The 46,353-nt window shown below is 62.6% G+C and carries 40 protein-coding genes, 1 tRNA gene and 1 riboswitch (1 of these 42 only partly in view); of the genes, 22 read left to right on the forward strand and 19 right to left on the reverse strand.

Annotated features, from left to right (window positions below; all coding sequences use genetic code 11):
• A protein-coding gene (locus tag BQ8482_RS05465) for a ceramide glucosyltransferase (RefSeq protein ID WP_123147400.1) crosses the window boundary here: on the forward strand, window positions 1–990 show its 3' portion. 165 nt of this gene lie to the left of the window's left edge; the window shows 990 of its 1,155 coding nt (coding positions 166–1,155); the start codon falls outside the window, past its left edge; its stop codon occupies window positions 988–990.
• A gap of 46 nt (window positions 991–1,036) precedes the next feature.
• Here BQ8482_RS05465 and BQ8482_RS05470 read toward each other — a convergent pair whose 3' ends face one another.
• On the reverse strand, window positions 1,037–2,227 hold the full coding sequence (locus BQ8482_RS05470) for an O-succinylhomoserine sulfhydrylase (RefSeq protein WP_123146574.1): 1,191 nt from the start codon (window positions 2,225–2,227) through the stop codon (window positions 1,037–1,039).
• Between the two features lie 74 nt (window positions 2,228–2,301).
• A riboswitch (SAM riboswitch) is annotated at window positions 2,302–2,379 on the reverse strand.
• Window positions 2,380–2,503: 124 nt separating this feature from the next.
• On the opposite strand from BQ8482_RS05470, the gene BQ8482_RS05475 reads away from it, so the two are divergent.
• Window positions 2,504–3,598 (forward strand): 2'-deoxycytidine 5'-triphosphate deaminase, encoded by a 1,095-nt coding sequence (locus tag BQ8482_RS05475; RefSeq protein ID WP_123147401.1) that lies wholly within the window; start codon window positions 2,504–2,506, stop codon window positions 3,596–3,598.
• Window positions 3,599–3,691: 93 nt separating this feature from the next.
• Window positions 3,692–4,465: an ABC transporter substrate-binding protein gene (locus BQ8482_RS05480; RefSeq protein WP_123146575.1), complete on the forward strand. Its 774-nt coding sequence runs from the start codon at window positions 3,692–3,694 to the stop codon at window positions 4,463–4,465.
• 221 nt (window positions 4,466–4,686) lie between these two features.
• Here BQ8482_RS05480 and araD1 read toward each other — a convergent pair whose 3' ends face one another.
• The 4 genes from araD1 to chvE form a co-directional block, all read right to left on the reverse strand.
• Window positions 4,687–5,679, reverse strand: coding sequence for an AraD1 family protein (gene araD1, locus BQ8482_RS05485; protein WP_123146576.1), 993 nt, complete (start codon window positions 5,677–5,679; stop codon window positions 4,687–4,689).
• A 287-nt stretch (window positions 5,680–5,966) separates the two neighbouring features.
• Entirely contained in the window at window positions 5,967–7,259 is a 1,293-nt protein-coding gene (mmsB, locus tag BQ8482_RS05495) for a multiple monosaccharide ABC transporter permease (RefSeq protein ID WP_123146578.1), read from the reverse strand.
• The gene (gene mmsA / locus BQ8482_RS05500; protein WP_123146579.1) at window positions 7,256–8,788 is read right to left on the reverse strand and encodes a multiple monosaccharide ABC transporter ATP-binding protein; all 1,533 of its coding nucleotides are present in this window, start codon (window positions 8,786–8,788) and stop codon (window positions 7,256–7,258) included. The genes mmsB and mmsA overlap by 4 nt, the downstream gene beginning before the upstream one ends.
• Window positions 8,789–8,888: 100 nt before the next feature.
• Window positions 8,889–9,953, reverse strand: a complete 1,065-nt coding sequence (gene chvE / locus BQ8482_RS05505; protein WP_123146580.1) for a multiple monosaccharide ABC transporter substrate-binding protein — start codon at window positions 9,951–9,953, stop codon at window positions 8,889–8,891.
• A gap of 315 nt (window positions 9,954–10,268) precedes the next feature.
• Here chvE and BQ8482_RS05510 point away from each other — a divergent pair, with 315 nt between their 5' ends.
• From BQ8482_RS05510 to BQ8482_RS05520, 3 genes are all read left to right on the forward strand, one after another.
• A complete protein-coding gene (locus BQ8482_RS05510) occupies window positions 10,269–11,258 on the forward strand; it encodes a LysR family transcriptional regulator (RefSeq protein WP_095493531.1) in 990 nt (329 codons plus the stop codon).
• Window positions 11,259–11,425: 167 nt separating this feature from the next.
• Window positions 11,426–12,430 carry a L,D-transpeptidase family protein gene (locus BQ8482_RS05515; protein ID WP_123146581.1) on the forward strand — a complete coding sequence of 335 codons (1,005 nt, stop codon included), beginning with the start codon at window positions 11,426–11,428 and terminating at the stop codon, window positions 12,428–12,430.
• A gap of 217 nt (window positions 12,431–12,647) precedes the next feature.
• On the forward strand, window positions 12,648–13,094 hold the full coding sequence (locus BQ8482_RS05520) for a lipocalin-like domain-containing protein (RefSeq protein ID WP_133254697.1): 447 nt from the start codon (window positions 12,648–12,650) through the stop codon (window positions 13,092–13,094).
• Between the two features lie 242 nt (window positions 13,095–13,336).
• Here the strand turns inward: BQ8482_RS05520 and BQ8482_RS05525 are convergent.
• Window positions 13,337–13,410, reverse strand: a tRNA-Gly gene (locus tag BQ8482_RS05525).
• Between the two features lie 79 nt (window positions 13,411–13,489).
• On the reverse strand, window positions 13,490–15,361 hold the full coding sequence (locus BQ8482_RS05530) for an acyltransferase family protein (RefSeq protein WP_123146583.1): 1,872 nt from the start codon (window positions 15,359–15,361) through the stop codon (window positions 13,490–13,492).
• A gap of 260 nt (window positions 15,362–15,621) precedes the next feature.
• Here BQ8482_RS05530 and BQ8482_RS05535 point away from each other — a divergent pair, with 260 nt between their 5' ends.
• The 5 genes from BQ8482_RS05535 to BQ8482_RS05550 all read left to right on the forward strand — a co-directional run bounded on the left by BQ8482_RS05535 (window position 15,622) and on the right by BQ8482_RS05550 (window position 17,373).
• Window positions 15,622–15,885: a DUF6460 domain-containing protein gene (locus BQ8482_RS05535; RefSeq protein WP_123146584.1), complete on the forward strand. Its 264-nt coding sequence runs from the start codon at window positions 15,622–15,624 to the stop codon at window positions 15,883–15,885.
• 179 nt (window positions 15,886–16,064) lie between these two features.
• The gene (locus tag BQ8482_RS05540) at window positions 16,065–16,382 is read left to right on the forward strand and encodes an ArsR/SmtB family transcription factor (protein WP_123146585.1); all 318 of its coding nucleotides are present in this window, start codon (window positions 16,065–16,067) and stop codon (window positions 16,380–16,382) included.
• Window positions 16,379–16,591 carry an SRPBCC family protein gene (locus BQ8482_RS40265; protein ID WP_342210934.1) on the forward strand — a complete coding sequence of 71 codons (213 nt, stop codon included), beginning with the start codon at window positions 16,379–16,381 and terminating at the stop codon, window positions 16,589–16,591. Before BQ8482_RS05540 ends, BQ8482_RS40265 begins: the two co-directional genes overlap by 4 nt.
• A gap of 8 nt (window positions 16,592–16,599) precedes the next feature.
• Entirely contained in the window at window positions 16,600–16,863 is a 264-nt protein-coding gene (locus BQ8482_RS40270; protein ID WP_342210935.1) for an SRPBCC domain-containing protein, read from the forward strand.
• Between the two features lie 96 nt (window positions 16,864–16,959).
• On the forward strand, window positions 16,960–17,373 hold the full coding sequence (locus tag BQ8482_RS05550) for an MAPEG family protein (RefSeq protein ID WP_123146586.1): 414 nt from the start codon (window positions 16,960–16,962) through the stop codon (window positions 17,371–17,373).
• Between the two features lie 100 nt (window positions 17,374–17,473).
• Here the strand turns inward: BQ8482_RS05550 and BQ8482_RS05555 are convergent, their stop codons facing one another.
• Window positions 17,474–18,376, reverse strand: coding sequence for a histone deacetylase family protein (locus BQ8482_RS05555; protein WP_123146587.1), 903 nt, complete (start codon window positions 18,374–18,376; stop codon window positions 17,474–17,476).
• 128 nt (window positions 18,377–18,504) lie between these two features.
• Here BQ8482_RS05555 and BQ8482_RS05560 point away from each other — a divergent pair, with 128 nt between their 5' ends.
• Entirely contained in the window at window positions 18,505–19,833 is a 1,329-nt protein-coding gene (locus tag BQ8482_RS05560) for an MATE family efflux transporter (protein ID WP_425294072.1), read from the forward strand.
• A 12-nt stretch (window positions 19,834–19,845) separates the two neighbouring features.
• On the opposite strand, the gene BQ8482_RS05565 is transcribed toward BQ8482_RS05560, so the two are convergent.
• Together BQ8482_RS05565 and BQ8482_RS05570 are read right to left on the reverse strand one after the other, a co-directional pair.
• Window positions 19,846–20,922, reverse strand: coding sequence for a quinone-dependent dihydroorotate dehydrogenase (locus tag BQ8482_RS05565; RefSeq protein WP_123146588.1), 1,077 nt, complete (start codon window positions 20,920–20,922; stop codon window positions 19,846–19,848).
• A complete protein-coding gene (locus BQ8482_RS05570) occupies window positions 20,919–21,269 on the reverse strand; it encodes a DUF952 domain-containing protein (RefSeq protein WP_123147403.1) in 351 nt (116 codons plus the stop codon). The genes BQ8482_RS05565 and BQ8482_RS05570 overlap by 4 nt, the downstream gene beginning before the upstream one ends.
• Window positions 21,270–21,379: 110 nt before the next feature.
• Here BQ8482_RS05570 and BQ8482_RS05575 point away from each other — a divergent pair, with 110 nt between their 5' ends.
• Together BQ8482_RS05575 and BQ8482_RS05580 are read left to right on the forward strand one after the other, a co-directional pair.
• The gene (locus BQ8482_RS05575; RefSeq protein ID WP_123147404.1) at window positions 21,380–21,817 is read left to right on the forward strand and encodes a hypothetical protein; all 438 of its coding nucleotides are present in this window, start codon (window positions 21,380–21,382) and stop codon (window positions 21,815–21,817) included.
• Between the two features lie 126 nt (window positions 21,818–21,943).
• Window positions 21,944–22,603, forward strand: a complete 660-nt coding sequence (locus BQ8482_RS05580; protein WP_123146589.1) for a response regulator transcription factor — start codon at window positions 21,944–21,946, stop codon at window positions 22,601–22,603.
• Window positions 22,604–22,615: 12 nt separating this feature from the next.
• On the opposite strand, the gene BQ8482_RS05585 is transcribed toward BQ8482_RS05580, so the two are convergent.
• Complete coding sequence (locus BQ8482_RS05585; RefSeq protein ID WP_123146590.1) at window positions 22,616–26,104, reverse strand: PAS domain-containing hybrid sensor histidine kinase/response regulator; 3,489 nt, start codon at window positions 26,102–26,104, stop codon at window positions 22,616–22,618.
• Between the two features lie 233 nt (window positions 26,105–26,337).
• Here BQ8482_RS05585 and mscL point away from each other — a divergent pair, with 233 nt between their 5' ends.
• Together mscL and BQ8482_RS05595 are read left to right on the forward strand one after the other, a co-directional pair.
• Complete coding sequence (gene mscL, locus BQ8482_RS05590) at window positions 26,338–26,757, forward strand: large conductance mechanosensitive channel protein MscL (RefSeq protein WP_123146591.1); 420 nt, start codon at window positions 26,338–26,340, stop codon at window positions 26,755–26,757.
• Between the two features lie 110 nt (window positions 26,758–26,867).
• Window positions 26,868–28,034, forward strand: coding sequence for a pyridoxal phosphate-dependent aminotransferase (locus BQ8482_RS05595; RefSeq protein WP_123146592.1), 1,167 nt, complete (start codon window positions 26,868–26,870; stop codon window positions 28,032–28,034).
• 141 nt (window positions 28,035–28,175) lie between these two features.
• Here the strand turns inward: BQ8482_RS05595 and hemA are convergent, their stop codons facing one another.
• The gene (hemA, locus tag BQ8482_RS05600) at window positions 28,176–29,453 is read right to left on the reverse strand and encodes a 5-aminolevulinate synthase (RefSeq protein ID WP_123147405.1); all 1,278 of its coding nucleotides are present in this window, start codon (window positions 29,451–29,453) and stop codon (window positions 28,176–28,178) included.
• A 276-nt stretch (window positions 29,454–29,729) separates the two neighbouring features.
• On the opposite strand from hemA, the gene galE reads away from it, so the two are divergent.
• The 3 genes from galE to BQ8482_RS05615 all read left to right on the forward strand — a co-directional run bounded on the left by galE (window position 29,730) and on the right by BQ8482_RS05615 (window position 33,915).
• Window positions 29,730–30,725: a UDP-glucose 4-epimerase GalE gene (galE, locus tag BQ8482_RS05605; protein WP_123146593.1), complete on the forward strand. Its 996-nt coding sequence runs from the start codon at window positions 29,730–29,732 to the stop codon at window positions 30,723–30,725.
• Window positions 30,726–30,834: 109 nt separating this feature from the next.
• A complete protein-coding gene (locus tag BQ8482_RS05610) occupies window positions 30,835–32,085 on the forward strand; it encodes a D-amino acid dehydrogenase (protein ID WP_123146594.1) in 1,251 nt (416 codons plus the stop codon).
• 3 nt (window positions 32,086–32,088) lie between these two features.
• A complete protein-coding gene (locus BQ8482_RS05615) occupies window positions 32,089–33,915 on the forward strand; it encodes an alanine racemase (protein WP_123146595.1) in 1,827 nt (608 codons plus the stop codon).
• Here the strand turns inward: BQ8482_RS05615 and BQ8482_RS05620 are convergent, their stop codons facing one another.
• The 7 genes from BQ8482_RS05620 to BQ8482_RS05650 form a co-directional block, all read right to left on the reverse strand.
• The gene (locus BQ8482_RS05620; RefSeq protein WP_123146596.1) at window positions 33,916–35,286 is read right to left on the reverse strand and encodes an FGGY-family carbohydrate kinase; all 1,371 of its coding nucleotides are present in this window, start codon (window positions 35,284–35,286) and stop codon (window positions 33,916–33,918) included. It lies immediately after the preceding gene.
• Window positions 35,283–35,600, reverse strand: a complete 318-nt coding sequence (gene rhaM / locus BQ8482_RS05625; RefSeq protein ID WP_123146597.1) for an L-rhamnose mutarotase — start codon at window positions 35,598–35,600, stop codon at window positions 35,283–35,285. Before rhaM ends, BQ8482_RS05620 begins: the two co-directional genes overlap by 4 nt.
• Window positions 35,600–36,601 (reverse strand): ABC transporter permease, encoded by a 1,002-nt coding sequence (locus BQ8482_RS05630; RefSeq protein WP_123146598.1) that lies wholly within the window; start codon window positions 36,599–36,601, stop codon window positions 35,600–35,602. The genes rhaM and BQ8482_RS05630 overlap by 1 nt, the downstream gene beginning before the upstream one ends.
• Window positions 36,598–37,575, reverse strand: a complete 978-nt coding sequence (locus BQ8482_RS05635; protein ID WP_123146599.1) for an ABC transporter permease — start codon at window positions 37,573–37,575, stop codon at window positions 36,598–36,600. The genes BQ8482_RS05630 and BQ8482_RS05635 overlap by 4 nt, the downstream gene beginning before the upstream one ends.
• Entirely contained in the window at window positions 37,572–39,113 is a 1,542-nt protein-coding gene (locus BQ8482_RS05640) for a sugar ABC transporter ATP-binding protein (protein WP_123146600.1), read from the reverse strand. The genes BQ8482_RS05635 and BQ8482_RS05640 overlap by 4 nt, the downstream gene beginning before the upstream one ends.
• 83 nt (window positions 39,114–39,196) lie before the next feature.
• Entirely contained in the window at window positions 39,197–40,192 is a 996-nt protein-coding gene (gene rhaS, locus BQ8482_RS05645; RefSeq protein ID WP_029356748.1) for a rhamnose ABC transporter substrate-binding protein, read from the reverse strand.
• Between the two features lie 45 nt (window positions 40,193–40,237).
• Complete coding sequence (locus BQ8482_RS05650) at window positions 40,238–41,047, reverse strand: DeoR/GlpR family DNA-binding transcription regulator (protein WP_123146601.1); 810 nt, start codon at window positions 41,045–41,047, stop codon at window positions 40,238–40,240.
• Between the two features lie 192 nt (window positions 41,048–41,239).
• Here BQ8482_RS05650 and BQ8482_RS05655 point away from each other — a divergent pair, with 192 nt between their 5' ends.
• From BQ8482_RS05655 to ggt, 3 genes are all read left to right on the forward strand, one after another.
• Complete coding sequence (locus tag BQ8482_RS05655; RefSeq protein WP_123146602.1) at window positions 41,240–43,342, forward strand: bifunctional rhamnulose-1-phosphate aldolase/short-chain dehydrogenase; 2,103 nt, start codon at window positions 41,240–41,242, stop codon at window positions 43,340–43,342.
• 158 nt (window positions 43,343–43,500) lie between these two features.
• Complete coding sequence (gene rhaI, locus BQ8482_RS05660; RefSeq protein ID WP_123146603.1) at window positions 43,501–44,793, forward strand: L-rhamnose catabolism isomerase; 1,293 nt, start codon at window positions 43,501–43,503, stop codon at window positions 44,791–44,793.
• Window positions 44,794–45,198: 405 nt separating this feature from the next.
• Window positions 45,199–46,353: gamma-glutamyltransferase (gene ggt / locus BQ8482_RS05665; RefSeq protein ID WP_244602618.1), on the forward strand; the 1,155-nt coding region annotated here is incomplete at its 3' end.

Raw genomic sequence — 46,353 nt, forward strand, 5'->3', positions numbered from 1 at the left:
CCGTTTGCCGAGGAAACGCTCGAGCGCGCCTTCTCTCTCGACTGGCCGCGCTATGAGCTCATCTTCTGCGTCGCCCATGCCGATGACCCGGTGGTCGGGCCGATCACCGACGCGATCGCCCGCTTTCCAGCCGTGACGGCCCGGCTGCTCGTCGGCGACGACCGCATCAGCGGCAATCCGAAACTCAACAATTGCGTGAAGGGCTGGGAGGCAGCGCGCCACCGCTGGGTCATCCTTGCCGATTCCAACGTCCTGATGTCGAGGGACTATGTCCAGCATCTGATGGCGGCATGGCGGCCGGACACTGGCCTTGTCTGCTCGACGCCGATCGGCTCGCGGCCGGACGGGTTCTGGGCGGAGGTCGAATGCGCTTTCCTCAACACGCTGCAGGCGCGCTGGCAATATACCGGCGAGGCGCTCGGCCTCGGTTTCGCCCAGGGCAAGAGCATGTTGTGGAACAAGCCCATGCTCGACGCCAATGGCGGCATCCGTGCGCTTGCCGCCGAGATTGCCGAGGATGCCGCCGCGACCAAGCTGGTCAACGGGCTTGGACTGCGCGTCAATCTCGTCGCCTCGCCCTTCGAGCAGCCGCTCGGTTTGCGCACATTTGGCGAAATCTGGTCGCGTCAGGCCCGCTGGGCACGCCTGCGCCGCGTCACCTTCCCCCTGTTCTTCGCGCCCGAGATCCTGATCGGAGCGGCGCCGCCGCTGGTGCTTGCGCTGGTTGCTGCAGCAGGCGCCGGCTTCAGCCTGTCGGCAACCGCCGTTGCCGTGCTGGTAATCGCCTATCTCCCGGAATGCGCTCTCGCCTCGGCCAAGGGCTGGCACCTGTCGCTGCGCATGATCCCGGCGATGGTTGCGCGGGACGTGATGCTTCCCGCCATCTGGGTGCGCGGCTGGCTCAGCGGTGCCGTCGACTGGCGCGGCAACACGATGACCATCCACACCAGCGCCGGTGCGGAATTGGAAGAGACCCCGTCGGGCGCCTGACCGCGCTTGGCTTGACGATTCGAGCGAAGCTGTTCGGCGCGTATCCCTATCTGGCGGCTTTCAGTGCCTGCTCGATGTCTTCGAGCAGGTCGTCTGTGTCCTCCAGGCCGACGGACAGCCTGAGCGTCCCTGGCCCGATGCCGAGTTCGGCACGCGCCTCATCGCTCAGATTCTTGTGCGTCGTCGTCGCCGGATGGGTGATCAGGCTCTTGGCATCGCCGAGATTGTTAGAGATCAGCACGATATCGAGCGCGTTCTGGAAGGTGAAAGCCGCCTGTTTGCCGCCCTTGACGTCGAGGCAGATCAGCGTCGAGCCGCCCGACATCTGCTTCTTGACGACCGCCGCTTGCGGGTGATCGGCGCGGCCGGGATAGATGACGCGGGCGATCTCCGGCTGCTCGGCGAGGAAGTCCGCGATCCGGCCGGCACTTTCCGTCTGCTGGCGCACGCGCAGCGGCAGCGTTTCCAGGCCCTTCAGCAGCGTCCAGGCATTGAACGGCGACAGGCTGGGACCGGTGTGGCGGAAATAGTCGTGCAGGTTCTCGTCGATCCACTTCTTGTCCGACAGGATGACGCCGCCGAGACAGCGCCCCTGGCCGTCGATGTGCTTGGTCGCCGAATAGACGACGATATGGGCGCCGAGCTGCAACGGCTTCTGCTGTAAGGGCGTGGCAAAGACGTTGTCGACGATCAGCCGCGCTCCGATCGAATTGGCAAGTGAGGCGACGGCTGCGATGTCGACGACTTCCAGCGTCGGATTGGTCGGGCTTTCAAGGAAGAACAGCTTTGTGTTGGGCCTGACCGCCTTTTCCCAATTGGAGATTTCGGTGCCGTCGACCAGCGTCGCCTCGATGCCGTATTTCGGCGCCAGCGTTTCGACCACCCAGCGGCAGGAGCCGAACAGCGCGCGCGCCGCCACGATGTGGTCGCCGGCCTTGGCGCTGCACAGCAACGCCGCTGTGACCGCCGCCATGCCGGATGCGGTGGCGCGGGCATCTTCGGCACCTTCCAGCGCGCACATGCGCTTCTCGAACATGTCGACCGTCGGATTGGCATAGCGCGAATAGATGAAGCCCGGTTCCTCGCCCTTGAAGCGGGCTTCCGCCGCCTGCGCCGTGTCGTAGACATAGCCTTGCGTGAGATACATCGCCTCGGAGGTTTCGCCGAAGCCGGAACGCAGCGTTCCTGCATGCACGAGGGCGGTCTGAGGCTTCCAGTTGCGCTTGTTGCTCGTCATCACCTTGTTCCAAACACCAAAAATGGTCCAAACACAAAAAAACCGGCCGCGAAAGTCGCAACCGGTCCCTACGGCCTTTCGGCCCGACGGTCCTTTAGCGACTTGTTTAACGTGGCTGCAAGCCGACCGGCCAAATCACCACGGGATAATGACCCTTTAGACCTGCACCGCGCTTGCGTCAATTGCCGGCATGATTAAGAGGTTGTACCAGCAGGTTCCGTGGCAAGGACCTGCAACAAAACGAGACCTCGCCCGGCCTTCGAGCGGAGCCAGACTTTGCGGCAGACAGGCATTCTTCCCGATCAGGACATTTCCGCGCTGTTCCAGTCGGGCGCTCTGAAATCGCCGCGCGCGCTTGATGCCGACCAGGTCCAGCCGGCCAGCCTCGACCTCAGGCTTGGCGACAAGGCCTGGCGGGTGCGCGCCTCCTTCCTTCCCGGCCCCAACCACAGGGTTGCTGAAAAACTCGACCGTCTGAAGCTGCACGAAATCAATCTCGCTGATGGTGCGGTGCTGGAGACGGGCTGCGTCTATATCGTGCCGCTGCTCGAGAGCCTGGCGCTTCCGGCAAGCATTTCCGCCTCCGCCAACCCGAAGAGCTCGACCGGACGGCTCGACATCTTCACCCGCGTGATGACCGATCGTGGCCACGAGTTCGACAAGATCGCTGCCGGCTACAACGGCCCGCTCTATCTGGAAGTCAGCCCGCGCACCTTTCCGATCGTTGTCCGCGCCGGCTCGCGGCTGTCTCAGGTCAGGTTCCGCACCGGCAATGCGCTTTTGTCGGAAAGCGAGCTGCACGAATTGCACCGTGCCGAGACGCTCGTCGCCACCGAGCCGCCGAATATTTCCGGCGGCGGTATTGCGCTGTCGATCGACCTCGATGGCGACAAGGACGGGCTGGTCGGCTACCGCGGCAAGCACCACACCGGCCTGGTCGATGTCGACAAGCGCGCGGCACAGGATGTCGTCGATTTCTGGGATCCGCTCTACAAGAGCGGCGCCGGCGAACTGGTGCTCGATCCGGACGAATTTTATATCCTCGTCAGCCAGGAAGCGGTGCATGTGCCGCCGCTCTACGCCGCCGAGATGACGCCCTTCGATCCGCTGGTTGGCGAATTCCGTGTTCACTATGCCGGTTTCTTCGATCCGGGCTTCGGCCATTCGTCGGCCGGCGGCACCGGCAGCAGGGCGGTGCTCGAAGTGCGCAGCCACGAAGTGCCGTTCATCCTCGACCACGGCCAGATCGTCGGGCGGCTGGTCTACGAGCACATGCTGAAGCGGCCGCAGGCGCTCTACGGCACTGATCTCGGCTCGCACTACCAGGCACAGGGCCTGAAACTGTCCAAGCATTTCCGCGCCGCGCGCTGATCGCCGATCAAATCAGACTGTGCTTGCCTGACCTTGTGGGCCGTGCTTGGTTGTGCCCAGCCGTTAAGGTGGTTGGAACCAAGGGAACAAGAAATGCAGATTTCAAGATGGATCGCATCGACAGCAGCAGCTGCCATGCTGGTGGTGGCTGCCGGGTCCTTGTCGGCGCAAGCACAGGAAAAGTTGAAGATCGCCACCGAAGGCGCTTATCCGCCGTTCAACACCATCACCGCGGATGGCAAGCTCGTCGGCTTCGACATCGACATTGCCAATGCGCTTTGCGCTCAGATGAAGGTCGAATGCGAACTTGTCACGCAGGACTGGGACGGCATGATCCCAGCGCTCCAGGCCAGAAAATTCGACGCCATCATCGCGTCCATGAGCATCACCGAGGAGCGCAAGAAGCAGGTCTCCTTCACCAACAAATACTATACGACGCCGCTTTCGCTGGTGGCCCTGAAGGACAGCGATATTGCCTCGACCGAACCCGCAGCACTCGCCGGCAAGACAGTCGGCGCGCAGGCTTCGACCACCCAGGCCGACTATGCCCAGGATGTCTATAGCAAGGCAGGCGCCGAGGCGAAGCTTTACCCGACCCAGGAGGAGGCGGTCGCCGACCTGATGAACGGCCGTCTCGATGCCGTCCTTTCAGACAAATTCGTGCTGATGGACTGGATGAAGAAGTCGAGCGACGGCTGCTGCAAGATGGTCGGCGACGTCAAGGGCACCGAGACCGAAGCCGGTATCGCCGTGCGCAAGGAAGACAATGCGCTGCGCGAAAAGCTCAACGCCGCGATCGATGCAATCGTCGCAGACGGCACCTACAAGAAGATCCAGGCCAAATATTTCGATTTCGATATTTATTGAGGTCGGTATGCTTCGCGCGTCCTTCCCTTCTCCCCCTTGTGGGAGAAGGTGGATTGGCGCGCAGCGCCAAGACGGTTGAGGGGTGCTGGACGGAATGATGGGTTGGCGTTCCCTGGAACACCCCTCATCCGACCGAGCGGAGCCTGTCCTCGGGCTTGCCGGAGGCAAGACCCGTGGGCTCGGCCACCTTCTCCCACAAGGGGAGAAGGAGAGGTGCCACCTTACAGCGCCTTCACCGCCACCTTCACCGGCTGCTCGATTTCAAGCGGGTTGCGTAGCGGCAGGCCGAAATCCTTGGCCTCGATCTCGAACACGTCGCCGGCCTCGGTCCTGACGCCGTCGGCGAAGGACAGCGTTGCCGTGCCGAACATGTGCACATGCACGTCGCCCGGCTGGCGGAAGGCCGAATATTTGAAGTGGTGATGTTCGAGATTGGCGATGGTATGCGACATGTTCGCCTCGCCCGACAGGAATGGCTTTTCCCACAGCAGCTTGCCGTCGCGGACGATGCGCGAGGTACCCCTGACGTCGGACGGCAGTTCGCCGATCAGGATCTCCGGCCCGAACGAAGCGTTGCGCAGCTTGGAATGCGCGAGGAAAAGATAGTTCACGCGCTCGGTGACATGGTCGGAAAACTCGTTTGACAGCGTGAAGCCGACGCGGAAAGGGGCGCCGTCGTCGCCGATGACATAGATGCCGGCGACTTCCGGCTCCTCGCCGGCATCCTCGGCGAAGGCGGGCGACAGAAGTGCCGCACCGGGCGCCACCGCCATGGTGCCGTTGCCCTTGTAGAACCATTCCGGCTGCACGCCCGTCTGGCCCTTGGCCGGCTTGCCACCTTCCAGCCCCATGCGGAACATCTTCATGGAATCGGTGAGCTGCTCCTCGCCGTCGGTGCTGAGCTTCTTGTGCATGGAATCGCGGGTCGCGGCGGAGCCGAGATGTGTCAGCCCGGTGCCGGTGAGGTGGAGATGCGCCGGGTCGGGATGGTTGATTGGCGACAACAGCCGCCCCTTCTTGTAGGCGGCATCGAGGTCGACCGCTTCACCGAAGCCCTTGCGCTCGATGAGGGCGACAAGTCCGGTGCCTGTGCGCGCGGCCTCCATCGCCAGCGAATAGACGCTGCGGGCGCCGTTGATGATACGGGTCTTGCCGCCGTTGCGGGCAACGACGCGGATGGTCTCTGCGTCGTCGAGGATCTGGGAGATCAGCATGATGTACCCTCTCTCAATTGCCTTTGGCCTGGCTGCCGGGTTGGCAAACCTTGACCAGCGCGGCTCGGATAGTATCCGCGCCACTGGTGAACTGTTCGTCCGGATTGCGCTCGCGGGCCCGGTCCCTGAGGGACTTCTTTGCGCCGCCCGGCAGCGCCGCGATGTGACCCGTGCCTCCTAAACGCGCGCCGCGTTTGAAAGGCGGCCCGCTTTAATCCTTGTTTTTATGCATGTCGTTGTCCCAACACGCTGCACACGTTTGGCGACCTGCATGAGTTCCCTCGCCCTCAAGCCTTGTTCTTGTTGTAGACGTCGAAGACCACGGCGCCGAGCAGCACCAGGCCTTTGACCACCTGTTGCCAATCGACATTGACGCCCATGATCGACATGCCGTTGTTCATGACGCCCATGATGAAACCGCCGACCACCGCGCCAATAACCTGACCGACGCCGCCCATCGCCGAAGCGCCGCCGATGAACACGGCGGCGATGACGTCGAGCTCGCTGCCGAGGCCGGCCGCCGGCACCGCCTGGCCAAGGCGCGCCGCAATGATCAGCCCGCCGAGCGCCGAGAGCACGCCCATATTGATGAACACCATCAGGGTCAGCCGCTCGGTCTTGATACCCGATAGCTGCGCCGCCTTGGCATTGCCGCCCATTGCGTAGATACGGCGGCCGACCGTCATGCGTTTGGTGACGAAGACGAACAGCGCGATCAGCACGCCCATCACCACGAGAACGATTGGCAGACCTCTGTAGGTGGCGAATTGGTAGACCAGAAACAGCGCCAGAGCGCTGGTCACCAGGGTCTTGACGACGAACAGCGTGAAGGGTTCGGCTTGGTAGCCATGCCGCTCGCGGCTGCGCCGTGCCCTGAGTCCGAAATAGGCATAGGCGAGCACGGCAACGAGGCCGATCACGATCGTCGTCATGTGCAGCGTCAGCCCGCTGCCGACGATGGTCTTGCCGGCGGCGTTCACGACCGGCGGGATCAGCGTCAACGAGCCGATCACGTCCGGAATGAAGCCGGAACTGAGCGCCTTGAAGCCGGCTGGAAGCGGCCCCACGGAAGACCCGCCACCCAGCAGCGCCTGGCAGATGCCGCGAAAGATCAGCATCCCCGCCAGCGTGACGATGAAGCTCGGTATTCGGTGATAGGCGATCCAGTAGCCTTGTCCCGCGCCGATCGCGCCGCCGATGATCAGGCAGATGATCGACACCACCAGCGGATTGCTGAAAGGGCCGAGAGGCCAGATGACCATCATCATCGCCGCCAGCGCGCCGATGAAACCGGCGACGGACCCGACGCTGAGATCGATATGGCCGGAGACGATCACCAGCAGCATGCCCAGCGCCATCACGATGATGAAGCTGTTCTGCTGCACCAGGTTACTCAAGTTCACCGGCTTGAACAGCGTTCCGGACGTCGTGTACTGGAAGAATACCATGATGGCGATAAGCGCCAGGATCAGGCCGTATTCGCGCAGGTTGGTGACCAGCGCCGAGACGGCAACGCGCGGCCCCTGCTGCACATCTTCGGCGACGCCGCTTTTCGGGACGGGAGCGCTTTCGGTGCTCATGATGCTTTTCCTTCTCCGCGAACGATGGCGCGCATGATCTTTTCCTGGCTGGCATCGCTCGCCGCCATTTCGCCGACGATACGTCCTTCGTTCATGACATAGATGCGGTCGGTGATGCCGAGCAGTTCGGGCATCTCCGACGAGATGACGATGATCGCCTTACCCTCCGAGGCGAGACGCGCGATGATCGTGTAGATTTCATACTTGGCACCAACGTCGATGCCGCGCGTCGGCTCGTCGAGGATCAGCACCTCCGGATTGGCGAACAGCCACTTCGACAGCACCACCTTCTGTTGATTGCCGCCCGATAGATTGCCGGTCATCTGATAAACGCTGGACGAGCGGATGTTGGTTTTGGCCTTGTAGTCGTTGGCGACGGCGAGCTCGCGCATGTCGTCGATCACGCTATGGCGCGACACGCCGGGAAGATTGGCCAGCGTGATGTTGTGCTTGATGTGATCGATCAGGTTGAGACCGTAGGTCTTGCGGTCCTCGGTGACGTAAGCAATGCCGTGTTCCACTGCCTTGCTGACAGAGGAGACATCGATGGGCCTGCCCTTGAGCAGCACCTCGCCCGTGATGCGGCGGCCATAGGAGCTGCCGAACAGGCTCATCGCGAATTCGGTGCGTCCGGCGCCCATCAGCCCGGCGATACCCACCACCTCGCCCTTGCGGACGTCGATGTCGATGCCCTTGATCACTTGCCGCTCGGCATGGATCGGGTGATAGACCGACCAGTTCCTCACCTGGAGCACGATCTCACCGATCTCGGGCTCGCGCGACGGATAACGGTCGTCTAGCGAGCGGCCGACCATCGAGGTGATGATGCGGTCTTCCGAAATGTCTTTCTTAGGCAGCGTCTCGATGGTCCGCCCGTCGCGGATGATCGTGACCTTGTCGGCGACCCGGTTGATCTCGTTGAGCTTGTGCGAGATCAGGATCGAGGTGATGCCCTGCCGCTTGAATTCGAGCAGCAGGTCGAGCAGCGCCTGGCTGTCCTTTTCGGACAGGCTCGCCGTCGGTTCGTCGAGGATCAGCAGCTGCACTTCCTTGCTGAGCGCCTTGGCGATCTCGACCAACTGCTGCTTGCCGACACCGATATTGGTAATCAGCGTCTTGGGGTCTTCCTTAAGGCCCACCTTCTTGAGCAGAGCGCTGGTGCGCGTCTCGTTGGCGTTCCAGTCGATGACACCGTATCTGGCGTGCTCGTTGCCGAGAAAGATGTTTTCGGCGATCGACAGCATCGGAACCAGCGCGAGTTCCTGGTGGATGATGACGATGCCGCGGCGCTCGCTGTCGTGGATGCCCTTGAAATGGCACTCATCGCCGCGATAGATGATTTCGCCGTCATAAGTGCCGGATGGATACACGCCCGACAGCACCTTCATCAGCGTCGACTTGCCGGCGCCGTTCTCGCCGACAACGGCGTGGATCTCGCCTTCCTCGACGCTGAGGTTGACATTCGACAGCGCCTTGACGCCGGGAAACGTCTTGGTGATGTCACGCATCTCCAAAATCGTCGAGGCCATCAGGAATACCACTCCTCCGAGGTCCGCAAACAATACCGGTGTCGCTCGCTAACGAAAAGGGGTCCTGCGCTGCGCAGGACCCCGGTTTTTACAACTGCGGTTACTTCAGCTCTTCGGCCTTGATGTAGCCGGAATCGACCACCAGCGCCTGGTAGTTCGACTTGTCGACCTCATGCGGCGTCAGCAGGATCGAGGGGACGACCTTGACGTCGTTGTTGTAGGTCGTGGTGTCGAGGCCTTCCGGCTTGCCGCCCGAGAGCACCTTGTCGACGAGTTCGACCGTCGCCTTGGCGAGTTCGCGGGTGTCCTTGAACACCGTCGAGTACTGCTCGCCGGCGATGATCGCCTTGACCGAAGCGGTTTCGGCGTCCTGGCCGGTGACGATTGGCCAGGGCTGATCGGCCGTGCCGTAACCGACGGCGCGCAGCGAGGCGATGATACCGCGCGACAGACCGTCATACGGCGAGAGCACGCCATCGACGCGGCTGCCATCCGAGTAGTTGGCGGAGAGCAGATTGTCCATGCGGGCCTGGGCGGTCGCTGCCAGCCAGCGGAGCGTGCCGACCTTGTCCATGCCCATCTGGCCGGACTTCACCACGAGGGTCTTGTCGTCGATCAGCGGCTGCAGAACGGACATCGCGCCGTCGTAGAAGAAAAAGGCGTTGTTGTCGTCCGGCGAACCGCCGAACAACTCGATGTTGAATGGACCCTTGTTTTCGGGATAGCCGAGGCCCTTGAGCAGCGATTTCGCCTGGATGACGCCGACGCCGAAATTGTCGAACGTGGTGTAGTAGTCGACATTCGCGGTCTTCTTGATCAGCCGGTCATAGGCGACGACGACGACGCCGGCGTCAGCCGCCTTCTGCAGGGCGTCCGACATCGTGGTGCCGTCGATCGAGGCGATGATCAGTGCCTTCGGGCCTTTGGTGATTTCGTTTTCCAACTGGCTGAGCTGATTGGGGATATCGTCCTGCGCATATTGCAGGTCGACAGTGTAGCCCAGAGCCTCGAGCTGGGACTTGACGGCGTCGCCGTCGTTGATCCAGCGCTGCGAGGTCTTGGTCGGCATCAGCACGCCGATGAGGCCTTCGCCTGCCTGCGCCGGGACCGTCGTGGCCGCGATGCTAAGGGCCGCGACGGCGGCCAGTGTCTTGATGATCTTCACATTAACTCTCCCTGGTTGATGGACGCGCACCCTGGGTTTCGTGGGCCGCGCGATCGCGCAGGAGCGCCAAACGCGCCGCTGCCGTCATATCGATCTCCGGTATCCTCCCAATCGGCCCTGAGACTCCGGTTCCAGTCGATGCGATTTTTCTCGCTGGCGACGGTCAAGCCTCAGGACGCGCCAAGGGTGTGGCTCTTTGCCATAACTGTCAAATGCGATCTTTGGTGGTTGCTATACCCAAACTGATATACTGAAAGTGGACAAAAGATCTGGCCGGATTGCCGGCCGGCCACGAGTGAGGAGCAAACGGAGATCATGGCGGCGCTACGGGATCCTACTGGACTTTCAGATGGTTATGGCGAAAGTCCCGGCAGGAGTGAGACCCTGCTGCGCAGCGGCCTCAGTCTTCGCCACATGCGCATGATCGCAGCCCTCGATGACCATGGCCGGGTCAGCGCGGCAGCCCAGGTCATGAACATTTCCCAGCCCGCCGCCTCGCGCATGATCGCCGAGATGGAGGCGGTGCTCGATGTCAAGCTGTGCGAAAGGCTGCCGCGCGGCATCACGCTGACGCCCTATGGCAAGGCGTTGGCGAGGCGCGCGCGTTCGATCCTGCTCGAGATGCGTGAAGTCGACCGCGAGATATCGGAGCTCAAGGCGGGCAAGGGCGGCTCGGTGTTCCTGGGCGCGGTGACGGCCCCTGCGATCGAGCTCGCCGTGCCGGCGATCCGCGAAATCCGGCGCATCTATCCGCGTATCGAGATCACAATGCAGGTCGAGACCTCCAATGTGCTGGCGCGCGAGTTGATCGCCACACGTCACGATTTCATCATCGCGCGCATCCCCGACGACCTTAATCCACGGCTGTTCGAGGCCCGCGTTATCGGCGTCGAAAAAGCCTGCCTGATCGTGCGCCGCGGCCACCCGCTGGCTAAGGGCAAGGCGGTGCGGCTGGAGGAGACCGCCGCCTACGACTGGGTTTTCCAGTCGGGCGGCTCGCCGCTGCGCCAGGCGATGGAGAGCAATTTCCTGAACCGCAACATCGCGCTGCCGGACCGCATCCTCAACACCAGCTCGCTGCTCCTGACCCTGGTCATGGTCGCGCAGTCGGACGCCATCGCGCCGGTGTCGATCCAGGTGGCGAAATTCATCCAGAACCCCGAGGGGCTGGCCGGCGCCATCGACGTCGTCCAGACCGAGTTCGACATCGAGGTCAGGCCTTATAGCCTGATCACCGTAAAAAATCGCGCGCTGTCGCCGGCAGCCAAGATGCTGCACGACTTCATTTTGAGAGAGGTAGGCTGACGGCGTTAAATCAAGCAATCCATTGCCGATCCACTGCATAGCTATCGCAGCTGCACGGTCTTCGGTCATGTCGCTTCAATTCAGAATATCGCTCGAGCGAAGGAACCACACAGGGCCGTGCCGCGTCATAGAAGCGGGCTCCTGTTGCAGCCCCAGCGAGACCATCGATGATCAGGCTCCTCCTCGTTTTCGCCGCGATGCTTGCCCTGGCTTGCGGCGGAGCGCGGGCAGCCAAGCTGGACCTAACCACCGTCAATCAAGCCCAGTTCGCCGCCGGCGAACCGAAGGATGCCGATCCGACCGTGTTGAAGGCGCAGATTCTCTTGGATCGCGCCCGCTTCTCGCCGGGCCTGATCGACGGCCGGCTTTCAGAGAACTTCGCCAAGGCGATCGGCGCCTTTCAGGCGGCGAACGGACTCCATTCCGACGGCAAGCTCACTCGGGAGACCTGGGACAAGCTCATGGCAACTTCCACCGACCCGGTGCTGGTCACCTATGAGGTGACGCGCAAGGATGTGCGCGGACCCTTCACCAGGCGTATCCCGGCTCGCCTGGAGAGGATGGCCCGTCTGCGGCGGCTCGGCTATCGCACCGCGGCAGAGAAGCTGGCGGAGCGCTTCCATGTCAGCGAACAGTTGCTCAGGATGCTCAATCCGGGCATCGGCTTCAGGAAGCCCGGCACGACCCTGGTGGTGCCTGATATTGGCCGGGGCGATCCTCCCGCTGGCGTCGCCCGCATCGAGGTCGACAAGGGCGCTCGCTTGGTGCGCGTGCTCGACCATTCCGGCAAATGGCTCGCAGTCTACCCCGCCTCGATTGGGAGTGATGAAAACCCGGCGCCAAGCGGCATGGCGGAGGTCAAGCGCGTGGTGCACAACCCTACCTATCACTACGATCCGGACTTCGCTTTCAAGGGAGTCCGGACCAAGCGGCCCTTCACCATCGCTGCTGGGCCGAACAATCCCGTGGGATCGGTCTGGATCGATCTCTCCATCGAAAGCTACGGCATCCACGGTACCCCCGACCCGGGCAAGATCGGCACGACCTTCTCGCATGGCTGCATCCGACTGACCAATTGGGATGCCGAAGACCTCGGCTCTATCGTGCAGCCGGGCACGAAAGTCGAGTTCAAGAACGAGATCGCCCGCGCCGTCGACGAGCTTGCTCCGTAGCCAATGGATTGGCCACCCTCAAGATGCCAAGTCGAAGGAGTTCCAGATCCATTGAACATCGGCTTCGGGAAGAGAATTCGATCGAGGAAAGTCCGCGGTTGGTGGTTTGCAGTAGTCTGCCCTGCCATGTCGCCAATTGGATAAATCGAGTTCCACCGAGACTTTGGCAGGGTCAGGCTTCATGCTAATTTGATCCACCCTTCGTGGAGGTCAGTGCGTGTCGCAATTGGCAACTTTGCTGCTGGGATCGTGGAGGATGATTTCCTGGACTTATGAGGTCCTTGAATCCGGCGAAGTCAGAGACGCTTTGGGAAAGAATCCCAGAGGCGTTATCACCTATGCTGCGGATGGCCGAGTGATGGTCCTCGTGCTTAATGAAGATCGCATTACACCCAACGACCTTGTCCCTACTCCTGAAGAAAAGATCGAACTCTACGATTCGATGTTTGCCTATGCAGGGACATACACGGTCGAAGATGATCGAGTTATTCACCATATTGACATGAGCTGGAACGCGACGTGGGAGGGCACCCAGCAAGTTCGTTTCGTCGATACGGACAGTCGAATGCTGACTTACAAATCAGCCCCAGCGAAAAACCCCCTTGACGGTCGCGACTGCATTCACACCGTCAGGTTCGAGAAGATCGTTTCGCCTCATGACTAACGGTGCAACTCGCATAAGTCCGCCCGCGGGCGACGATAATGGCCCATCCGCATGACGACCGGAACGGTGAGCGGTCGTTTGGATCGTGTGCACCTGAAGGCGCGCAAGGGTGGACATGCGACCTCGCCGAAGCGCCGACGGCGATTCCAGGAACCGAAGCAAAACTAAAACCGTAAAACTGCCTGTAAAACTGGTGGGTTTCAGCTCTTGCTAAATCAGTCACAAACCTTTGCGGAACAAGCTGGAGCGGGTAGCGGGAATCGAACCCGCGCGTTCAGCTTGGGAAGCTGACAAGCTACCATTACATCATACCCGCGCAGCAGCCTCGTTACCACGCAAGCCGGCGTTCGGGCAATGGTTAAGCGTGCACTCGTGCCTTGCCGGCCGCCCGACTGTTACTCCGTCGTGGCAAGGGCATCGTCTGCGGCAAAGGCCGGCCAGTATTTCGAAATTGCCAGCGTGGCCCCGATTGAAGAGAAATGGCCATAGTCGAAATAAAGAAACTGGCCTGCGTCGGCGTAGGAGCAGCGTCCTGCACTACAGAGGAAATTCAGCGGATCGATAAAGGTGGCGCCTTTGGTAAATGAGCGCACACGGTTGTTGATGTCGGGATCCATGGCCATTGGCCAGGACGTATCATCGAGATTTTCGCGCTTTGCGAAGAACGCGATTTTCCGAACGTCGGTTATGAACTGTGGAGACTGGCCGATGACAAACACACGCACACCCAGGCCACGAAGCGTATCGATCGTTTGCTGGAGACCGTCGAAACTTCTGGCCTCGTAGTCGGTCCACCGACCGCTGAGTACAACCGTCTTGATGCCGGCGTCCTGGACGATCTTCAGGGCTTGCTGATTGAACCGGATGCAATCCGGGCGTGCATAGGAGAAGTAGGAGAGAATCGGTGGGCAGCCTGCGTAAGTGTATTCCACGATGTTGGCCTGTAGTTGATTTATGTTGGCGTCCAGGCCTGAAACATAGTGAGCGGCGAACGAGTCGCCCCACAACAAAACGGTTGTTGGGAAACCGCGAGTGCGCGTGCAATCCTCGATATTCCAGCTTTCGATCCGGCTGGAGCCCTCGTTGAAACAGGTGCCATTGCCCCAGTCCCCGACAGGAATCCGCTGTTGGGCATAGTCCGGAAACCTTTGCGGAAAGCCGTTGCCGAGCGCCCCGGCCGCCCCGCCAACGCAAAGAAGAGCGATTGCGCCCGCTGAAAAGGCGAAGATCGGCACCGGGGCGGTGAAGCTCCTTTTCTGCCGAAACGGCTGCTCGATGTACTTCCAGGAAAATGCAGCCAATGCGAAGCTTGCAACCGTCATCGCAACGGTCATCGACAGGTCGAGTTTTTGTAACGAAAGATAGTGCGCGAACGCATTGATCGGCCAGTGAACAAGATACAGCGAATAGGAGATGAGGCCTATCCAGACCAGCGGCCGAACTTCGAGTATGCGGCTGGCGATCGTCGAGGGGCTATTTTGGCCGACATAGATAAGGAGGGCCGTTCCGAGGCACGGATACAAAGCGTTGTAGCCCGGGAACGGGTCGCTCTCCGAGATCGCAAAGAACCCGATGGCGAGAAGGCCAAATCCGGCCAGCCCGACCAGTTCCATAAGGAACCGGTTGCTCAACGGCGGGGGCCGTTTCAGCATGAGCACCGCGCCCACCACGAGTTCCCAGACTCGTGTCGGCAGCAGGTAGAATCCCGCGTTTGGCGCCAGCCATGTCGCCATGACCGCCAGCACGAAGCTGCCGAGAATGATCGGCAGGAGTATCGTCAGCCAGCGCTTGGCAAAATAGCGATAGATCAGGAACATCAGGATTGGGGCAAAGATATAGTACTGCTCCTCGACCGAAAGCGACCAGGTGTGCAACAGCGGTCGGAGCTCGGCATCGATGGAGAAGTAATTTGACGTCTTCCAAAAATAGATGTTCGACCAGAAAGTCGAGGCCGCTATGACGCTGAGACTGAATTCGTGCAGATCTGACGGCAGAAGAATGAACAATGCCGCAATGCAGCTGAGAAGCGTGACAAAGATCAGAGCCGGCAGGATGCGCCGGGCACGGCGCCAATAGAAGCTGATGATCGAAAACTGGCCGCGTTCAAGGTCGTCCAGAAGGCTTCCGGTGATCAGGTAGCCGGATATGACGAAGAAGATATCGACGCCGGTAAAGCCGCCTGGAATTGCCGAGATTCCGAAATGGAAGAGTACAACCGGCAGGACCGCAACGGCCCGAAGACCATCGATATCGCGCCTGTACTTCATTCAAAAAGTCCTGTGTTCGCAGGTCACGGCGAGACGGCGCAGTCCGTCCATCACCGGGCGATACGAGTGGGTCTGGCAGATCGATATCAACGGGTCACCCTCTGTCGCCTAATTTTGCTGCACTGCAGCATCGGTGTCAAGACTGGCGAGCAGACAATCCGGCCAACCCGCCGTCCGGGGCAACTGGAGTTGGTGACCGCCTTGATGCCAGCGCGGCAAGTGCGTATTTCTGGACCTGTAACCGAATCTGGAGACACGCCTTGTCCGCACTAACGCGCTTTCTCGGCGATACGCCGCTCCGGGTGCTCCTGAAGCTGCTGGTGGTTTCGTTCCTCGTCGGCCTTGTCATGAACGCATTCGGCTGGTCGCCGATGGATGTGCTCTACGGCATCCGGAATTTCTTCGTCGATCTCTGGAATCTGGGCTTCCGTGCTATTGACCGTTTTCTCGGTTATATCCTGCTGGGCGCGGCGATCGTCATTCCGGTCTTCATCCTGCTCAGGATCGCCAACTATCGGAAATGAGCCGACAGCTAGCCTATAGCCTAGCATCCCAATATGAAGGATTCCCGTGCTTCGGACCGTGATGCAGCTTCATCAGGAAGGGTTCTGTTGCAGGAATGGCAGCACAGGGCCGGACTGACGATCCGCGCCGTTGATCAACGCTGTTTGACATAATCATCAGTTTGCACTAATCATAAGTCATGACTGTTGGTAGTGCCCAGTTTGCTGCGCTTGGCGACCCGACGCGCCGCGCGATCATCGAGCTGATCGCGGCACGCCCGCGTTCGGTGGCTGAAATCACGCGGGAGGTGACGGTCTCCCAATCGGCCGTCTCTCAGCATCTCAAGGTGTTGCGCGAATCGCGCCTGGTTCGGGCCGAGCCGAAGGGTGCCAGCAACGTCTACCACATCGATCCGGCTGGGCTTGGCCAGATGCGTGCCTGGCTCGACCGGTTCTGGAGCAAGACCCTGTCGGCCTACAAGGTGGCCGTCGAGCAACCGCCAGAGGAGTCACAATGAACACTCATGTACCAGTTACGTCCGTGAAACAGTCCATCGTGGTCGAGGCGCCGATCGAACGCGCATTCAAGGTTTTCACCGAAGAATTCGGCAGCTTCAAGCCGCCCGAGCACAACATGCTCGCCGTCCCGATAGCCGAGACTGTGTTCGAGCGTCGGGTCGGCGGCTACCTCTACGATCGTGGCACCGACGGCAGCGAGTGCCGCTGAGCACCCGGTTGGCCTATGAGCCGCCCAACCGGGTGCTGCTCAGCTGGGATATCAGCCCGCAATGGCAGATCGAGACCGATCCGGACAAGACCAGTGAATGGGAGGTGCGGTTCACCTCTGAGACGGCTGAGAGGACTCGCGTCGAGCTCGAGCATCGAAACCTGGAACGTCACGGCCAAGGCTGGGAAAGCGAGCGCCATGGTGTCGCCAGCGATCAGGGCTGGCCGCTGTACCTCAAGCGGTTCGCCGATCTGCTGGCCTGCAAGGCCTGACGGCGGAGCGTTGGGATGCCCTAAGACGGGGACATCTCACCCACCGGGATTGCCTCCGTCCCGTTCTCACTGTGATCCTAAGGAGCGGAGATCAGCATGGAAGCCTACACCCTCAGCTTCGTCGGGGTGCTCGCGCTCTGTCTTCTATCCATTCTTTTGGCGATCTATTCGGGATCGTCCAAAGGCCGTGCCGGAGCGCTCTCCGGTCCAGTGGTCCCGGCCGACGACGACAACCTGCTCTACCGCATCGACCGTGTGCACATGAACTCTGTGGAGGCGCTGGCACCTTTCGTTGTGCCGGCCGTGCTGGCGATGATGGTAGGTGTTGGGGCGACCACCCTGGCAGTGCTAGTGTGGGCCCACATCGTAATCCGGCTGATTCATTTTGTGGTCTATTTGCGCGGCGGCAACGCCGCCAAAGGTGGTAGCGTCAGAACCATTCTCTATGTCTCGGGGGCACTGGTCACCCTAGTTCTTGTTGTCGTGACCGGCTGGGCAGCCATCCACTGAGGCATCGACGTGGGCCTGGGCTGAGAAGACAAAGCGGAACTTCGCCTCCTTCGTCGCTCTCGCCGCAGGCTTTCATCTTGCTCAAATCCGTCCCCACGATCTAAGCGTAGTCCGAAGCCACTTCGAACAGGATGGCATGGCGCGCGGCGAGGGCCGCCACGTCAGTCGAATAGCCACCGCCGATAACGCCGCAGACCGGGATGCCGAGCGCGCGGAAATGACGGATCACAATGTCGTCGCGGGCACGCAGCCCCTCGTTCGACAGCGACAACCTGCCAAGCCGGTCCTCGGCATGAACGTCGACCCCTGCATTGTAGAAAACGATGTCCCAGCGCGCCCTGGCGGTGAGTTCCGGCAGGATGCCGACCAACCTTTCGAGATAGGCCGCATCGCCGCTGCGGTCGGGCAGGGCGATGTCGAGGTCGGAAGCGATCTTTCGTGTCGGATAGTTGCGGTCGCCATGCATGGAAAAGGTGAACACGCGCCGCTCGTCGCCGAGAATGTCCGCCGTGCCGTCGCCCTGATGCACGTCGAGATCGACGATCAGGATATTGCGGGCGGCAGCTTCGGCAAGCAGCACCAGTGAAGCCACCGCAACATCGTTGAAGGTGCAGAAGCCGGCGCCTTGCGCGCGCCGCGCATGATGGCTGCCGCCGGCGGTGTTGCAGGCGATGCCGTCCAGCAATGCCAGCCGCGCCGCCAGCACGGTGCCACCCGTTGCGAGCTGCGCCCTGAGCGAGACGCGCGGGCTCACCGGAAAGCCGATCTCGCGCTCGATTTTTTCAGGCACTTCGCAGGCCAGCACCTGGTCGACATAGCCGGTGTCATGGGCAAGCTTCAGCCATGATGCCGGCGCCGGTTCGGGCACGTTGAGCGCGGCGGGGCCGGTCAGTCCGCGCGCGCCCAAGGCTTCCATCAGCAGCTTGTATTTGCTCATCGGGAAGCGATGGTTGACGGCGAAGCCGGCGTCGTAGTCGGGATGATGAACGATCTGCAGGGGCATGAGCGGCAGGTGAGCCAGAGGCGGGTTTCGGTTGGCCGTAGTGGGATGAGTGGTTGCGCGGCGTCCGGAAATTGGGGCACATCGGCTGTTCGATCAAGCCGCAATGGGGAAGCGGGATCCTGGATCAGGTGTCAGCAACGGCCAACAGCCGGTCTTTCGTCGTCACCAATCGCTCGGTGCTCGCCATCGCGGTGCCGATGACGCTCGCCTATCTGACGACGCCGCTGCTCGGCATCGTCGACACTGCGGTGGTCGGGCAGTTGGGCGACGCTGCCCTTCTCGGCGGCCTGGCGGCTGGCGCCCTGGTCTTCGATGTCGTCTTCACCTCCTTCAATTTCCTGCGCTCCGGCACCACAGGCCTCGTCGCCCAGGCTGTCGGACGCGGCGACGAACTGGAGGAACAGGCGGTGTTCTGGCGTGCCGTGCTGATCGCGGTCGTCGCCGGCATCGTGCTTGCCGCGCTTGCGCCACTGGTCGCCATCGCCGGACAATGGTTCATGAGCGCCGAGCCGCGCGTCAGCGAAGCGATGGCCATCTACATCCGCATCAGGCTGCTTGCAGCACCGTTCTCGCTGATCAACTACGCCATCCTCGGCTATGTGCTGGGGCGTGGCGAGGGCGGGCTGGGACTGATGCTGCAATTGGTGCTGAACGGCATCAACATTGCGCTCTGCATCCTGCTGGGGCTGGAACTCGGCTGGGGCGTTGCCGGCGTCGCCTGGGCGACCGTCACCGGTGAATTCGTCGCCATGCTGCTTGGTCTGGCGATCATCGGCCGGCGTTTCTGGGCAGCGCCCCGGCTGCCGCGCCATCGCATCCTCGACCTGTCGGCATTCCTGCGCATGATGTCGCTCAACCGTGACATCATGATCCGGTCGTTCTCGCTGCTCGCCGCTTTCGCGCTGTTCACCCGCCAGGGCGCACAGTTCGGCACGGTGACGCTGGCCGCCAACGCCGTGCTGATGAACGTCTTCCTCATCGCCGGCTATTTCCTCGATGGTTTCGCCACGGCAGCCGAACAGCTCGCCGGGCGGGCCGTCGGTGCGCGTGCCGCCATGCAATTCCGGCAGGCGGTTCGGCTGACCCTGTTGTGGGGCTTCGGGCTGGCCGCCACGGCGACGCTTGTCCTTTTGCTGGGCGGAACTGATCTGGTCGCCCTGATCACGACGTCACAGGATGTTCGCGCCATTGCTGACATCTATCTGTCCTGGGCGGCGTTCACCGCGCTCAGCGGCGTGCTGGCGTTTCAGATGGATGGTGTCTTTATCGGCGCGACCTGGTCGCGCGACATGCGCAACATGATGCTTTTGTCGTTCCTTGTGTTCAGCGCGGCCTTGCTCATCCTGGCGCCGGCCTTCGGCAATCACGGCCTGTGGGCGGCGCTGCACGTCTTTCTGCTGGTGCGCGGCTTCAGCCTGCTTACCATTTTGCGTGTGCGGATGCGGACGGCGTTTTAGAGCGACTTCGGGTCAGAGCGGCTTGGACGACCATTGATCGAGGCTGCTATCGCGCAACTCGCGCAGCGACTTGAGCCGTTGCATATCCGCAAAACGCGCCATCCCCGCAAGAATGCGGCCCGGCAGTGCCGGCCCGGCATAGATCATGCCGGTGTAGAGCTGGACGAGATCGGCGCCGGCGCGGATCTTTTCAAGTGCCGTCTCAGCGGAATCGACGCCGCCGACGCCGATGATGGCGCGGTCCGGGCCAAGCAGTTTGCGGATCTTGGCCAGCACGATGGTCGAGCGCTCGAACAGCGGTTTTCCCGAAAGCCCGCCTGTCTCGCCGGCAAGATCGGCGCTGCGCAGCCCCGGTCGCGCGATAGTGGTGTTGGAGACGATGACACCGTCTATTGCCTTCTCGGTGACCTCGGCGGCGATATCCTCCAGTTCGGCCTCGACAAGATCCGGCGCGATCTTGAGGAAGACGGGCGGCTGCGCTGCAGCCGCCGTACGTGCGGCCGTGACGCGCGATAGGAGTTCGCCAAGCTGTTCACGGGCCTGCATGTTGCGCAGATCCGGCGTGTTCGGCGAGGAGATGTTGACCGTTAGATAGCTGGCGTATGGCGCAAACCTGACAACGCCTCGTTCATAGTCACTGCAGCGGTCGGTGCTGTCCTTGTTGGCTCCGATATTGACGCCGACGATGCCGGCGCGGCCCTTGCGGGCGGCAAGCCGTTGTTCGGCGGCCTCGTGACCCTCATTGTTGAAGCCCAGCCGGTTGATCACCGCTTCGTCCGATGTCAGCCGGAAGATGCGCGGCTTCGGGTTGCCGGCCTGCGGCAGCGGCGTGATCGTGCCGACCTCGGTAAAGCCAAAGCCGAGGCCAAGCAGCGCATCGGGAACCTCGGCGTTCTTGTCGTAACCGGCAGCCATGCCGAGCGGATTGGGGAAATCGATGCCGCAGACGCTGACTTTCAGCCTTTCGTCGCGCACAGGGCGCCGGGCGACCGGCAGCCCGCATTTCAGCGCGGCGATCGACAGGCCGTGGGCGGCCTCCGGATCGAATGCAAACAGGAACCTCTGGCCGAGCCGGTCGAGCACGCTCATTCGGCCTCCAGCGTCGGGAATTGGTGCAGGCCATCGGTGCCGAGCGGCAATGATTGGACCCAGACGACGGCCTTGAGGTCGAGCGGGCCGTAAAGATGCGGGAACAGCGCGCCGCCGCGCGAGACCTCGTATTTCAGCGCATCGCCGAGTCTGGCGCCATCGACGGCGACCAGCAGCAGCCCGGTCTGGCCGGCAAAGTGTTTTGCCGCCGTTTCCCTGGCCTGGCCGGCGGTGGAAAAATGAATGAAGCCGTCGGCGACATCGATCGGCGCGCCGGTGAAGCGGCCATTTCTTTCGGCCTCGCGCCACAGCGGCTCAGGCACTATCTTGTAGATAATCTGAGACATGGTTGCGCTATAGTCCGAACCAGCCATACGGGAAAGGGCGGGCCAGGGTTCTTCCCCATTTCCGGCGCAAACATGCGATAAATTGCACTTACTGGCCTATGGAGGACAATATGCGACCGCAGCACGTCTTGATCCCCGCAGCGCTCGTCTCGCTCGTCGCGGCATCGGCTTTTTCCGAGGAAACCGACCGCTACCGACTGGAAAAGTCGGCCACCGGCTATGTTCGCATGGACACGCAGACCGGTGCGATGTCGATCTGCGAGGAGCGTTCCGGCCAGCTCGTCTGCAAAATGGCGGCCGATGAACGCGCCGCCTTCCAGGACGAGATCGACCGGCTGGAAAATTCGGTGAAGGCGCTCGACCAGCGCGTCGTCAAGCTCGAAAACTCGCTTGCCGCCCGCTTTGAGTCGACATTGCCCAGCGAGGAGGATTTCAACAAGACGATGAGCTATATGGAGCGCTTCCTGCGCAGCTTCATCGGCATCGTCAAGGACATGGAAAAGGATAGCGGCGAGGATGCCGCCAAGCCCAATCCGCAAAAAACCTGAGCAACCGTTCGCCGGGGAGACCCGGCGCATAGCTTTGCCGCTTGAAAACGGCTGATATCGCCGCATAATCGTTCGACTGATCCCGTAAGAAGCAGACAATCATCAATGGGATTTGGGGAGGGCCATGTGCCGTCGGGCTACACATTCGTCATCGCCGACGATCATCCGCTTTTTCGCGGCGCGCTGAGAGAAGCGCTTGCCGGCATTGGCAACGTCGCCGGCATTCACGAGGCCGGCGATTTCGAAAGCGCCAAGGCGCTGGTCGTGGCCAATGAGGACGTCGATCTGGTGCTGCTCGACCTGTCCATGCCCGGCGCGAGCGGCCTATCCGGTCTGATCTCGCTGCGCGGCATCCATCCGACGGTGCCGCTGGTGGTGGTGTCGGCACATGACGACCCGGTGACCATCCGGCGCGCGCTCGATCTCGGCGCTTCGGGTTTCATCTCCAAATCGGCCAGCATGGAGGAGATCCGCAGCGCCGTGCAGTCGGTGCTTGCCGGTGACATCGCCGCGCCCGCGGGAATCGATCTCGGCGTCGAGCGCGATCCCGAGATCTCCGATCTGATCAAGCGGCTGCAGACGCTGACGCCGCAGCAGACGCGCGTGCTCGGCATGTTGGCGGAAGGGCTGCTCAACAAGCAGATCGCTTACGAACTCGGCGTCTCCGAGGCGACAATCAAGGCGCATGTCTCGGCCATCCTGCAGAAGCTTGGCGTCGACAGCCGCACCCAGGCGGTGATCCTGCTGTCGAAGATCGGCAGCGATCCGCTGCAGGCGACGGGTTGACCCCTTCCGGCTCTACTCTGCCGCCGACGCCAGCGGCCTGACCCTGGCCATCATCGAGCGCAGCACCGCTGGTTTGAGCGGCTTGTTGATCACCGGCACGTCGAGCCTGCCGGCGCTGGCGCGCACCTCGCTCGAGCGGTCGGCGGTGACCAGCACTGCCGGCATGTCCTGGCCGTGGATCGCGCGCAATTTGGCGATCATTTCGAGACCGGTCTCGCCGTCGAGATGATAATCGGCAAGCACGATGTCGGGTCGATGCATGCCGGACCCATCGAGTTCTTCCGAGCCGGAAAACGTCTCGACGCTGCAGCCCCAGCCTTCGAGCAGCAGTCGCATGCCGCCGAGGATACGGGCATCGTTGTCGATGCAGAGCACGCGAAGCCCGGCAAGCGAAGCAGCAGTGCGGACCGGCGCTTTCGCCGTGACCACGCGCCGTGGCTCCTGCGCTGCCGCGACCGGCAGGATGACGGAAAAGCGCGTGCCTTTGCCCGGGCTTGAAAAGATCCGGATTTCGAGGCGCAAGACGCGAGCGATGCGGTCGACGATGGAGAGGCCGAGGCCGAGGCCTTCAGCTTCGCGTGCGCCCTCATCGAGCCGGGTGAATTCGTGAAAAACCGTGTTTAGCTTGTCGCCGGCAATGCCGATGCCGGTATCGATCACCTGGATCTCGACCAGTTCGCCGCGCCGCCGCACGCCGACCAGGACGCGGCCGTGGCGCGTGTATTTGATGGCGTTGGACACCAGGTTCTGGATCAGGCGGCGTAGCAGATTGCGATCCGTCATCACGCTGAGTGACGACGGCATGATCGTCAGGCCGAGCTTCCTCTCGGCGGCAAGCGGCTGGAAGTCGTTGCCGATCTGCCGCAGCAGCTCGTCCAGGCTGAAGACGGTGTCGTCCGGTTTCATCGCGCCGGCATCGAGGCGGGAGATGTCGAGCACCGCACCGAGAATGGTCTCGACCGATTCCAGCGAAGATTCGATGTTGTTTGCGGCCTTGCCGGTCGGGCCCCTGCCGGCTTTTTCGATCAGCGACGAGCAATAGAGGCGGGCGGCGTTCAGGGGCTGCAGGATATCGTGGCCGGCGGCGGCAAGGAACCGCGTCTTGCCGAGATTGGCCTCCTCGGCCAGCATCTGCGCCTGTGCCAGTTCCTCGTTGACGCGGGTCAGTTCGACGGTGCGGTCCTTGACGCGTTGTTCCAGCGATTCATTGGCGCGTTTGAGCGCCAGATCCTGCTCGACGCGTCCTGAGATGTCGGCATAGGTGGCGACGATGCCGCCATCTGGCATTGGGTTGGAGCGCAACTCCAGGATGCGGCCGCTGGTCTTCAGCTCCATCTGCCAGGGGCTGACGAAGCTGGTGAGGCGGTTGAGCATCGCCACCCGCTGGTCGGCCGGAATGTCGCCGCGCTCGGCCAGGTGGCGCAGGATGCGGTCGAGCGAGACGCCGACCTGGCCCATCTCGTCGGGCAGGTCGAACAGCGCCCGATATTGGCGATTCCAGCAGATCAGCCGGAAATCCCTGTCGAAGACGGTGATGCCTTGTTCCATCTGGTCGAGCGCGATCTGCAGCAGGTCGCGGTTGTGCTGGAGCGCCTCGGTGGCGTCGTCGAGCAGGCGGAAGGCGTCCTTGGATTCGCGATCGTTGCGGCGCAGCAGCAGCGACAGGATCAGCCGCGCCGAGGAGGAGCCGACGGCACTTGCCAGAAGCTGCTCGGAGAAGCGGATGACGTCCATGCTGGCCTGCTCGTTGCCGTGCAGCGAAGCGCCGTTGCTCGTTTCGAACGACTGAAAGGACCGTTCAGTGCGTTCGACGCCAAGATAGCGCGCGATGGTGTCCTTGAGATCGTTGACGGTGACGGTGGTGCGGAAGCGGCGCAGGCTCGGCATCGGGCTCGCCTCGCGCGGCACGAAGATCGACGCCTGGATGCGTTCCAGCGGCACCGACGCGCGCGACAGCGAGCCGAGCACGAAGAACAGCGTGTTGACCGACAGGCTCCACAAGACGCCGTGGTTCAGCGGCTCGGCGATGGTGCCGAACAGCGCTTGCGGCCGCAATGCCTCGAAGCCGAACAGGCCGTGGACGACAATGCCGGTATCGGACGAGGCAAGCGAAGGAAGCAGCAGCGTATAGCTCCAGACGACGATGCCGGCGACCATGCCGAGCGCCGCCCCCCTGCCGTTGGCGCCGCGCCAGATCAGTCCGCCGATCAGGGCCGGCGCGAACTGCGCGATCGCGGCGAAGGACATCAGGCCGATCGAGGAGAGCCGCGCGCTGTCGGTGCTCTCGCGATAGTAGAGGAAGGCGATGAACAGCATGATGAAGATCGCCGCACGTCGCACGTTGAGGATGAGCGCTGACCAGTCCTCGTTCTCGGACGTCGTGGTCTTGAGCAGGCGGCGCACAAACAGCGGAATGACGAGGTCGTTGGAGATCATGATCGACAGTGCGACGCTTTCGACGATCACCATCGCGGTCGCCGCCGACAGGCCGCCGATGAACGCCGCCATGGCCAACACATCGTGACCGCTGAGCAGCGGCAGCGACAGGACATAGAGATCGCTGCTGGTTCTGGTGCCGACCAGCGCCAGGCCGGCGAGCGCGATCGGCAGCACGAAAAGGTTGATCGCCACCAGATAGAGCGGAAACACCCATGTCGCGGTGCGCAGTTCGGCCTCGCTGCGGTTCTCGACGATGGTGACGTAGAACTGGCGCGGCAGCATGATGATGGCGAAACCGCTCAAACATGTCAGCACCAGCCAGGTGGCGAGCGACGTGCGGTAGCCCATTGCTTGCTGAACTTGCGAATTCTGGGCGAGCTTGTCGACCATATCGCCTGGGCCGCCGAAGATCAGGAAGGTGACCATCAGGCCGATCGCCAGAAAAGCGGCGAGCTTGACCACCGTTTCCACCGCTACCGCCAGCACCAGCCCATCCTGGTGTTCGGTGGCGTCGGCATGGCGCGTGCCGAACAGCACCGCAAACAGCGCCAGCAGCATGGCGACGACCAGCGAGATGTCGCTGACGAACGGATCGAAGGAAGGCGGCGAGCCGGTATAATGCTCGACCATCAGGCTGACCGAGCCGGAAATCGCCTTCAACTGCAGCGCCATGTAAGGCACCGCGCCGATCGTCGCGATCAGCGTGGCGATCGCTGCTACGGCAAAACTCTTGCCATAGCGGGCGCCGAGGAAATCGGCGATCGAAGTGATCTTCTCTGTCTTGGCCAGCCTGACGATGCGCCGAAGCAGCGGAAAGCCGAATACGAACACCAGCACTGGGCCGATATAAATGCCGAGGAATTCGAGGCCGCGCTCGGAGGAAAGGCCGACCGAACCGAAGAACGTCCAGGAGGTGCAGTAGATCGCCAGGCTGAGCGCATAGATGAAGGGCCGGGCCCGGTCAGGCCCGGATGTCGTTGAGCGCCGGTCGCCGAGGCTGGCGATGGCGAACAGCAGCGTCACGTAGGCAATCGCGATGATGACGACGAACCAGCCCTGCACGGCCTGACAATCCTCCCTTGCCGGTTTTCCATCCGGCCTGCTGAGACGCAATCACAGCTTGGCGATCAAGTCCATCGCGGCTTTCGCCGCAGGATGGCTGCGGCTTCGGGAATTTTGGCCGGCGGAGACGATCTTTTGTCCATGCTGCAACCGCAGGTTTTTGCTATTGTGCCAGTGGGGCGAACGAAGCGGGCAGAGGCGGCGGCCTGGCCCGTCAGAACAAGGAGGGTCGAATGCTGAAAGAATTCCAGGAATTCATTTCCCGGGGTAATGTCATGGACCTGGCCGTCGCCGTGATCATCGGCGCTGCCTTCAGCAAGATCGTCGATTCACTGGTCAGCGACATCATCATGCCGATAATCGGGGCGATTTTCGGCGGACTCGACTTCAACAATTATTTCCTGCCCTTGTCCTCAGCCGTCAACGCCACATCGCTGGCGGAAGCCAAAAGGCAGGGCGCGGTCTTCGCCTATGGCAGTTTCATCACCGTGGCGCTGAACTTCATCATCCTCGCCTTCATCATCTTCCTGATGGTCAAGGCGGTGAATAATCTGCGTCGGCGGCTGCAACGGGAAGAGCCCGCCGCCCCGGCCGCTCCGCCGGCCGATGTTGCGCTGCTCACCGAAATTCGCGATCTCCTCGCCAGAAAATAGTCAGAAGACAGATTCCCTGGACCAAAACCCCGGTCGGTTTCGGCCGGGTTTTCTATTTTCGCCTGTCGCAAAACACGCTAGCAGTCCAGCAGACGAAAACGGATCTATCCATGACCCTGATCGAGAATTTGCGCGCCGAGGCCCGGGCCGCGCCGGAAAGCGGCATTGTCGCCGTCATGAACCGCGGCCGCGACCGCGACGGCATGATCCCGCTCTGGGCGGGCGAGGGCGACCTGCCGACGCCCACGTTCATTACCGATGCCGCTGCCCGTGCACTGGCCGGCGGCGAGACCTTCTATACCTGGCAGAAAGGCATCCCCGAGCTGCGGCAGGCGCTCGCCCGCTATTATGTCAGACATTTCGGCAGGAGCTTCGCCGAGGAAGAATTCATCGTCACCGGTTCGGGCATGCATGCCATCCAGCTGGCGATCGATGCCGTCGCCGGGAAGGGGAACGAGCTCGTCTATCTGTCGCCGGCCTGGCCGAACTTCGCCGCAGCCGCCGGCGTGGCGGGCGCGGTCCCGGTCGCTGTCACGCTCGACCAGTCCGGCAATGGCTGGTCCTGCGACGTCGGCAAGATCGAGGCGGCGATCACGCCAAGGACAAAGGCGCTGTTCGTCAACTCGCCGTCCAACCCGACCGGCTGGACCGCCGACAGGGAGACGCTGCAGGCGATCCTCGACCTTGCCCGTGGAAGGGGCCTATGGATCATCGCCGACGAGATCTATTCGCTGTTCCATTACGGCGATGGTCGCGCGCCGTCCTTCATCGACATCATGGCCGACGAGGATCGCATCCTGTTCGTCAACAGTTTTTCCAAGAACTGGGCGATGACCGGCTGGCGGGTCGGCTGGATCAAGACCCATCCTTCGCTGCAGCAGGTGTTCGAGAACTTGGTCCAGTATTCGACCTCCGGCGTTGCCCAGTTCATGCAGCGCGGCGCGGTCGTCGCCCTCGACGAGGGTGACGCCTTCATCGTCGAGCAGGTGGAGAGGGCGAGGGCGGCGCGTGACCTGGTCTGCGGCATCCTGGCTGCGACCGGCAGGGCACGCTTCACCGTGCCGCAGGGCGCGTTCTATCTGTTCTTCGCGGTCGATGGCATCACCGATTCACGCGCCGCCGCATTCGACATCGTCGACCGCGCCAATGTCGGCCTGGCGCCCGGAACCGCATTCGGCCCCGGCGGCGAAGCTTTCCTCAGGCTATGCTTCCACCGCCGCCTAGACCAGCTCGAGGAAGCCGCACACCGGCTGGCGAAGTGGATGACGAGTGTGTGAGTTTGTTGGGGTTCGCAGGTAGGACAGCGCGAACCGTTTCACGTAAACGGCATGGATCATGCCGTGACCTTCGAATGCCGCGGCGTCGAAGAACAAGACGGCACCGGGAGCGGAAACTGCCATCATGCCCTCGGCTGAAGATCAACCGCCGGACTTCGGCACCAGCAGCGGAATGACGCGGTCGCTTTCCCTCACCGCCGGCCGGCCCGCAGAACCGTAAGAGATACCCAAAGCATCCCAGGTCTCGACCAGCGCGTCCTGAAGTTCCGCGATCAGTTGATCCGAATGGAACGGCGTCGGTGTGATCCGCAGCCGTTCGGTGCCGCGCGGCACGGTCGGGTAGTTGATCGGCTGGATGTAGATGCCGTGGACGCCGAGCAGGCGGTCGCTGGCCATCTTGCAGAGCTCGGGATCGCCGACGAGCAGCGGCACGATATGGGTAGCGGAGTCCATCACCGGCAGGCCGGCGGCGGTAAGAACCTGCTTGGTCCGCGACGCCTGGCGCTGCTGCGCGTCGCGTTCGGCCTGCGAGCGCTTCAGATGGCGGATCGACGTGGTCGCCGCGGCGGCGATGGCCGGCGGCAGCGCCGTGGTGAAAATGAAGCCCGGCGCATAGGAGCGCACGGCATCGATCACGGCACTTGTGCCGGTGATATAGCCGCCGAGCGTGCCGAACGCCTTGGCCAGCGTGCCTTCGATGATGTCGATACGGTCGGCCAGTCCTTCGCGCTCGGTGATGCCGCCACCGCGCGGCCCGTACATGCCAACGGCATGGACCTCGTCGATATAGGTCATGGCGTTATAGCGTTCGGCGAGATCGACGATCTGCTTGATCGGCGCGATGTCGCCATCCATCGAATAGACGCTCTCGAAGACGATCAGCTTGGCGCGTTCGCGGCCCGCCGCCTGCAGCAGGCTTTCGAGATGCGCAACGTCGTTGTGGCGAAAGATCTTCTTCTCGGCGCCCGAACGCCGCACGCCTTCGATCATCGAGGCGTGGTTCAACTCGTCCGAGACGATCAGGCAGTTGGGCAGAAGCCGCGCAATGGTCGAGATCGAGGCTTCGTTGGAGACGAAGCCGGAGGTGAAGACGAGTGCGGCTTCCTTGTCGTGCAGGTCGGCCAGTTCCAATTCGAGCTCGACGAGCGGATTGCTGGTGCCGGAGATGTTGCGGGTGCCACCGGCGCCAGATCCCATCTTGCCGGCAGCGTTCTGCATCGCGGCGATGACGTCTGGATGCTGGCCCATGCCGAGATAGTCGTTGGAGCACCAGACGGTGATTTCCTGGGCGCGGCCGTTGGCACGCCAGATGGCGCGTGGGAATTTCCCCACGATGCGCTCGAGGTCGGCGAAGATGCGATAGCGACGCTCTGCGTGGAGCTGGTCGATCGCGTCTTCGAAGAACCGCTGATAGTTCATTTCGGCTTCCCAATTTTTGCGTGGGATCATAATCATTGCCCTATTCGACGTCTACTTGGCCTTTTTGGTCAAAATGCCACGCCCCAAGCCTGTTCCTAACGGCCACGGATCATGGCCTATTCCCTTGATGTGCATGAATTTTGTTTCAGGACGATGCCATGCGCCGACGAGACCGGTTACCGCAGACACTAATGGTACTAATGGCCTAGTGGCAGGCTTTCCAGTAAGGCGGGTGTTGAGACAGGTTCCGATAAATCTTGAGCAGCGAGGACACGGATGACGGTTTTGGTGACAGGCGGTGCCGGCTATATCGGCAGCCATATGGTCTGGGAGCTGCTGGACGCGGGCGACAGCGTCGTCGTCCTCGACCGGCTTTCGACCGGCTTCGAGTGGGCCGTGGCGCCCGAGGCAAAGCTGGTCGTCGGCGATGTCGCCGACAAGGAATTGGTCGGTTCGATCATCCGAGACAATCATGTCGATGCGATCATCCATTTTGCCGGCTCCATCGTGGTTCCCGAATCGGTCGCCGACCCGCTCGGTTATTACGAGAACAACACCTGCAAGACGCGCACGCTGATCGAGACCGCGGTGCGCGAAGGCGTGCCCAATTTCATCTTCTCCTCGACCGCCGCCGTCTATGGCGGCGCCGGGCTGGAGCCGGTGCGCGAGGATGCCCGCCTTGCACCGGAATCCCCCTACGGCCTGTCCAAGCTGATGAGCGAATGGATGCTGCGCGACGCCGCAATTGCCTATGGTTTGCGATATACGGCGCTGCGCTACTTCAACGTCGCCGGCGCCGATCCGAGGGGCCGCACCGGCCAGTCGACGCCGGGCGCCACGCATTTGATCAAGGTTGCCGCCGAGACGGCGCTCGGCAAGCGACCGTTCATGCAGGTGTTCGGCACCGACTATCCGACACCGGACGGCACCTGCATGCGCGACTACATCCATGTCAGCGATCTGGCGGCGGCGCATCGGCTGGCGCTGGAACGGCTGCGCGCCGGTGGGGCAAGCCTCGTCGCCAATTGCGGCTACAGCCACGGCTATTCGGTGCTCGAGGTGATCGACAGCGTGCGGCGCGTCTTTGGCCATGATTTCGACGTGCGGATCGGCGAACGCCGTGCGGGCGACGCCGCCGCGGTGGTCGCCAATTCCGAGCTGGCGCGCAGCGAACTCGGCTGGACCCCGCAGCACGACGACCTCGACCAGATCGTCGCCGACGCGCTGGCCTGGGAGCGCATCCTGACCGGCAAGAATTCGGCGCGGAGCTGAAGCCCCGCTTTTCCCTCCGTGGGCTCGTAGATCGAGCGTAGAAGCGCTATTGAAGGAGCTGCGCGGCTGAAACGTGGAGGTCGGCCGTATTTGATCCCTTGGGGGCGGCATGAAGATATTGGTCCTTGGCGCTGGCGTCGTCGGCACGGCCGCCGCCTATTATCTGGCGAGCGACGGCCACGAGGTGACCGTGATCGAGCGCCATCCGATGGCGGCGCGCGGCACCAGCCAATCGAATGCCGGGCTGGTGTCGCCCGGCGACGCCACCGCCTGGGCCTCGCCCGCTGCGCTGAAGACGTTCCTGCGCGCGCTTTACAACCATGATCTCGGCATCAAAGTGCGGCTGCGCTTCGATCCCTATTTCTTCGCCTGGAGCTTGCGCTTCCTGCGCCAGTGCACGCAAGCGCGTTTGCGTGCCAACACCGACATCAAGCTGCGCCTGGCGCTTTATTCGCGCGACTGCATCAATGCCATTTCGGCCGACACCGGCATTCACTATGACGAGCGCAAGAAGGGCATTCTCTATTTCTTCCGCTCACAGCAGAGTCTTGACACCGGCACCGACAATTACCGCTATCTCGCCGAGCACGGTCTGCCGATCGAGATCGTCGGCCGCGACCGGCTGGTCGAGCTCGAGCCAGGCCTTGCCGGGGCCAGGGACAAGATCGCTGGCGGCGTCTATTCGCCGATCGACCAGACCGGCGACTCCAGCCAATTCACCCAAAACCTCGCCGCCTATGCCGCCGAGAAACTCGGCGTCCAATTCCGCTACGGCACGACGGTCGAAGGCCTCGACATCGAAGGCGATCGGGTGCGCGCGGTGATGACCTCGGCCGGACCGATAACAGGCGACGCCGTGGTCATCTCGATGGGACCGGAAAGCGGCCTGCTCGGTCGCCGCTACGGCATCGACCTGCCGGTCTATCCCGTGAAGGGCTATACCGCGACCGTGCCGCTGGAGGACGAGGGCAAGGGGCCGACCATGGGCGGCGCCGACGAGGATCAGCTGATCGCCTATTCCAGGCTCGGCAACCGGCTGCGGCTTGCTTCGACCGCCGAGTTCACCGGCTTCGACCGCAGCCATAAGCCGAGCGATTTTGCCGCCATGTTCAAAACCGGCAAGGATCTTTTCCCCGGCGCCTTCTACGAGAACAAGGCCGAGCTTTGGGCCGGTCTGCGGCCGATGATGCCAAACTCGGTGCCGGTCATCGGCCAGGCGCGCTACAGGAATCTCTATCTCGACACCGGCCACGGCCATGTCGGCTGGACCATGGCCTGCGGCTCGGGAAAATTCCTTGCCGATGTGGTCGCCGGCCGCAGGCCGGAGATCGACCCGCAAGGTCTGGTCTACAAGGGCTAGATCATGTCCGGACCGCAAGTCGCCATCGACCTTGGCCGTATCGAGCGCAATGCGCGCACGATCGTCGACCGCTGCGCCCTGTCCGGCATCAAGGTCTTCGGCGTCACCAAGGGAACTTGCGGCATGCCGCAGGTGGCGCGCGCCATGCTGCGCGGCGGCGTCGCCGGCATCGCTGAATCGCGCTTCGAAAACATCCGCCGGCTGCGCGACAGCGGCATCAATGCGCCGATCATGCTGCTGCGCAGCCCACCGATGGCACGCATCGAGGAGGTGGTCCACACCGTCGACATCAGCCTGCAATCCGAGCTCGCCACCATCCGCGAGCTATCGCGCATCGCCGAACGCATGGGCCGCGTCCATGACATCATGCTGATGATCGATCTTGGCGACCTCAGGGAGGGCATCTGGCCGAACGATCTCATCCCGACGGTCGAGCAGATACTGGCGCTCAGGGGCGTTCGCATCGCCGGCATCGGCACCAATCTCGGCTGCTTCGGAGCCATCATGCCGACGGAGGAAAATCTCGGGCAACTCGTCGCCCATGCCTACAAGACCGAGCGTCTGTCCGGCGCAAGGCTCGACTGGATATCGGGCGGCGCGTCATCGTCGCTGACGCTGCTGCTCGAAGGCAGGCTGCCCGCGGGCATCAACAATCTGCGCGTCGGCGAGGCAATCCTGCAGGGTGGCGTCGAAACCTTCCGCGAGACGCCGTGGGCCGAACTGGAACCCGATGCCTGCCGGCTGACCAGCGACATCATCGAGGTCAAGCTGAAGCCGTCGCGGCCGATCGGCCAATCCGGCTACGACGCTTTCGGCAACCAGCCAGTGTTTCCCGACGATGGCGACAGGCTGCGCGCCATCGCCAATATCGGCCGCGAGGATGTATTGATCGAAGGTTTGACGCCAATCGCCAAAGGGGTGCGCGTGCTCGGCGCCTCCAGCGATCATCTGCTGCTCGACGTGACCGACGCCGAGCCGCCGCCCGCCGTCGGCGACCGTGTCGCCTTCCGCATGAGCTATGGCGCCATGCTGCTGGCGATGACCTCGGAATATGTCGAAAAGGCTCCGATGCACGACGTCGAGGATTTTTCCGGCCGCAAGATGGTGTCTATATCGGCCGATCCGGCGGCCGGCGGCATCCTCGCCAGGGAGGCGATCGGCGCCCGGCTGGAGGCGATGAATTTCGATGTCGTCGAACTGGCCGATATCGAGCGGCCGCCATCCGGCCTGGTCCGGCTCACCGCCGGCAGTGACCGGCGCATCGCCCACAAGGCGCTGACGACGACCGCGCGGGCGACGCACTCGTTTGGCCTGATCTGGATCGATTCCATCGCCGCGCTCATGCCCGAGGAAGAGGATGGCATCGACCTGCCGGAACGTTCGGTGCTGGCGCGGGCGCTGGGTCTCGATCACAAGCCCGGCGCGCTGCAGCCGCAGCTGTCGCCGGAGAACGTCGTCATCGTCGGGCTGCGCCATGCCGATCCGGCCGAGGCCCGGGTGCTGAAGGATTCGCGCGTCTCCGCCTTCACCATGACCGACATCGACGCCATGGGCATGCGCGACCTGATGCACGAGGCGATCCGCATCGCCACCTCCGGCACGCAGGGCTTTCATGTCAGCTATTCGCCTGAGGTGACCGAATTCGCCGGCTGGGCGGCGGGCTCCGGCGGCATCACCGTGCGCGAAACGCATCAGGCGATGGAGGCGATCGCGCTGTCCGGCGGGCTGTTGTCGATGGATGTCTCCGGCCTGACATCAGGTTTGGAACCGCGGATTGCGTTAGACACCGTCAACTTCGTCATGTCGGCCTTCGGCAAGCGGATTTTGTGATCAGCCTCGCGCCTCGACCGCCGCACGCCACGAGCGCGCATAGTTTGTCCAGGCTGGGTCGGCTGGCGGTTCGACCCTTTCGCCTTTGCCTTGGATTTTTCCTTGGTCCGACGCCAGCAAGGCAGCGCCGATGCTGGTGCCGGTGGCTGCCTCGGATGCCAAGACGGCACGCGCCGTGGCCGCAGCCAGCATGCGCGTGAAAAGCCGGTTGCGGGCGAAAGGGCCCTCGACGATGGCCGGGCCGTCGGCGCCGATCAGATCGAGGCAGGTCGCGGTCATCAGCGCCAGGTAGAAAGAGACGGTGGCAAAGCGCTGGCCATTATTGATGCCGTCGGCGTTTAGCCACGCGGCGGTGTGATGCGGAAACGGCCCCGAACCCTGTTGGGTCGAAGGCAGCAGCAGGGTTGTCCTGGCGAATATCGTCCCAATATCCTCGTCGGTCCAGTCTTCCGATTGGCCTTCCGTCAGCAGCGAAAACTCGCGGCCGCCCATGAAACGCGCCGAGGGCACGGGATCACCGAGCGCGTTGACGTTGACCAATGTGTCGCGGGCCGGGTCGAGCGCGATCTTGTTGCCGCCGACCGCCATCGACACCACCCAGGTGCCGGTCGAGACGACGGAGAAAGGCGGTCTGTCCGACAGGAGATGCGGCAGCAGCGAGGCATTGGAATCGTGCAGGCCGCACAACACCGGCGTTTGCGGATCGAGCCCGGTTAGCTTGGCAAGGGCGGGCAGGATCGGGCCGAGGCGATCCTTCGCCGGCCGCACGGGCGCCATCAGCCGGCGCCACTCCATTTTGTCGACCAGCGACGAAAAATCCGCTTTCCACGGGTTCCACAGATCCGTGTGGCAGCCCAGCGAGGTCACTTCATTGGCGGCGACGCCGGTCAGGCGCAAGGCCCAGTATTGCGGGTACGTCAGGATCGCGGCGGCCTTGCCGAACTCCAGCGGGAAGCGCTTCTGCTGCCAGAAGAACTGTGCGCCGAGATTGAGACCGACCGGCAGGCGCGGCGTGCCCGTCTCGGCGAAGGCTGGGCGGATCGCGTCATAGTCCGTGGCGAGCGCGTCGGGCCCGGTGAATTCATAGTCGAGCACCGGCAGCGCCAGCTCACCGGCAGCGTCCACCAGCACGCCCGTCGCGCCATGGGTGGTGATCGATATCGCATCGATGCGCTGTTCGCGATTGATCCCGGCGAGGCTGTCGAGGGTGAACGACCACAGAAGCTCGACATCATGATGCGGGTAGGGACCGTCGGCAACGGGTGCGTTCGCCATACGGCGCAGCGCGACTTCGCGCATGCCGGCAAGATCGACCAGCGCCACCTTGGCATTGGTCTTGCCGATATCGATGACGGCGACGTGACGGGTCATTCCATATGGAACATTGTTTCCAGCGGCACCGCCACCGGCTCGTTATCAGGCTTGGTTTCCATGATGTCGGCCATCTCGGCCCACCAGCGCTGCATCACCGGGTGCTTCGGCAATTCGTCCATGCCGTGGTCGTCGAGCCGCCACAGCACGCCGAACAGTATGTTGGTCTCTTCGTCGAGATGGATCGAATAGTCGGAAACGCCGGCCTGTTTCAGCAGTGCGACCAGCGACGGCCAGATGTCGTCATGGCGCCTTTTGTATTCGGCCTTCATGCCGGGATTGAGCTTCATCTTGAACGCGTATTTCTCGGCCATCAGGTAAAACGCTCCCGCCGCACCCGCCGCCAGACGATGGGCAGCGCGATGACGATGATCAGCAGCAGGCCGATGAAGATCGACATGACGATCCCTGGCACATTGAGCAGCCCCAAGCCAAAAGTCACCAGCCCCATGATGAAGGCGGCGAGCACCACGCCCACTATACTGCCGGCGCCGCCCAGGATGCTGACGCCGCCGAGCACCACCATGGTGATGACTTCCAATTCATAGCCTTGCGCGATCGATGGCCGGGTCGAGCCGAGCCGCGAGGTGATCAGCACAGAGGCGATGCCCGCCATTAAGCCGGTCAGGCAGAACAGGGTAAACTTGATGCGGCCGACCCGTACGCCGGAAAACTGCGCCGCAACCGGATTGTTGCCGATGGCGAAGACGCGGCGGCCGAAGCTCGTCCTGTGCAGAAGGAGCCAGTAGATGACGGCCGCGACAAGGAACAGCGTCAGTTCGAACGACACCACCCACCAGACATAGCCCTGGCCGAAGAACGCGAAGCTCGAGGGATAGCCCTTGTAGGCCTGGTCGCCGAGGACGATGAAGGCGATGCCGCGAAACAGGCTCATCGTGCCGATGGTGACGACGATCGACGGCAATCCCAGCCTTGTGACGAGCAGCCCGTTGAAGGCGCCGCAGCCGAGCCCGACAACGATGCCGATCGCCGCCAGCACCGGCGTGCCGGCGCCAGCCTGCACCGCCATGCCCATCATCGTCGAGGCAAGCGCAATGATGGCGGCGACCGACAGGTCGATCTCGCCGGAAATGATCAGCAGCGCCATGGCGAGCGCGATCAGCGCCTTTTCAGTGAAGTTGAAGGTCAGGTCCGACAGCGACCACGCGTCGAGGAAATAGGGCGAGGCGAAGCTGTTGACGGCAAAGATGGCGACCGCCACAGCGACCAGCAGCGCCTCCCATGAGAAGATCGCCGAGTTCAGCGGCTTGTCGAGCCGGTCGGGAATGTGGCGTGGAGCAGGAGTGTCGGTCATGCCGCTTCCGCCTTTTTGAGGATGATGCGACCTTGCCGGCGTTCGCCGCGCGCGTTGAGCACCACGGCCAGGATGATGGCGCTGCCCGAAATCGCCATCTGCCAGAAGGGTGAGATGTTGATGACCGGCAGCGCATTGGAGATGATGCCGAGGAACAGCGCACCGAGCACCGCGCCGCCGACCGAGCCGATGCCGCCGGCGATCGAAATGCCGCCGATAACGCAGGCGGCGATGATGTTGAGCTCGTAGCCGTTGGCGACCTCGACCGAGGCGATGACGTAGCGCGAAATCCAGAGATAACCGCAGAGACCGCCGATCATCCCCGAGATGCAGAAGACGATGAATTTGGTCCGGCCGACATCGATGCCGGCATAGACCGACGCGGTCGGGTTGACGCCGATGGCGTAGATCGAGCGGCCAAGCGCGGTGCGCGTCATCAAGAGGAAGAACAAGGCGATGGCCAGTATGGCAATCCACGACAGGACCGGAATGCCGAGGAAAGCCGCACGCTGCAGGCCGATGAAATCAGGGCTCATCTGGTCGGCATTGACCCAGGCGCCGCCTGATATGACGAAGGTGGCGCCACGGTAGATGGTGAGCGTGCCGAGCGTCACCACGATCGACGGGATGTTCAGCCGCCATACCAGCAGGCCGTTGATGGCGCCCAGCACCAGTCCGACCAGCAGGGCGATGACGATCAGCAGCGGGATCGGGATTGCCGGATGCGCGGCGTTCAGCATCGCCACCACCATGCCGGTGAAGCAGAGGTTGGACGCCATCGACAGGTCGATCGAGCGGGTCAGGATCACCACCATCTGCCCCAGCGCCAGGATCATCAGGATCGAGGTGTCGTTGAACACTTGGCGCAGATTGGCCGGATTGGCAAAACCCGGAAAGCGCATCGAGATCAGCCCGATCAGCACGACGATTGCGGCGAGCAGCCAGACTTCGCGATACTTGAGGAAGACCTTCATGCTGCGATCCCCGCTGCTGTCTTGACCAGCGTCTCGGCGTCGAGCCCCTTGTTGTCATAGACCGCGGCGATGCGGCCCTCGCGCATGACGACGACGCGGTCGGACATGCCGAGGATTTCGGGCAGTTCGGACGACACCATGATCACCGACAGGCCTTGTGCGACGAGCTCGGCCATAAAGCCGTGCACAGCGGCTTTCGAGCCGATATCGATGCCTTTGGTCGGCTCGTCGAGGATGATCACCTTGGGCGCTGTCGCCAGCCATTTGGCGATGACGATCTTCTGCTGGTTGCCGCCCGAAAGCGTGCCGACATCCTGGCTCAGCGACGAGGCGCGCAAATCGAGCCGCTCGGTATAGGAGCGGGCCAGCGCGAACTCCTCCGCCAGCCGCAACATGCCTGATTTGGACGTGCGCTTGAGCGAGGGCAGCGAGATGTTCTGGAAGATCGGCAGGTCGATCACCACGCCTTGCTTGCCGCGTTCTTCCGGCACGTAGACGATGCCGGCGTCGATCGAATCCGCCGCCGATTTCGGTACGATCGCCTTGCCTTCCAGCGTGATCGTGCCGCTGCTGGTGCGGGTGATGCCTGATATTGCCTGCATGACCTCGCTGCGGCCGGCGCCGACGAGGCCGTAAAAGCCGAGGATTTCGCCCTTATGCAGCTCGAAGCCGATGTCGTCGAACTCGGTCGGATGCGACAGGCCGGAGACAGTGAGTACCGGCGCGCCGATCTCGGCCTTGCGCTGCGGAAAGATGTGATCGACGGCGCGGCCGACCATCATGCGCACGATCTGGCTCTGGCCGGCGTCCCTGATCAGGCCTTCGCCAACCATCTCGCCGTCGCGGAACACGGTATAGCGGTCGGCGATGCGGTAGATCTCGTCGAACTTGTGGCTGATGAACAGGATCGCCTTGCCTTCGCTCTTCAGGAACTCGACCAGCAAAAAGAGCTCCTCGATCTCCTTCAGCGAAAGGGCTGCGGTCGGCTCGTCCATGATGACGATCTGCGCATCGATCGACATGGCGCGGGCGACGGCGACGAGGTGCTTGTTGGCGATGCCGAGATCCTTCAGCCGCGCATCGGCGTCGATGTGGCCAGCGCCCATGGTGTCCAATACTTCACGGGCTTGTCTGCGCATGGTGCGCCAGTCAATGATGCCGAAGCGCGATCGCGGCGCATGGCCGAGAAAGATGTTCTCGGCCACCGTCAGATCGTCGAACAGCACGGTTTCCTGATGGATGGCGGTGATGCCATGCCCGAAGGCGGCATGGGCGCTGGGCAGTGTGACGGCCTGGCCATCGATGCTGATGGTACCCGCGTCGGGCTGGTAGATACCGGTCATGATCTTGACCAGCGTCGACTTGCCGGCGCCGTTCTCGCCGATCAGCGCGGTCACCTGGCCGGGGTAAAGCGACAGGCTGACATCGTGCAGTGCGCGCACGCCGGGAAAACTCTTCGAAATGCCTGATAGGGTCAGGCGCGGAACCGGAGCCAGAGGCTGCTCGGTCGTCGGGCTGAGTTGGGCTGTCGTGTCCATAGTCGTATCAAGCCCTGAAGCAAGGTTCGTTTGAAGGCGCGGCGGAACCTCTGCCCCGCCGCGCCGGCTTGAAGGCTCCAGGATCAATAGATCTTGGAGAACTCTTCGATATTCGACTTGTCGAACTTGAAGGGCGGAGCCATCGCAGCCGAATTGGTGTCGTCGAGCGTGACTTTTCCAACGCGGCCGATCGACAGCGTCGCACCCGGCTTGGCTTCTTCCTTCTTCACCGCCAGATCATGGGCGAGGTAGACGGCTGAGTAGCCGAGATCGATCGGGTTCCACAGCGCAACCGCTTGGCTGGCGCCATTGTCGATGAACTTCTTGAACTCCGACGGCAGTGCCAGGCCGGTGACGTTGACCTTGCCGATCAGGCCCTGGTCGGTCACCACCTGCGCGGCGGCAACGACGCCGACCGTGGTCGGTGCGATGATCGCCTTGAGGTTCGGATAGGATTTTAGCAGGCCCTTGGCCTCGTCCGTGCTCTTGGCCGAGTCGTCATCGCCATAGACGGTGGCGACGAGATTGATCTTGGGGAATTTCTCCGGCAGCACCTTCTTGGCCGCGTCGATCCAGGCATTCTGGTTGGTCGCGGTCGACGAAGCCGACAGGATGGCGACATCGCCGCCTTCCGGCAAATAGTCGGCGGCAAGCTTGATGATGGTCTCGCCGATCAGGTTGGTGTCCGAGGGGTTGAGGTGGAGCTGGCGGCCTTCCGGAGCGACACCCGAATCCCACGAGATGACAGTGATGCCGCGATCCATCGCCTTCTTCAGCGCCGGAACCAGCGCGTCGGCGTCATTGGCCGAAATGGCGATGGCGTTGACCTTCTGGGCGATCAGCGAATTGATCACTTCGATCTGGGCTTCGGCGGTCGCCTTGGTCGGGCCGGTGTAGATGATGTCGACGTCGCCGAGCTCCTTGGCCGCCTCTTCGGCGCCCTTGTTGGCGGCGTCGAAGAAGCCGTTGCCGAGCGACTTCACCACCAGCGCGATCTTGACGTTCTCGGCATAGGCCGCATTTACGAACATAGCGGCGGAGAACGCCGCCGTGACCATCAATTTCTTCAGAAAGCTCATCGAATATCCTCCCTTGAGCGTTGCATTCCATCGCCGCTGCGGGCCTCAGGCCTGCAGCGAAGATTCTTCCTTATTGCCTAGCGTTGTGCGGGCGACGACCAGCGTCACACCGGCGGCCTCCAACATCTTGGCCTCGCGGTCCTCGATGCCGTCGTCGGTGATGACCGTGGCGATGCGCGACAGGCCGCACAGGATCAGGCTCGAGCGTTTGCGGAACTTCGACGAGTCGACCAGCACCACCAGTTCGTCGGCCTGATCGATTAGTTTCTGCTCGGCCTGGATCAGCAGCGGATCGCCTTCCATCAGGCCCAACGGCCCGAGCCCTTGCGCGCCCATGAACATGCGGCGCGCATAGAAATTACGCGTCACGTCATTGTCGAATGGCGACAGGATGATGTTCTGCTCGCGGTAGATGGTGCCGCCCGACAGCATCACCGTATTCTTGGAGTGCTTGAGCAGGTGCTCGGCGATCGGAAAGGAATTGGTGAAGATCGGCATGCGGCGGCCGGTCAGGAAATGCACCATCTGGAAGGTGGTGGTGCCGCCATTGATGATGATCGGCTCGCCGTCCTTGCACAGTTCCACGGCGTCCCGCGCGATCGCCCGCTTCTGCGACGCGTTGATCGTCTCGTTGACGGAAAAGGGCCGGCCGGCAAGACCGATGAATTGCGGTGGGGTGATCGCTTCGGCGCCGCCACGCACGCGGCGCAGGCGCTTTTGCACATGCAATGCGGCGATGTCGCGCCGGATCGTCGCCTCGGACGAGTCTGTCAGGTCGACCATCTCCTGCACCGTCACCACAGGCTTTTCCTGGACGGCGGACAAAATGATCCTGTGGCGCTCTTTCTCGTGCATGGTTCCTCCCTGCCAGCACATCTAGGCACTCAAAACGCGCAGTGTCAATCATTTCCGATCAGATAAATCCATTGTGCAGTGCAATATGATCGATGTTGATCGTTTGTGATTGACAACGCCGCCGCTTGCGTAGAAATTCGGACCAAAGGGGTCGCGCCTTTTTGCGCGTCTCACGTCACGGGAGGATTACCTATGCTCGACAAGCGCTCCGGCACGCGCCTCGCCAACCTTTGGGATGAGGCGAAAGCCCTGGGGATGAGCGAGCCGGAACGTCTCGTCTATCGCTCGAATGTTCTCGGCTCCGACAAGCGCGTCACCAACTATGGCGGCGGCAACACCTCTTCCAAGATCTGGCAAAGGGATCCGCTCACCGGCGAGAGCGTGGAAGTGCTGTGGGTCAAGGGCTCGGGCGGCGACAGCGCCTCGATCAAGCTCGACGGCTTCGCCACGCTCTACATGGACAAGCTGCGCGCGCTGAAGGGTCTCTATCGCGGCCTCGAGCATGAAGACGAGATGGTCGGCTATCTGCCCCACTGCACCTTTAATCTTAACCCACGCGCGGCCTCGATCGACACGCCGCTGCACGCCTTCGTGCCGAAGCCCTATGTCGACCATATGCATCCCGACGCGATCATTGCGATCGCCGCCGCCAGGGATTCGAAGGCGCTGACCAAGGAGATCTTCGGCGAGACGATCGGCTGGCTGCCATGGAAGCGTCCGGGCTTCGAACTCGGCTTGTGGCTGGAAAAATTCTGCGTTGAAAACCCTGAGGCCAAGGGCGTCGTGCTGGCAAGCCATGGACTGTTCACCTGGGGCGAGACGCCTCGGGAATGCTACGAGACGACGATCTCGGTGATCAACCAGGCGATCGAATGGTTCGAGCGCAAGTCTGAAGGCAAGCCGATCTTCGGTGGCGAAGTCGTCAAATCGCTCGACGCGCCGGCGCGTCGCGCCGTGGCCGCAAGGCTGATGCCGAGGATCCGCGGCCTGATTTCGGAGAAGAGCCACAAGCCTGGCCATTTCGACGATTCGCCCGCCGTGCTCGAATTCGTCAATTCGAAGGATTTGCGCCCGCTGGCGGCACTCGGCACATCCTGCCCGGACCATTTCCTGCGCACCAAGATCCGGCCGCTGGTCATCGAATTCGATCCCAACAATCCCGATGTCGATGCCGTCATCGCCCGTCTCGCCGACGATGTGGCGGAGTATCGCGTTGGCTATCAGGCCTATTACAACAGGTGCAAGCACGTGGATTCGCCGCCCGTGCGTGATCCGAACGCCGTGGTCTATCTGATGCCTGGCGTCGGCATGTTCACCTTCGCCGGCGACAAGGCGACGGCGCGCATCTCGGGCGAGTTCTACGTCAATGCCATCAATGTCATGCGCGGCGCCTCGACGGTGTCGACCTATGTCGGACTGCCCGAGCAGGAAGCCTTCGACATCGAGTACTGGCTGCTCGAAGAGGCAAAGCTGCAGCGCCTGCCGAAACCGAAGGCTCTTGCCGGCCAGATCGCGCTGGTCACCGGTGGCGCCGGCGGCATCGGCCGGGCGACGGCCAACCGGCTGCTGCGCGAAGGCGCCTGCGTCGTGCTGGCCGATATCGACGAAACCGCCCTTGCCAGCGCCAATGACGAGTTGGCCAAAGCCTATGGCAAGGATTTCGTGCGACCGGTGGTGATCAACGTCACGTCAGAGGACCAGGTCATCTCCGGCTTCGCCGAGACCGCTGTCGAATTCGGCGGCATCGATATTCTGGTGTCGAATGCCGGCCTGGCGACCTCGGCGCCGATCGAGGAGACGACGCTGGCGCTGTGGAACAAGAACATGGACATCTTGTCGACCGGCTATTTCCTGGTTTCGCGGGAAGCATTCCGGCTGTTCCGTGCGCAAAAAATCGGCGGCAACGTCGTCTTCGTCGCCTCCAAGAACGGTCTTGCCGCATCGCCCAACGCCGCCGCCTATTGCACCGCCAAGGCCGCCGAAATCCATCTGGCGCGCTGCCTGGCGCTGGAGGGCGCCGACGCCCAGATCAGGGTCAATGTCGTCAATCCCGACGCCGTGCTGCGCGGCTCGAAGATCTGGACCGGCGAGTGGAAGGAACAGCGCGCCGCCGCCTACAAGATGTCGACCGACGATCTGGAGGAGCACTACCGCTCGCGCTCGATGCTGAAGCGTTCGGTGTTCCCCGAAGACATCGCCGAGGCGATCTATTTCTTCGCCTCCGACATGTCGGCCAAGTCGACCGGCAACATCGTCAATGTCGACGCCGGCAACGCGCAGAGTTTTACGCGATAATAGTTTGAAGGCGGCGCTGCCCCTCACCCTTACCCTCTCCCCGTAAGGACGGGGAGAGGGGTCGCCAACGCCGGAGCACTTCCCTTCTCCCCGTCTCTATACGGGGAGAAGGTGCCGGCAGGCGGATGAGGGGCAGCGCCGACCAATTGGGAGGAACCATGTCCGAAACCATCATCTCCGCCGACATCGTCGATAAGGACAACGCAGCGCGCGCGGCCGACCTCAAGCGCGATTACGACTCGCTCGGCGAGCGCCTCGACCGCTCCGGCGTTGCCATCGACGCCATTCTCGACAAGGTCGAAAAATTCGCCGTGGCGATCCCGTCCTGGGGCGTCGGCACCGGCGGCACCCGCTTTGCCCGCTTTCCCGGCGCCGGCGAGCCGCGCGATATTTTCGACAAGATCGAGGACTGCGCCGTGATCCGGCAGTTGACGCAGGCGACGCCGACAGTCTCGCTGCACATTCCGTGGGACAAGGCCGACCCGAACCGGCTGAAACAGGCGGCATCCCGCTACGGCCTCGGCTTCGACGCCATGAATTCGAACACGTTTTCCGACGCCAGGGACCAAGCGCTTTCCTACAAGTTCGGCTCGCTGTCGCATGCCGATGCCGCAACGCGCCGGCAGGCCGTCGAGCACAATCTCGAATGCATCGAGATCGGCAAGACGCTGGGCTCGAAGGCGCTGACTGTGTGGATCGGCGACGGCTCGAATTTCCCCGGCCAGGTCAATTTCGCCAAGGCGTTCGAGCGTTATCTCGACGCGATGAAGGAGATCTACGCCGGACTGCCGGACGACTGGAAGCTGTTCGCCGAGCACAAGATGTACGAGCCGGCCTTCTATTCGACGGTCGTGCAGGATTGGGGCACCAACTACATCATCGCCAAAGAGCTCGGCGACAAGGCGTTCTGCCTGGTCGACCTCGGCCATCATGCGCCCAACGTCAACATCGAGATGATCGTGTCGCGGCTGATCCAGTTCAAGAAGCTCGGCGGCTTCCATTTCAACGATTCGAAATATGGCGACGACGATCTCGACGCCGGCTCGATCGATCCCTACCGGCTGTTCCTCGTCTTCAACGAACTGGTCGATGCCGAGCTTGCCGGTGCCGAAGGTTTTGATCCGGCCCACATGCTCGACCAGAGCCACAACGTCACCGATCCGATCGAGAGCCTGATGCTGTCGGCGGTCGAAGTGCAGCGCGCCTATGCGCAGGCGCTGCTGGTCGACCGCAAGGCGCTGGAAGGCTTCCAGGATGCCAATGACGCCTTGATGGCGACGCAGACGCTGAAAGCCGCCTATCGCACCGATGTCGAGCCGATCCTCGCCATGGCGCGGCTGAACACGGGCGGCGCCATCGATCCGGTCGCCGCCTACCGCGCCGCCGGCTATCGGGCCAAGGTCGCGGCGGAACGGCCGCCGGTTGCGGGTGGCAGCGGCGGGATTGTTTGATACCGGCCTGAAACGAAAAAACCCGCCTGAGGCGGGTCGCGGCACAAATCAGTACCATGAGTAAACCAATAGCACTGCCGGCACAAAGCAAGAACAAAATGGTTGTGCCACTAGGCAGGGCAGGGAGGGGCGCGAAGGATCGCGGCTTCATTCCAGCTTGGGTTCCTCGCCCCACGAAAAGGGGAGAGGTGGCTCGGCGAAGCCGAGACGAGAGGGGACCGCGCTCTACGAAGCCCCCTCTCCGGCCGCTTCGCGGCCACCTCTCCCCCGCTTCGCGGCGGGCGAGGAACCCAGGTCTTGAGAGTTCGTGGAAGGTGCAAGCCTCGCCGAATCTTCATTATTGTCAGTAGACTCAACCTCACCAAGCGGCTTTTTTAGGCGCATCCCACGCCCCGGAGAACGGCCATGCACCGCCGCACCCTAATCGCAATCAGTCTTTCCCTCACCTTGACCTTTGCGCCGCTGGTGGCCGCATTCGCCGCCTCGCCGCAGCCGGCGAAGGGCGAGCATGGCATGGTGGTGACCGCCCAGCATCTTGCGTCGGAAGTCGGCATCGAGGTGCTGAAGAAGGGCGGCAACGCCGTCGATGCGGCGGTCGCCGTCGGCTACGCGCTGGCTGTCGTCTATCCGAACGCCGGCAATATCGGCGGTGGCGGTTTCATGACCATCCGCTTCAAGGACGGCCGCTCGACCTTCCTCGATTTCCGCGAGCGCGCGCCGCTCGCCGCGACGAAAACCATGTATCTCGACAAGGATGGCAAGCCGGTGAAAGGCGCCAGCCTCGACGGCTATCTCGCGGTCGGCGTGCCGGGCTCGGTGGCCGGCTTCGAGACGGCGAGGGAAAAATACGGCACGCTGACGCGGCAGGACTTGATGGCGCCGGCAATCCGCTATGCCAAGGACGGCTTCGTGCTGGAGCAGGGCGATGTCGCCTCGCTCGAAGGCGGTGCCGCGCGGCTGGCCAAGGACCCGGCCGCCGCCGCCATCTTCCTGAAGCCTGACGGCAAGCCTTATGGCATCGGCGAACGCCTGGTCCAGGCCGATCTCGCCGCCTCGCTCTCGGCCATTTCGGAACGAGGTCGCGATGCCTTCTACAAAGGGCCGATCGCCGACGCCATCGTCAAGGCGAGCGCGGAGAAGCGCGGCATTCTGGCCAAGGCGGATTTCGAGACCTATGCGGTTCGCGAGCTCGAGCCGGTGACCTGCAACTACCGCGGCTATGAGATCACCTCCTCGCCGCCGCCGAGCTCGGGCGGCGTCATCATCTGCGAGATCCTCAACGTGCTGGAATTCTATCCGCTGTCCTATCTCGGCGCCGGTTCTGCCGAAACCGTCAAAATCATGGTCGAGGCAATGCGCCATGCCTATGTCGATCGCAACTCGGCGCTCGGCGATCCCGACTTCGTCGACAACCCGGTCGAAAAGCTGCTGGATAAGAATTATGCGAAGGAAATCCGCGAAAAGATCGATCCGTTCCGGGCCGGGGTGTCGCAGGACTTGATGCCGAAGGGCTTTGGTGAGAGCCAGGAGACGACGCACTATTCGATCGTCGACAATGAT

It is taken from the genome of Mesorhizobium delmotii (assembly GCF_900149755.1).
GTDB classification, from domain to species: domain Bacteria; phylum Pseudomonadota; class Alphaproteobacteria; order Rhizobiales; family Rhizobiaceae; genus Mesorhizobium; species Mesorhizobium delmotii.

Coding starts and splice junctions, on each gene's coding strand:
- BQ8482_RS05470 (WP_123146574.1), bottom strand. CDS start 2,227: ATGACGAGCAACAAGCGCAACTGGAAGCCTCAGACCGCCCTCGTGCAT.
- BQ8482_RS05480 (WP_123146575.1), top strand. CDS start 3,692: ATGCAGATTTCAAGATGGATCGCATCGACAGCAGCAGCTGCCATGCTG.
- araD1 (WP_123146576.1), bottom strand. CDS start 5,679: ATGCTGATCTCCCAGATCCTCGACGACGCAGAGACCATCCGCGTCGTT.
- mmsB (WP_123146578.1), bottom strand. CDS start 7,259: ATGAGCACCGAAAGCGCTCCCGTCCCGAAAAGCGGCGTCGCCGAAGAT.
- mmsA (WP_123146579.1), bottom strand. CDS start 8,788: ATGGCCTCGACGATTTTGGAGATGCGTGACATCACCAAGACGTTTCCC.
- BQ8482_RS05510 (WP_095493531.1), top strand. CDS start 10,269: ATGGCGGCGCTACGGGATCCTACTGGACTTTCAGATGGTTATGGCGAA.
- BQ8482_RS05515 (WP_123146581.1), top strand. CDS start 11,426: ATGATCAGGCTCCTCCTCGTTTTCGCCGCGATGCTTGCCCTGGCTTGC.
- BQ8482_RS05530 (WP_123146583.1), bottom strand. CDS start 15,361: ATGAAGTACAGGCGCGATATCGATGGTCTTCGGGCCGTTGCGGTCCTG.
- BQ8482_RS05540 (WP_123146585.1), top strand. CDS start 16,065: ATGACTGTTGGTAGTGCCCAGTTTGCTGCGCTTGGCGACCCGACGCGC.
- BQ8482_RS40265 (WP_342210934.1), top strand. CDS start 16,379: ATGAACACTCATGTACCAGTTACGTCCGTGAAACAGTCCATCGTGGTC.
- BQ8482_RS05550 (WP_123146586.1), top strand. CDS start 16,960: ATGGAAGCCTACACCCTCAGCTTCGTCGGGGTGCTCGCGCTCTGTCTT.
- BQ8482_RS05555 (WP_123146587.1), bottom strand. CDS start 18,376: ATGCCCCTGCAGATCGTTCATCATCCCGACTACGACGCCGGCTTCGCC.
- BQ8482_RS05565 (WP_123146588.1), bottom strand. CDS start 20,922: ATGAGCGTGCTCGACCGGCTCGGCCAGAGGTTCCTGTTTGCATTCGAT.
- BQ8482_RS05570 (WP_123147403.1), bottom strand. CDS start 21,269: ATGTCTCAGATTATCTACAAGATAGTGCCTGAGCCGCTGTGGCGCGAG.
- BQ8482_RS05575 (WP_123147404.1), top strand. CDS start 21,380: ATGCGACCGCAGCACGTCTTGATCCCCGCAGCGCTCGTCTCGCTCGTC.
- mscL (WP_123146591.1), top strand. CDS start 26,338: ATGCTGAAAGAATTCCAGGAATTCATTTCCCGGGGTAATGTCATGGAC.
- BQ8482_RS05595 (WP_123146592.1), top strand. CDS start 26,868: ATGACCCTGATCGAGAATTTGCGCGCCGAGGCCCGGGCCGCGCCGGAA.
- hemA (WP_123147405.1), bottom strand. CDS start 29,453: ATGAACTATCAGCGGTTCTTCGAAGACGCGATCGACCAGCTCCACGCA.
- galE (WP_123146593.1), top strand. CDS start 29,730: ATGACGGTTTTGGTGACAGGCGGTGCCGGCTATATCGGCAGCCATATG.
- BQ8482_RS05610 (WP_123146594.1), top strand. CDS start 30,835: ATGAAGATATTGGTCCTTGGCGCTGGCGTCGTCGGCACGGCCGCCGCC.
- BQ8482_RS05615 (WP_123146595.1), top strand. CDS start 32,089: ATGTCCGGACCGCAAGTCGCCATCGACCTTGGCCGTATCGAGCGCAAT.
- BQ8482_RS05620 (WP_123146596.1), bottom strand. CDS start 35,286: ATGACCCGTCACGTCGCCGTCATCGATATCGGCAAGACCAATGCCAAG.
- rhaM (WP_123146597.1), bottom strand. CDS start 35,600: ATGGCCGAGAAATACGCGTTCAAGATGAAGCTCAATCCCGGCATGAAG.
- BQ8482_RS05630 (WP_123146598.1), bottom strand. CDS start 36,601: ATGACCGACACTCCTGCTCCACGCCACATTCCCGACCGGCTCGACAAG.
- BQ8482_RS05635 (WP_123146599.1), bottom strand. CDS start 37,575: ATGAAGGTCTTCCTCAAGTATCGCGAAGTCTGGCTGCTCGCCGCAATC.
- BQ8482_RS05640 (WP_123146600.1), bottom strand. CDS start 39,113: ATGGACACGACAGCCCAACTCAGCCCGACGACCGAGCAGCCTCTGGCT.
- rhaS (WP_029356748.1), bottom strand. CDS start 40,192: ATGAGCTTTCTGAAGAAATTGATGGTCACGGCGGCGTTCTCCGCCGCT.
- BQ8482_RS05650 (WP_123146601.1), bottom strand. CDS start 41,047: ATGCACGAGAAAGAGCGCCACAGGATCATTTTGTCCGCCGTCCAGGAA.
- BQ8482_RS05655 (WP_123146602.1), top strand. CDS start 41,240: ATGCTCGACAAGCGCTCCGGCACGCGCCTCGCCAACCTTTGGGATGAG.
- rhaI (WP_123146603.1), top strand. CDS start 43,501: ATGTCCGAAACCATCATCTCCGCCGACATCGTCGATAAGGACAACGCA.